We start from the raw sequence: 54583 nt of genomic DNA on the forward strand, positions 1-54583 counted from the left end.
AGCACGCCCGGCATCGCCACCACCTTGTCGACGGCGTCGGGCGCGCAGTTCGGCTTTCGCCGCTCTATCCCGCTGGTGGTCGGCAGCGCGGCCGGCTTGGCCACAGTCACCGGGGCGGCGGCCGCCGGACTGGCCGGCCTGCTTCTCGCCATGCCGTCCTTGCAGCTTGCCATGAAGATCGCCGGCTCACTCTACCTTGTCTGGCTGGCGCTCAAGATCGGTCGTGCCGGGGCGCCCAAGTTCGACCTGACGATGGTCAAACCGAACAGTTTTCTCGGCGGTGCCGGCATTCAGTGGATGAACCCCAAGGGTTGGGCGATGGGGCTTGGAGCCGCGGCATCCTTCGCTGCACTCGCCGACGGGCCGGCGCGGCTGGCGCTGCTGCTCGGCTCCACCTTCGGCCTCACCGCCGCCTTCTCGCTGTCGCTATGGTGTGTGGCCGGCATGCTGCTCGCCCGGCTGCTGAAGACCGAGCGGCAATGGCGCGCGCTCAATATCCTGCTTGGCCTGGTGCTGGCGGCATCGATCATTCCGATGTGGCGGCAGGCGTAAGATGGGCCTGCAGAACCTGGGTTCCTCGCCCCCGCAAGGCGAGGCGAGGAACCCAAATCTCGTCAAACCGCGTAGCGCGCGGCCGGCTTGTCGGCGTGCAGGCTGCCGTAGAAGATCTGCCGGGCGCCAAGGAAGGCGTCCAGCTTGGCCGTATCGGCAAGCGCGGGCACGGTGACGGCTTCGCCCCTGGCCAAGCCGACAAGGGCAGCATCGACCATATCGTCGGCGGTCATGATGATTTCCTTCGGAAGCTGGTCGATATCGCTTCCTGCGGCTTCCCAGAAATCGGTCCGGGTCGCCCCCGGCAGCACCACCTGCGCCTGTACGTCGGTGCCGGCGACCTCGCGCTGCAGGGCTTCGGTGAAGTTGACGACATAGGCCTTGGTGCCGCTGTAGATGCCGCCGAACGAGGTGTCGAAGGCCAGCACCGAGGCGATGTTGACGATAGCGCCGCGGTTGCGCGCGAGAAATCCCGGCAGCACCGCGCGGGTCAGCCGCGTCAAAGCGATGACATTGACCTTGATCATGCGTTCAGCCGCATCGGCGTCAGCCGTCGCAACCACCTGTGCACCGCCAAGCCCGGCATTGTTGACCAACAGCGTGACGCTGTCATCCGTCGATATCGCCCGCTCCACCCGCCGCACATCATCGTCGTCGGCCAGATCGGCACTGATCACGCTGACCTTGCGGCTGTAGGCATAGCGCAGCCTTTCAGCCAAATCCTCGAGCCGGTCGGCGCGGCGCGCCACCAGCACCAAGTCATGTCCCTGCCCCGCCAGCCGGTCGGCATAGACAGCGCCGATTCCGGAGGAGGCGCCGGTGATGACGGCCGTGCCCTTGTTCTCATTCTTGCTCATTGTGTTGTTCCTTTTCGCTCTTCGCTCTGGTTCGGCTTCGACGGATGCGCCGGCTGCCGAGCTTCTCGATCGTCAATTGATGGCATATGCCACTTTTGGCGAAATAGGTATATGCCACTATCTTGTCAACGGCGGCCGCGAAAACTATTTCTGCGGCAGGCTGGCACAGTCTTTGCCAGCGAGGAGTTGACATGACCGACCTTCAGCAACCGGGATTCAGCCGGTGCAACAATGCCACCTTGCGGCGCACCGCGCGCAGGCTCGGCCGCTTCTACGACGACGCACTTGCGCCTTCCGGGCTGAAAGGCACGCAATTTGGCCTGCTCTTTCAGATCGGTGCCAGCAGCGAACCGGCGATGGGGACCGTTGCCGATGCGCTGATCATGGATCTCTCCGCGCTCGGCCACACGCTGAAGCCGCTGGTCCGCGACGGCTATGTCGAAACCTTCCCCGACAAGGACGATCGCCGCGTCAAGCGCGTCCGGCTGACGCCGCACGGCCAGGCCAAGCTCGAAGAGGCGATTAGGTTGTGGAGTGTCGCCCAGCAGCGCTTCGAGGAGATGATCGGCGCGGAGCAAGCCGCGAAGCTGCGTGCGACGCTGGATGCTGTGGCCTCTCTGGAACTCGAAATGCCGGCGGCCGCTCCTTCCAGCTGAAGCGGCCGCGATAGAACCAGCGACGAAAAGCTCGGCGCCCTCTACTCCGCCGGCATGGCGACCGGCCGCGCCAGCATCCGGCCGGCCAGCACGATGCCGAGCCCGACGATCGGGAAGACGGCCGCGATGAGGCCGAGATCGGCCGGCCCGCCATAGCGCAGCACGGCGCCGCCAACCACCGCGCCTAGTGCCACGCCGAGATAGAGCGCGGAGGCGTTGAGCGACAGCACGATCGGGGCGGCGTCCGGGGCGAGCTTGATGATGCGGCTCGCCTGCGCCGGCGGGAAGGCCCAGCCGACGATGCCCCATGGCACCATCATGCCCATCAGCGCCGGCCCGGCGAGATGATGCGGCAGAAAGGCCGGGATCAGCGAGAAGGTGACGAGCATGGCAGCGCTCAGCGCCAGCGACCAGCCGACGGTGCGCGTGGCGCCGAAGCGGTCCGCGGCCTGGCCGCCGGCGATGTTGCCGATCACGGCGCCGACACCAAAGGCGAGCAGCATTCCGGGCAGCGCTATCGGGGAGAGCCCGCTGGCTTCGATGGCCAGCGGCGCGATGAAGCTGAACACTGTGAATGCGCCGATGAGGGCAAGCGTGGTCGTCACCAGGATCGGCATAACGCCGGGACGCATTGCCGCCGCCAGCCGGCGCTTCAGCGGCAGCTTGGTGCCGATGATGCCGCGCGGCAGCCGGTACCAGAGGATGGCGCCGGCGAGCGCGCCGAGGCCTGCGATGGCATAGAACGTTCCGCGCCAGCCGGCTATCGCCGCGACCAGCGCACCGAGCGGAGCGCCCACCGCCACCGCCACCGTGGTGCCGCCGACGACGACGGCAATGGCGCGGGCCCGGTGGTGGTCATCGACCAGCGCCACCGCCGTGCCTTGCGCGGTCGCCGCGAACAGGCCCGACGACAGCGCCATGATGATGCGCGCGGCGAGCAGCACTTCGAAGGAGGAGCTCAAGGCCGCGGCAACATTGCCGATGACGAAGAACACCAGCGTCCACAGGATGACGCGGCGCCGGTCCCATTCGCCGGTCAGCGTCGCCAGGATCGGCGTGCCGACCGCATAGGCGAGCGCGAAGGCGGTGATCAGCGTGCCGGCGAGCGGGATGGAGATGCCGGCATCCCTGGCGATGTCGGGCAGAAGGCTGGAGATGACGAAGCCTTCGGTCGAGATCGCAAACGATCCGAGCGCAAGCCAGAAGATCCGCTTGTCCATGGCGATGTGTCCTTAGTTCAAAAGTTATTGAACAATTGGACATAACCCGGCAGGATGTCAATGAAGCCAGGAAAAATTAGCACAACCATCCTGACAGCCCTGTGTCAGCACGGTCGTGAAAGGGAGAGCGGAGTGCACGGCAGACGCGGAGTGGATGCGTTGAAATCGGCCGGAACTGTGCTTACGTTGCAGCCATGAGCCTGCCACATCCCAATACGGACCAGATCAGCCTGCCGATCGTGCTCGCCGTGCTCGGCGACCCGACGCGGCTGGCGATCGTGCGTTATCTCGCCAGCAAGGAAGGCGTGCCGCTGAACTGCAGCAAATTCCTCGATCTCGGCTCGAAGACCAATCTGAGCTACCATCTGGCAAAGCTGCGCGAGGCCGGCGTGACCCGTGCAGAAGTGGCCGGCACAAACCGCATGATCACGCTGCGCCGCGCCGATCTCGATGCCCGCTTCCCCGGCCTGCTTGACAGCGTCATTGCCGCTGCCGGCGACGACCCGGCGCTGCCGGCGGTCGGCGGCCACGATATGGAAGTGCCGGCCTGACCCTTTCCCCTCCCTCGCGAAGCGGGGGAGAGCGACTGTCTGGGATGTCAAGTTGCAATTGCGAACTCGTTGCGCGCATCGCGTGCTTTTGCATTGAGGATGACCAGGAGTTTTCCGGCGAGTGCTCCTCCGATGATCGCCTTCACGCAGATCCGTCCCTGCCGGAAGAAAATCTCGCTTCTGGACATGGCGCAGCGTCGTCGCCTATAAAATCGGCTTCGCGTGTGGCGGCGTTTTCGTATCTGGCGGTGCCTTTGGTAATGCAATCTATCGGCCACGGCGAAGCGATGAAGCGCCGGTCTACGCTCCGAACGACGCTCTTCGCGCTGATCGCCGCTCCTTTGCTTCTGACGGTGGCCCATGCCGAAGAGGGGCCGTTCATCTCCATCGTAACCGGCCTCGCTCCCGACGATCTCCTCAACGTCCGCGCCCAGCCATCGCCGATCGGCAAGACCGAGGCGCGGCTGGCCAATGGCGCCAGCGTGAACAATCTCGGCTGCATCGACGTAGACGGCCGGCAATGGTGCAAGGTCGAGGCCGAGAACCCGAAAATCAGCGGCTGGACCCCTGCCCGCTACCTGAACCCCGTCAATCCGGCTTCGCCGCCCGATCCGGATCAGGCGGATGCGTCCGCTGCCGTGACCAACAATGCAGGCCAGGCGCTCGACGCCGCAACCGCCAGCCCCGCGGGCGCTCAGCCACCGCCCGCCTTGCCGCCCGATCTGACGGCGAGGCTGGGCGGAGCCGATAATGCGGCTGCTCCCGCAACCACGCCGAAATCCGCCGCAGTGATCGCCATGCAGGATGCCTACGGCCTGGCGCTGGTGGCGAATGAACCGCCGCCCACTGGGGAGACTCCGGCACAGGCGGAGGCCACCGCCGGAGGTGTCGCCATTGAAATTCCCTGTGCGCGCAATGTTGGCCAGCCGATGACCCTTTGCGCGGCAAGCGTCGAGCACAAGGGCAGCGACAAGGCCGACGTCACCGTGACCTGGCCCGACGGCGGCAGCCGCGTCATCTCCTTCTACGGCGGACTGCCCGCCGGCTCCGACGGCGACAGCGATTTCCGCTTCACCCGCGAAGGCAGTCTCAGCATGATCCGCGTCGGCTTCTCCGAACGATTCGAGATTACGGACGCGGTGGCGTTTGGGAAATAGTTTTGGAAGGGGAGTAGGGCAGTAAGGCAATATGTGAAGTGCCTGGAGTGACTGCCCTACTGCCCTACTGCCCTACTGCCCTACTGCCCTACTGCCCTACTGCCCTACTCGCCTGCATTTTCGGGGTTACATCCGGCAAAACTCTTCCCTATAAGGCCCTCCTAGCCTGATACCAGAATCGCAAGCACAACCGGCCGGGTCTCCCGTCCCGGTTTTTCGTGCAAGCCGCTCGCCGAACGGAATTCATAAAGATGCCAAGACGCACCGACATCAAGTCGATCCTGATCATCGGGGCCGGCCCCATCGTCATCGGCCAGGCCTGCGAATTCGACTATTCGGGCACGCAGGCCTGCAAGGCGCTGAAGGAGGAGGGTTTTCGCGTCATCCTGGTCAATTCCAACCCGGCCACCATCATGACCGACCCGGAACTGGCCGATGCCACCTATATCGAACCGATCACCCCCGAGGTCGTGGCCAAGATCATCGCCAAGGAGCGCCCGGATGCGTTGCTGCCGACCATGGGCGGCCAGACCGCGCTCAACACCGCGCTGTCGCTGCGCCGCATGGGCGTGCTCGACCGTTACAATGTCGAGATGATCGGCGCCGACGCCACGGCCATCGACAAGGCCGAGGACCGGGCACTGTTTCGCGAGGCGATGAAGAAGATCGGCCTGGAAACGCCGAAGTCGATGCTGGCCAACGCCACCGACGTCAAGAATGCCGACCGCAAGACGCATGAGGCCGAACGCGCGGCGCTGAAGGCCGAGAAACCCGACAATCTCGACGCCGCGCTCGATGCGCTGGAAACAAGCTGGAACCTCGGCGAAGGCGACCGCAAGCAGCGCTATATCAGCCATGCCATGGCGATCGCCGCCCAGGCGCTCGACCATGTCGGCCTGCCCGCCATCATCCGCCCCTCCTTCACCATGGGCGGCACCGGCGGCGGCATCGCCTACAACAGGGCCGAATTCTTCGACATCGTCCAGTCCGGCCTCGACGCCTCGCCCACCACCGAAGTGCTGATCGAGGAGAGTGTGCTCGGCTGGAAGGAGTATGAGATGGAGGTCGTCCGCGACAGAGCGGACAATTGCATCATCGTCTGCTCGATCGAGAACATCGACCCGATGGGCGTGCATACGGGCGACAGCATCACCGTCGCCCCTGCCCTGACCCTTACCGATAAAGAATATCAGATGATGCGCAACGCCTCGATCGCGGTGCTGCGCGAGATCGGCGTCGAGACCGGCGGCTCCAACGTGCAGTTCGCCGTCAACCCGGCCGATGGCCGCCTGGTGGTGATCGAGATGAACCCACGCGTCTCGCGCTCTTCCGCGCTGGCCTCCAAGGCGACCGGCTTCCCCATTGCCAAGATCGCGGCCAAGCTTGCCGTCGGCTACACGCTGGACGAACTGGAGAACGACATCACCGGCGGCGCCACGCCCGCCTCGTTCGAGCCGTCGATCGACTACGTCGTCACCAAGATCCCGCGTTTTGCCTTCGAAAAATTCCCCGGCGCAGAGCCGGTGCTGACCACCGCCATGAAGTCGGTCGGCGAAGTGATGGCCATCGGCCGCACCTTCCAGGAATCCCTGCAAAAGGCTTTGCGTGGATTGGAGACCGGCCTCACCGGTCTCGACGAGATCGAGATCCCCGACCTCGGCTCGGCCAACAGCGCCGACGATCGCAACGCCATCCGCGCCGCCCTGGGCACGCCGACGCCGGACCGGCTGCGCATGGTGGCGCAGGCGATCCGCATGGGCACCTCGCTGGAAGACGTGCACGCAATGTGCAAGATCGACCCGTGGTTCCTCGAGCAGATCGCCGGCATCCTGGCCATGGAAGCCCGCATCCGGGAGCACGGCCTGCCTGAGGACGCCGCCAATCTGCGCATGCTGAAGGCCATGGGTTTTTCGGACGCCCGCCTCGCCTCATTGACGAAGAGCGACGTGGAAGTCGTTCAGAAGATTCGTGAAAAGCTCGACGTTCATCCGGTTTATAAGCGCATCGACACCTGCGCCGCCGAGTTCGCCTCGCCCACCGCCTACATGTACTCCACTTATGAAGTGCCGTTTGCCGGCCAGCTCGCCAACGAGGCGCAGGTCTCGTCGCGCAAGAAGGTGGTCATCCTCGGCGGCGGGCCGAACCGCATCGGCCAGGGCATCGAGTTCGACTATTGCTGCTGCCATGCGGCGTTTGCGCTGCGCGACGCCGGCTATGAAGCGATCATGGTCAACTGCAACCCCGAGACCGTGTCGACCGACTACGACACCTCGGACCGTCTGTACTTCGATCCGCTGACGGCGGAGGACGTGCTGGAGATCCTGCGCGCCGAGCAGGCCTCGGGCGAGCTGGTCGGCGTCATCGTCCAGTTCGGCGGCCAGACGCCGCTGAAGCTCGCCGATGCGCTGGAGAAGGCCGGCATCCCGATCCTCGGCACCTCGCCCGACATGATCGATCTGGCCGAGGACCGCGACCGTTTCCAGAAGCTGCTGCACAAGCTCAATCTCAGCCAGCCGAAGAACGGCATCGCCTATTCGGTCGAGCAGGCCCGCCTCGTCGCCGGCGAGCTCGGCTTCCCGCTGGTGGTGCGCCCCTCCTATGTGCTGGGCGGCCGCGCCATGCAGATCATCCATGACGAGGGCATGCTGCAGACCTACCTGCTCGACACCGTGCCCGGCCTGGTGCCGGAGGACATCAAGCAGAAATACCCCAACGACAAGACCGGCCAGATCAACACGCTCTTGGGCAAGAACCCGCTGCTGTTCGACACCTATCTGTCAGGCGCCATCGAGGTCGATGTAGACTGCCTCTGCGACGGCAAGGCGACCTTTGTCTCCGGCATTCTCGAGCACATCGAGGAGGCCGGCATCCATTCGGGCGATAGTGCCTGCTCGCTGCCCGTTCATTCGCTGCCCTCCGAGTTGGTCGACGAGCTGGAGCGCCAGACAGCAAGCCTGGCCCGCGCGCTCAATGTCGGCGGGTTGATGAACGTGCAGTACGCGATCAAGGACGGCACGGTCTATGTGCTGGAGGTCAACCCGCGCGCATCCCGCACCGTGCCCTTTGTCGCCAAGACCATCGGTCGGCCCATTGCGAAAATCGCCGCCCGCATCATGGCCGGCGAGACGCTGGAAGACGCCTTCGCCCATTACGGCGCCATGCCGGACCCGCGCAATCCCGGCCACATCGCGGTCAAGGAAGCCGTCTTCCCCTTCGCCCGCTTCCCCGGCGTCGACATATTGCTCGGACCGGAAATGCGCTCGACCGGCGAGGTCATGGGCCTCGACCGCGATTTCGCCCTCGCCTTCGCCAAGAGCCAGTTGGGGGCGGGTGTTGACCTCCCCCGCTCCGGCACCCTGTTCGTCTCGGTGCGCGACGAGGACAAGAAAGGCATATTGCCGGCGGTCAAGCGCCTCGCCGGCCTCGGCTTCAAGGTGATGGCGACCTCAGGCACCGCCCGCTTCCTCGCCGAAAACGACGTCGTGGCGGAAAAGATCAACAAGGTCCTGGAAGGCCGCCCCCACATCGAGGACGCCATCCGCAACCGCCAGGTGCAGATCGTCTTCAACACCACGGATGGCCAGAAGGCGGTGTCGGACTCCAAGTCGCTACGGCGAGCGACGCTGATGCAGAAGGTGCCCTATTACACGACGCTCTCGGGGGCTGCTGCGGTGGCAGAGGCGATCGCGGCGCTGAAGGCGGGGAGCCTTGAGGTCAGGCCGTTGCAGGAGTATTTTGCGTGAGACGGATTAACCATTTCATGGTGTTGAGAGTAAATAATTTATGAATTTTAACTTTCTGTGCATCTTTGTTATGCTGGAGTGAAAATCCCTCAGGGTGATTCGCGGCACTATGGCAAAAACTCAACGAATTCGAGATCCATTACACGATCTTATTGAGTTTGATATAGGTAAATTCGATCAATTTCTTTGGAAACTGATAGACACGAGAGAATTTCAGCGGCTTCGGCGTGTAAAACAACTCGGTTTTTCGGAACTTGTTTATCCAGGCGCCACTCATACGCGCTTTGCACATAGTATTGGTGTATTTCATACCGCTCGACAGCTTGTTGGATTAATTTCTAGTAGGATTGGCGAAAAATTCGAACAAGAGAAGGCTGAGATTGCCTTAGCCGCGTCATTGGTCCACGATCTAGGACATGGTCCGTTTAGTCATGCATTTGAAGAGGCGATAAAGCTTCTTAACAAAGACAATGCCAGGCGCAATGGAGAAAAAGGACCTCCAAAGCTTAAAAAGCACGAGCAATGGACTTCTGACATTATTCTGGGAGATACCGAGTCGGCAATGCTCTCAGATCCCGTGGCGCTGATTTCCAAGAAGCTGTATCGAAGCTCCTAATTGCAGATACGCCAAGCGACATTTACGCCGCAGTGGTTTCAAGTCAGTTTGATGCTGACAGGCTGGACTACGTCCGCCGTGACCGACTGATGACGGGCGCCAAGCATGGCGGCTTCGACTATTCGTGGATATTGGCCAACCTAGAGGTTGGATCGATTCCGCTCGCCATCGACGATGAGACATATTCCACCATCGACAGCCTGGTTTTGGGCCACAAGGCATTCCAAGCTGCAGAATCGTATGTTCTTGGTTTGTTCCATCTCTATTTTGCTGTATATTTCCACAAAGCGACTCGCTCAGCCGAGAAAATTCTGTCGGCTGTTCTACGTAGGGTTGGGACGCTGTGCGCTGAAGGAAACGCCCCGTTGACTGCGTTGAGTGAAGGAAATCCGATACTGACGTTCGTTCAGAATCGCGACCTTAGTTCATACCTGAAGGCCGACGACTTCGTCGTGTGGGGCAGCCTTTCCGTCATGGCAGAGTCCAAGGATGCCATTTTGGGCGAGCTCTCCCAGCGATTGCTCTCCAGGAAATTGTACAAGGCTCTCGACATTTCTGACCATTTTGAAGGTCGTGGTGACGCTAATGCGGTTGCTCACTTTCGCGCTCAACTGACCCAGGCAAAAGAAAATGGCGATTTCGACGAGGTTGAAATTTTCGAAGATCAACCCTCAAGAAATCCCTACAAACGGCGAGGTTATGGCTCTCCCGATGCGCTTTCTAAAATTCATATCATGCGCGCAGACGGATCGAGACCAGATGACCTTAGTGACCGCTCAGATGTCGTGAAGGCGCTCCAAGAGAAATCGATCTATCGCGTGTATGTGCGGGATGAAAAAGCAAAGGCAAAAATAGAAGGACTTATACGGAGGACGGAAAGATGAGTGACATCGCTTCTTATGTCGCGAAGATTGTAGCATTGAACGGTGGTTCAATCGTTGGAAAAACAAGACTGCAAAAGTCGGCCTACTTTCTGGAAGAACTTGGAGTAGGAAATGATTTCATTTTTGAATATTATTACTATGGTCCCTATAGCGACGAAATTTCTATAGGAGTTGACGACGCCAAAGCTCTTGGCTATCTAAACCTAGAGTGGAAAACAACTAAAGATGGCACAAAGTACGCCGTATTTACCTCTAATTCAAAACTAAAAGAAGAGAATTATGATAAAAAGAGAATATCTATCTTGGAGACGCTTTCAAGATACGATTCTATTTCGATAGAATTGGCTGCAACTGCAGATTTCCTGTCTAAAAATGGATTTGAAATCGACCCATGGAAAGAGACCATCAAAAGAAAAGAGGATAAATCAACGCAAGAGAGGGTACAAAAGGCCAAGAAGCTGCTGGGTGAATTAGAGAAGATTTGACAGCAGGACAGGTCAAACTCCTTCGCCGGCACGAATGGCGATGCCAATGGCCTCACCCCACCGCCACACACTCAATCTCAATGTCAAACTCCATCGGCCACGAAGCCACCGGCACGAAACTTCGCGCCGGCGGGTTCTCGCTGAAATACCGGGCATAGACCCGGTTAATCGCATGGTAGAAGCCGGAATTGACAGCGTAGATGCGCACCATCACCACGTTTTCCAGCGAGGTGCCGGCCGCTTCCAGGCAGTGTTTCAGCGCCTTCAGCGACGCCTCGGTCTGGGTTTCGATGTCGCCGCGCACCATCTCGCCGGTCACCATGTCCACCGGCGGCGTCGCCGAGATGAACACGAAGCCGTTGGCCTTCACCGCCGTCGAACAGGGCAGGCCAAGCGCCCGCACCTTGTCCGACATGACCGGCACTTCGATGACTTCCTTTTTCATGGTGATCCTCCCTTTGGTTGAAGGGAGCTTATCGCGCTGCTGGTTGAATGCCAGAGCGGTTCTTCCTTCTCCCCTCGTGGGAGAAGGGAAGAGCTACACCGCCCTCTCATCAGCCGCGTAGCGGTGAAACATCCGGCCGTGGCGCCCTACGGCGGACATCTCCCCCACTTGGGGGGAGATTGGCGGCTTCGGCGTCGGCTCTCTTCTAGCTACGTTGGAGATTGGCGAAGGCCGAAAGCACTGCCAATCTCCCCCTTGTGGGGGAGATGTCCGGCAGAGGGGGCGCCGTAGAGCGCTATCGCCTGCCGTTCAGCTCCCGTCGAAACGCCTTACCCCTGATGCGCGGCGCCCAGCTCCTTCACGTGCTTTTCATGCATCTTCAGCGTCGGCAGCGTCTTCTTGGCGAATTCCTTCATCGCCGGATCGTCGCCCGATTGGGCGTAGGTGCTGAACAGGGCCACCGCCTGCTTGTGCGCGTCCGCCTGCATCATAATGTATTTAGTGTCGAAGTCCTTGCCGCTGGCGGCCTTGAGCTCGTCGAGCTGGCCCTGTTCTTTCGGCTGAAGCGCCGGGCCGGCCGGCTTGGTCGAGGCGGTGGTCTGGCCCTGCGCGAGCGCCGCCTTGAAGTCCTCGCCGGCCTTGGTGTGGTCCTCAATCATCTGTTTGGCGAAGGCCTTGACGTCGGCCGATGCCGATTTCTGCTCGGCGAGCTTGCTCGACTGGATCTCGAACTCGTTGGCGCCGGGCACCGTCTTGATGAAGGTCTGCGTGTCGACCTTGCTCTCGGCCGCCAACGGCGTCGTTTGGGCGGTGGACTGGGCAAGCGCTGCAGGCGCGGCGGCGAGCAAGGCCGCGGCGGTCATGGTCAGAAGCGTTTTCATCTGCAATCTCCGATCGGAATGATTCCCTCGGGATTCCAACGCCGCAGAGGAGCGGAAGTTGCGCCGGGCGCCTTGCCGTCAATGGCAGCACGCCTCGCCATATTGCAGCTGCTCGTGCCAGTTCGGCCTTCCTTCCGGCGTGAAATCCATCAGGTTCCACAGGATCTCGCAGGTGCCGATGGCGCGCGGGTCCTGGCCGGGCTCCGGCGGGGCGAAGCCCAGTTCGGACGACCAGAAATGCCTGATGCCGTCAGCGTCGCGATGAAATACCGACAAAAGCGGGATCTGCGCACCGTCCGCCTCCTCGGCATTGTAGTCGCGCTTGAAACTGTTGGAGGCCGACGACACCAGCCGCATGTTCTTCCAGCCACGGTCGCGGCCGAGCGTGACCAGGTTTTCGAGCGCGGTTTTCGCCACCACGGCGAAGTTGAAGCCGGCCGCCTGGAGATGGCCGACCGCGCCATCGAACTGGTCGAGCAGCGCCGTGCAGGATGGGCACGGCTGGTCCGGCCGCGCCAGCTTCGCCGTGCCGCCCGTTGTTGCCACGTCGCGCGTCTCCTGCGGATGGCGCGGGAACATCATCTGGTAGAGGATCAGCGTGTCCTTGCCGGGCGCGAAAAGTTCCGACAGCTTTATCTCAGCCTGCCTGCCCTCGGCATCGAGACCGTCAAACACATAGTCCTGGCTGACCAGTCCGCCCGGCGGCAGCGCGCGCCGCGCCTCGGCCACGTCCTCCATGGCGCGGCGCAGTGCGATTTCCTTCTTCAGCAGCTTTTCGCGGGCAGCGCGGTATTTGGCGGATTCGTTGGGAAAAGTGATCATGATCGGCTCCTTGGGTCACAGCGCCGGCGCCCCGGCGCGGTTGCTCTAAGACCTAAGGACGCGCCGGTGCGACCGGTTCCGACATTTTCTCCTCACCCTTTCACGCCGCCGGCGGTGAGGCCCGAAACGATCTTGCGCTGGAAGATCAGCACCAGCACCACCAGCGGCACGGTGACGATCACCGATGCGGCCATGATGTTGCCCCACGGGATCTCGAACTGCGAATTGCCCGAAAGCAGCGCGATCGCCACTGGCACGGTCCGCTGGGCGTTGTTGGAGGTGAATGTCAGGGCAAACAGGAACTCGTTCCACGCGCCGATGAAGGCGAGCAGCCCGGTGGTCGCCAGCGCCGGCCACATCAGCGGCAGGAAGATGCGCGTGATGATGATCCACGGCGTCGCGCCGTCGAGGATCGCCGCCTCCTCGACCTCGACCGGCAGGTCGCGCACGAAGGCGGTCAACACCCAGACGGTGAATGGCAAGGTAAAGATCATGTAGGAGAAGATCAGCGCGACAAGCGAATTGTAGAGGCCGAACATCCGCACCAGTTCGAACAGCCCGGCCAGCACCGCCACCTGCGGGAACATCGACACCGACAGGATGGCGAAGAGCAGCGCCGAGCGGCCACGGAAGCGGATGCGCGCCAGCGCGTAGGCCGCCGTGACGCCGAGGAACAGGGAAAGCGCGACGACCGCGCCCGAAACCATCAGTGAGTTCATGAGGTTGCGCGCGAAGGCGCCTTCGGTCAGCACGTTGCGGTAGTTGCCGAGGCTGAACGTCCTCGGCCACAGATCGGCCTGGAAGAGCTCGGTCCCCGATTTCAGGCTGGTGACGATGGCGTAGTAGAACGGGAATACGGCGACGAGCACGATGACCGCGACCAGCAGGTAGAAGCCCGCCCGCTTCAGGATCCACATCTCAGCGGCCTCCGTCCAGGCTGACCCGGCCGATCCGGATATAGGCCATGGTGAGGAGCGCAAGAATGAGGAACAGCAGCGTCGAAGCGGCCGAGCCGTAGGCGAATTTGTCGAACTCGAACAGGTTCTCGCGCGCGAACACAGACATCGACTTGGTGTGCACGTTGTTGGGCGTCAGCACATAGATCAGGTCGAAGATGCGCAGCGCATCGAGCGCGCGGAAGATCACCGCCACCATCACCGCCGGGCGGATCAGCGGCAAGGTCACCCGCCAGAATATCTGCCACGGATTGGCGCCGTCGAGCCTGGCGACCTCGATGATCTCGCGCGGCAGCATCTGCAGCGCGGCAAGGATGAGCAGCGCCATGAACGGTGTCGTCTTCCAGATGTCGACGACCAGCACCGCCGCCATCGCCTTGTCGGCGTTGGCGGTCCAGGCGATCTTGTTGTCGATCAGGCCGAGATTGAGCAGCACCACATTGATGATGCCGAACTGGTCGTTGAGCATCCACTGCCACATCTTGGCCGAGACGATGGTCGGGATCGCCCAGGGGATGAGGATCGCCGCCCTGACGATGCCGCGGCCGGGGAATTCGGCATTGAGCACCAGCGCAACGATCATGCCGAGGATCGTCTCGCAGGTGACCGAAATCACCGCGAAGCGCACCGTGTTCCAGACGGCGCTCCACCAGACCGGGTCGGCCAGCACGCCATCATAGAGCACCCGGCCGCTCGGCATGCGCAGCACCGAGAAGTAATTGGCGAAACCTGCCCACTGGCGGGCGTCGAGGTCGGCCAGCGAAGCGTCGGTGAAGCTGAAATAGATGGTGCGGGCGAGCGGCCAGCCGGCAGCGGCGGCGAGCACCAGGAGCATCGGCGCCAGGAACAGCCAGGCCGAACGCACGCGCCGGCGCATCAGCCGCGAGCGCGGGCGGCGGGTCGCGGCGGTTTCACGCATCGGCTGCGCTTCTGTCATGCCTCGCGCCGGGCGGGATATGGAGGCGCGTTGTGGCGTCACCAGCCACGACCCTTCAGCCTTGTCAGCATGGCTTCGAGGTCGGCCAGATTGTCGCCGGCGGCGCCATCGCCCGACAGCGTCTTGTGGACGGCGTTCCAGAACTGGCTCGACGCCTCGTTGTATTTGATCTTGGCCGCGGCCGAGGGACGCGGCACCGCATTGAGGAATATCTGCTTCCAGCGCGGAACGATCGGCTGTTGCCTGGCGATGTCGGCATCGTCATAGAGCGCCTGGATGGTCGGCAGGCTGGAGTTCCTCAGCGCGCGGTATTTCTGCATCGCGGGCGAGGCGATGAATTTGACGAGCCCGATCGCCGCGTCCGGGTGCCTGGAATATTTGGACACGGCGAGATTCCAGCCGCCCAGCACCGCCGCCGGCCGCGCGCCTTCGCCGGTGCCGGCCGGCAGCGGCGCGACATCGAACTTGCCCTTGATCGGCGAGCCTTCGGAGTTGCCGAGGGCATAGGCGTAGGGCCAGTTGCGCATGAAGACGGCATTGCCGGTCTGCCACACGCCGCGCGATTCCTCTTCCTGATAGGCCAGCACGCCGGGCGGCGCGATGGTCCCGACCCAGCTTTTGGCCATGTCGAGCGCGGCGGCCGCTTTTGGATTGTTGATCGAGATGGTGCCGTCCGGCTCGATGATCTGGCCGCCGCCGTTCGACATTACCCATTCGAGCGCGTCGCAGGTCAGCCCCTCATAGGCATTGCCCTGGAAGACGAAGCCCCAGATGTCCTTGTTGCCGGTCGCCCGCTCCTTGTCCATGACCAGCCTGGCGGTCTCGGTCAGCTCCTTCCAGGTAGCAGGCACCTTGGCTCCGTATTTGTCGAGCAGGTCCTTGCGGTAGTAGAGCGCCGGCGCATCGGTGAAGATCGGCAGCGCCACCAGCCTGCCGTTGACGGTCTGCGACTGGATGATCGAAGGGAAATGGGCGCCGACGACATCCTTGGTCGCCGCGGTCAGGTCGACGAGTTGGCTGGCGAGCTGCGGCGCCCAGATCACATCGGTCTGGTAGACATCGATATCGCTGTTGCCGGCGGCAAGCCACAGCCGGTACTGGCCGAACTGGTCGGTCCCGGATGCCGGCATGACGACGATGCTGACCTTGTTGCCGCTGTCCTTCTCATAGCGGTCGAGGATTTCACGCAGCACCTTGATGCCGATGCCTGTGTCGCCCGACACGATCGACAGCTCGACGGCCCGCGCAGGGGCGGCCGCAATCATCGCGACAGCGGCCACCGCGGCAAATGCGTGCAAGAGCCTCATGGCGGCGGAGGGTCTCCTTTTGGAACCGCGACGCAAGCCTTCCAGGCGCCGGAAGCTGGCCGGACCCCTCCACCACTCATTGAATGCGGAGCGGCGCTCTGGGTTCCCGAGCCATGCCGGCGAGCGGCGGTGGACAAGGCCGCGGCGGCCTCAGCCTTCCCAGGCGACAGGGCTCATCCCAAGCCGTTGATAGAGCCTGACGGCGGCGGCATTTTCCACCGTGTTGGTCTTGAGGTCGACATGCGGGGCGCCGCGTTCGCGAAAGACGGCGAAGGCGTGCCACATCAGCGCCTCGCCGATGCCCCTGCCGCGCGCCTGCGGATGCACGGCGAGATCCCTGACGAAGGCGCTCGTCCAGCACAGCGCCGCCGCCGCCAGCAGGCCCTTGGCGTCGATGACGAGGAAACAGAGCGCCGGGTCGAATTCGGGGTCGCCTGAGACGCGCGACCACCATTCGTCGAACGGGCCGTCGGCGCCGTCCTCGAACACTTCGGTCAAAAGCGCATGCAAGGCCGGCGCGTCGCCGTGCCCGAGGCTGCGCATGACGAAGCCATCCGGCCAGTGCGCGGGAACCAGCGTCTCGTCGAGGATCTTGCGCAGCCGGATGTCGTTGGGAGCCGGCGGGCGCGGTTCGGGCATTTCGCTCAGGCGTCGGGCAGCAGGCGCCGCCGCTTGCGGTCGACGCCGAGGCCGGTCGCCTCGAGCAGGCCTTTGCGCTTGGCGTCGAAATAGTAGCCGGTCTGGTAGAGCCAGTCGGCGCGCTTGGCGTTGCCGTTCGACACCAACCAGGCGCCACGCAGGTATTTGACGGCGTATTTCAGGTTGGTTTCGGCATCGAACAGGCCCCTGGCCGGTCCGTCATAGCCCATGCCGCGCGCCGTCGCGTGCTTGATCTGCATCAGCCCCCAATGGCCGTTGTTGTAGGCCTTGGGATTGAAGGTGCTTTCGCGGTTGACGACGTGGCGCACCAGGTCGACCGGCACCTGATAAAGCGCGGCGTATTTTACGATCAGCCGGTCGATATCGCCGCGCACGCCGGTCGCATGCTCTTCCTGCACGGGAGCGGCAGGGAACTGGACGAGGGCAGCCGGATTTTGCGGCACAACGTAGGCGGCCTGCTGCACGCCGGGCATGGCTTTCTGATCGTTCTTGGCGATCGCCGGCACGATGAGCCCGGCGGTGGCGTAGGCGGCTGCCGCCTTGATTGGTGCGCCGGCGCCAGCCGGCGGCGGCGCCTGCCAGGCATTGGCGGTCATCACCGCCGGCACGGCCGGCGCGGTTGGGGTCGCTCCGGCAAAGGCCGCGGTTGCCGCGGCCGCCTGCGTGGCCGGGCCGGCGGGCAACTCAGCGGTTTGAACGGGCGTAATCCCCGACGATTCCGGAAGCACCGAAACCGTCTCCGGCAACGGTATGGTGAAGCCGGCATCGGTGCCGGCGACAGTCGCCGTTTCGGTGAGGGAAGACGCGGATTTCATCTGCGAGGTCGACGTGCAACCGCTGACGCCGGCCATGGCCGCGATCACGCCGAGCAGGATAAGGGTTTGTTTTGCTGGCAAGCCGCGTTCGGGTCCGGTTCGTCGGATGTTAAGAAATCCCTTACACCAGCGATTCCTGGCGAGCAATCGGGGCGCTCAGGTGGTTTTCGGGTGGCGAGACTCGGGCCGAAATGCCATATTGTTCCCGATATGTACCGCATGAATGCCGGTTTCTGGCCATTTTGCGAAAGGAGCACGCCATGCAAACGCCGTCGCAGATCACAGCCGGCCACGCAGTGTTAGAAACAGTGATCGGCTTCATGGGCATTGCCTGGAGCGAAAAGGGCCTGATCCGGCTCTGCCTGCCCGAACGCAGCCGCGAGGCGGTGGAGCGGCGGCTGATGCGCCATGCCGGCGTTTCGGCCTCTACCGTGCAGCCGCCGTGGGTGGTCGAGCTGATCGCCTCGATCAAGGCCTATGCGGCCGGCGAGGACGTCGATTTCTCCTCCGTGCCGGTCGATCTCGACGGTATCGACGATTTCCGCCTCGCCATCTATGGCGCGGCGCGAAAGCTCGCTTATGGCGAAACCACCACCTATGGCGAACTGGCCAAGCGCGCCGGCCATGCCGGCCTGCCGCGCGAAACCGGTGCCGCGCTTGGCGCCAATCCGGTGCCGCTGGTCATTCCGTGCCACCGTATCCTCGCGGCCGGCGGCAAGATCGGCGGCTTTTCGGCGCCCGGCGGTTCGACCACCAAGGAAAAGATGCTGGCCATGGAAGGCGTGCGCGTCGGCCCGCCGCCGCCCGCGCAGGTCTCATTCGGATTTTGAAACGATAGCCGCCGCGCCGAGCGATTAGCTAGTCGTTGTGAAAAAACCGCCGGCGGAAACGCTGGTCGTTGTCCGGTCGCTTGCAATTGTAGACCGGGCAGGATTTCGTATCGGCGCTCGGCACATAGGCGCGTGTCCTCACCTCCCCCATGGTGCAGAATTGCTGGCTCTGCACGTAGCGGTCGTAGAGCGGCAGCCCCGGCACCCGCCTGGACTGATAGCGCAGGATGACGGCGCCCTGCCGCGCGATCGTCGCCTGCACGCGGCCACAGTCCATCCGCGTCGGATCGTAGCGCGAGATCGCCTGCGCCTCGGCGGCAACCAGCGTCAGGCATGCCGCCAGCAGAATGGTCTTCATGGTCCTCTCCCCTGATGCGCGGCCCAGGGACAGCGCCATCTGACGCAACGGTTTCACCGGATTGGGGCGGCCGTTGGGCGATCCTCCGATCACGGCTTTCTCACGCAGTCTTGTATTTCGTGCGAAAGCAGCCTATATCAGCGCCATTGATATTTCGGCCGATCGATCCGGGCCTCGCGATCTTCGCGTTTGCTGACGTCTATCTCCAAAATCTCGATGCACACCGGCTGGACCTCGGTTCGGTCAAACCAAAGCAAATGTGAAGGACTATTTTAATGGCAACTGGAACGGTCAAGTGGTTCAACGCCACCAAGGGCTTCGGCTTCATCCAGCCTGACGCGGGCGGCGCGGACGTTTTCGTCCACATCTCCGCCGTCGAGCGCGCTGGACTGTCGACCCTGGTCGAAGGCCAGAAGATCAACTTCGAGATCGAGCAGGACCGCCGCACTGGCAAGTCGTCCGCTGGATCTCTGAGCAAGGCAGCCTGATTTTGAAAATGGCGCGCGCCGGGCGACAGCCCGGGGCGTGCGGCAAGTCACGGATGTACTGACGGTCGCGCGAGAAGCGCGCCGGAGCGGAAAGACCCGACAAGCCGGATCAGCAGATAGCTGCCAGCCCGGACCGGACGCTCCCGATCAGGCTACCGAAATGGGAAGGCGGGCTTTGTCCCGCCTTTTTATTTGCCTGGATTTCAGACACTGCAGACGGGACTTTTGGTACCACCCATGGTACCTTTGCCCCATAGTGGTACTATTTGACTATGACTAAGCTTGAGCAAATCGAAAAATCCGTTTCCGAACTGAGCCGCGAGGAATTAAAGGCGTTTGCCGCCTGGTTCGAGGCGCTTCAGGCAGACAGGTGGGATCGGCAGATCGAGGCCGACGCGAAGGCTGGCCGGTTGGACAAGCTTGCCGAACAGGCACTGGCTGATCATCGCGCTGGCCGGACGCGGCCTCTGTGAATCACGTCGCCTCTCCATCATTCTGGTAGGCTTATGAAAAACTGCCATCATCAATCAGAGCAAAGGCAGACAGACGTTTTGCCAGCCTGCGTTCTGACCCGTTTCATCCCTCACTGCATTTCAAACAGGTCGGTCGCTATTGGTCGGCGCGAGTCGACGAAAACTACCGGGCTGTTGCCATACGCAACAATGAAGATGTGATCTGGTTCTGGATCGGCACCCATGCCGACTACGACCATTTGTTGAAATAGCTCCCGCGCAGCTTCTCGGACGATGGGTGGCCGGGCCTCGCGCCTGTTTGGCGCGCCTCGCCCAAAAGAGCCGCGGGGCGGTGGCGAGGTTGAGGATAAAACTACCCTACCCACTCCATAGAGACGTGCCCCGGATCCGCTTCCACTCGTTTCAGCCACGCAGCCACCGCCGGATAGGCGTCGAGCTGGAAGCCGCCCTGCTCCGCCGTATGCGTATAGGCGTAAAGCGCGATGTCGGCGACGCTGTAGGCGTTTCCGGCGAAGAAAGCGTTGCTTTCCAAGTATTTATCCATGACGCCGAGCGCCTTGTTGCCGCGCTCCAGCGTCACCGCCAGCCGCTCGGGCGTCGCGTCCTTGGCCCTTTCTGGAAAAGTCAGCAGCGCCTTGCGCACCGCGATATAGGGCTCGTGGCTGTATTGTTCAAAGAACAGCCATTGATAGGCGAGCCCGCGCTCATACTTGTCCGAGGGCAGGAAACGCGTGCCCTCGGCGAGGTAGAGCAGGATGGCGTTGGATTCAGCGATCCGCCTTCCGTCGTCGAGTTCCAGCAGGGGCACCATGGCGTTCGGATTCATGGCGACGAAATCCGCTTTTCGCGTATCGCCCGTGTGCGAACTCACCTCGACAGTGGTGAAAGGGAGGCCGAGCTTGGCCATCAGAAGGCGCGGCTTGTAGCAATTGCCGCTGTCGATCATGCTGTAAAGTATCATCGCGGATCCCCCGAGCGCTGCCATGTGGAGACGCGATTATCGCAGCCGCGCCTTCCTCACCAATGATTAGTTTTGGCGCGACGATCAGCGCCGCTGATGTGTAGCACGCGGCGCTACCCGAACAGCGGCACCACCTTGCTGTCCCTGCCCAGCAACGCATCGATGGCGAGCGGTCGCTCGTCGAAGATCATCCCGGCCAGCGCCGGCCGGGCGAGTAGAAAACCTTGCAGCAGGTCGACGCCGCCATCGAGCGCGACGCGCAGATGGGTGGGCTGTTCGATGCCCTCGACCAGGACCTTGGCGCCACGGTCGTGCAGGCTGGAGACCAGCGGGCGGAAGAACCGCTCGGCGGCGGCATGGCGGCAGAATTGCGCGAACCAGCCACCGTCGATTTTGACGATATCGGGCTTGAGCAGGCTGACCCGCTCCTCGGTCGAGTGGCCGGTGCCGAAATCGTCGATGGCGATGCGGATGCCGTCGCGGCGCATCTCGCGCACCAGCCTGGCCAGCAGCGTGTCATCGGCCGCCTGTTCGGTGATTTCGCAGACCAGCATGCCGGGGGCTAGGCCGAGCTCGCCGAGATGCCTGCTCATCAGCCGGATTTCGGCCAAGGCCCGGCCCCGATGGTCGTTGACCAACGGATTGTAGTTGAAGAACAGATCGAGCCCATCGACGCCGATGTTGCGGAAATTCCTGAGATGCAGCACCCGGCACATGGTTTCGACGAACAGCCGGTCCTCGGCCGCGATGCCTTCGAAGAACGCCCGTGCGGCGCCCGGCCGGCCGGCGCGATGCGGCTCGATCAGGCCCTCGACCGCGATCGCGTGCAGGAAGCGGCCGCGCGGCGCGAAGATCGGCTGGTAGGCGCTGCGCAGGCGGAAGTCGCCATAAACGCCATATTCGATACCGACCTCGTCCATGAAGATCGCATCGCCGACATCGCGCCGCCGCTCGGGCTTCATGGTGTGCCCCTGCGCCCAAAGACTTTCCCCGCCCGCGCGGTATGCGGCGCGGCGGCCGGGACGGAAGATGCACTGTCGGCGGCAGGCGACGGCCCGTCCTTGCCGAAGACGCGGAAGCTGGTCGGCGCCAGCTCCGGCCGCGCCAGCACGAAACCCTGGACCATCGAAGCCCCGGATTTCTCGGCCAGCTCCAGCTGCCAGCCTTCCTCGATGCCCTCGAACACGGTGCGGATGCCTTGTGCCTCAAAGCTTTCCACCATGGACGTCAGCAGCGCGAAGCCGGCGCCGGACTCCATCAACTGCGTGATCCAGTGGGCATCGAACTTGACGATGTCGGGTTTCAACTCCTTGATGCGGTTGATGTCGGAATCGTCGGCGCCATAGTCATCGACGGCAATGCGAAAGCCGTTGCCCTTCAACGCCGCGACGAAACCGTGCAGGGTCTCCTGCGAGGCTGGACGCTGCTCGGTCACCTCGCACACGACACGGCCCGGATCGATGCCGGCCTCGTGCAGCACCAGGCGCATTTCGCGCAAAGCATTGTCGGCAACGGCGCGCTCGGTGAACACCGACGGATCGAAATTGACGAAGATCGACGCTTCCTGCGGCAGGCAGGCGCCGGCATTCAGCAGATGCAGCGTCCTGGTCAGCGCCTCGACATGGAGCCGGTCGGCGGCCGGACAGGTGCTGAAGAAGCTTATCGGCGATTGCGGCTCGCCGTCGCGGAACGGCCGGATCAAGCCCTCGAACGCGGCAACCGACAATTTGCCTTCCCTGAAGGCGAAGATCGGCTGGAAGGCGCTTTGCAGCGTATAAATGCCCCAGACACCTGACGAGGTGCCGTCATCATGACGGATGATATGGGCAAGCCCGATGCTGCGCGACAAGGTTCCTCGCTCCGCGAACTGGCGCAATAGGGTTGCGATCCTGCCATGCAAGCCTCTACCGCCCGTTAATGAACTTTCTGTTGCCGATCACGGCTCATTGGCCTCCTTGCGGCACTGGCCCAGCCGACAATGCTTGCACTCACGGGAATGATGCGACATGAGAAGCGCCGCGGCCGCTCCTGGCCGCGCCGATCCTTTCTGGAGAGAAAAAGGTCATGGCCTTTCTTGCCGACACCCTTTCCCGCGTGAAGCCTTCCGCCACCATCGCGGTGACGCAGAAAGCCCGCGAGCTGAAAAATGCCGGCCGCGACGTCATCGGCCTTGGCGCCGGCGAACCGGATTTCGATACGCCCGATAACATCAAGAATGCGGCGATCGAGGCCATCCGCCGTGGTGAGACCAAATATCCGCCGGTGTCAGGCATCGCGCCGCTGCGCGAAGCGATCGCGAAGAAATTCAAGCGCGAGAACAATCTCGACTACAAGCCCGAACAGACCATCGTCGGTACTGGCGGCAAGCAAATCCTGTTCAACGCCTTCATGGCGACGCTGAATCCCGGCGACGAGGTCATCATCCCCCGCCCCTATTGGGTCAGCTATCCCGAGATGGTGGCGATCTGCGGCGGCACCTCGGTGTTTGCCGACACTTCGATCGACAACGGCTTCAAACTCACTGCCGCTGTGCTGGAAAAGGCGATCACGCCGCGCACAAAATGGCTGCTGATGAACTCGCCGTCGAACCCGTCGGGCGCCGCCTACACCGAGGCCGAGCTTCGGTCGCTCGCCGACGTGCTGCTCAGGCATCCGCATGTCTGGACGCTGACCGACGACATGTACGAGCATCTGACCTACGGCGACTTCGTCTTCAAGACCATCGCCGAGGTCGAGCCGAAGCTCTATGAGCGCACGCTGACCATGAACGGCGTGTCGAAAGCCTATGCCATGACCGGCTGGCGCATTGGCTACGCCGCGGGTCCCGTCCAGCTGATCAAGGCGATGGACATGATCCAGGGCCAGCAGACGTCGGGCGCCTGCACCATCGCGCAGTGGGCTTCGGTCGAAGCGCTGAACGGCCCGCAGGACTTCATCGCCAAGAACAAGGCGATCTTCCAGGGGCGCCGCGACCTCGTCGTCTCGATGCTCAACCAGGCGCGCGGCATCTCTTGTCCATCGCCGGAAGGCGCCTTCTACGTCTATCCGTCCTGCGCCCAGCTGATCGGCAAGAAGACCAAGGCCGGCAAGGTGATCGACACCGACGAGGCCTTCTGCTCGGAGCTGCTCGAGGCCGAGGGCGTGGCGGTGGTATTCGGTTCGGCCTTCGGCCTCGGTCCGAACTTCCGCATCTCCTACGCCACGTCGGAGACGCTGCTGGAGGAAGCCTGCACGCGCATCCAGCGCTTTACGGCATCACTGACCTGATCGTGAAAAACCCGGCCAAACGCCGGGTTTTTAGTCTAGATCGGTTCGACACGGTACTCAGCCGCCATATTGGGCCGGCGTCACCGCTTCCAGCCAGTCGGCATGCACGCCCTCGAGCGCTTCCTGCATGGCTATATGCGTCATCGCCGTTTTCGGTCCGGCGCCGTGCCAGTGCTTTTCGCCTGGCGCGAACGAGATGACATCCCCTGCCCTGATCTCCTGGATGAGACCGCCCCAGGTCTGGGCGAGGCCGGCGCCCGACGTGACGTACAGCGTCTGGCCAAGCGGATGCGTGTGCCAGTGGGTCCGCGCGCCCGGCTCGAAGCTGACCAATGTCGCCCGCAGCCGTGCCGGAGCCTCCTTCTCGATGATCGGCGTTTGCAGCACCCGGCCGGTGAAGTACTTTTCCGGTGCGATGAGGGTCGGCATGCTGCCGCAGGCAATGATCTTCATCGTTCGATCCCTGGAGTTGTTCGCGAAGCGGGCCACAGCGGCGCCGCTCTCCTTTCGAAGCGCTAGTTTCGGCCGATATGGCCGGCGACGCAACCGGTCTGTTCGGCTTGCAAGGCAGCGGCAACCGCACCGCGCTCAGCCTCTGAGGCTACCTATTTTCCTTGCCCTGCCGGCAAACAAGTGGGACGATACCTTTGGGCCGGTTGAAGACAAGCCCGCCCGCGACGGTCGAACAGGCCGGCCGCCGCTCAGGACCGACTGACCTTGGCCTGAACCATGAATGCCAGTCGGTCCCCAGGGAAACGCCTGAGTGGAGGTCAGTCATGGGTAATCGCGCCGGAGGACGACGCACGGGACCGAAATGCATTGCCATAGTCGGTCCCTTCGCAAGCGGTAAGACGACACTTCTCGAAGCCATATTGGCCCGCACAGGCGCCATTCCCCGCCAGAACCCGGTTTCCTCGGGAAACACCGTTTCAGATCATTCGCCCGAGGCGCGCGCCCACGCCATGAGCGTCGAGGCGACCTTCGCCACCACGGAATTCATGGGCGAGCAGTTCACCTTCGTCGACTGTCCCGGATCGATCGAATTTTCCTTCGAGGCCGAACCGGTGCTAGCCGCCTGCGACCTCGCGGTGGTCGTCGCCGAGGCCGACGAGAAGAAGATCCCCGCCCTCCAGCTCATCATGCGCAAGCTCGACGATCTCGGCGTGCCGCGCATCCTGTTTCTCAACAAGGTCGACAAGGCGATCGCGGGCGTGCGCGACACGCTGAAGATGCTGCAGCCGGCAAGTGCGGTGCCGTTGCTTCTGCGCCAGATACCGCTGCGCAAGGACGGCGTCGTCATCGGCTCGATCGATCTGGCGCTGGAACGCGCCTATATCTACCGCGAATATGCCGAAAGCGAGGTGGCCCAGATACCTGGCGACGAAAAGGCGCGCGAGCTGGAAGCCCGTTTTTCGATGCTGGAAAGACTGGCCGACCATGACGACCAGCTGATGGAACAACTGCTCGAGGAGATCGAGCCGCCCAAGGACGCGGTCTTCGACGATCTTGCCGCGGACCTGCGTGACGGCGCCGTCACGCCGGTGCTGATCGGCACCGCAGAGAAAGGCAATGGCGTGCTGCGTCTCTTGAAGGCGATCCGCCATGATGCGCCTGACATCGATGCGACCCGCAAACGGCTCGGCGCCCCCGAAGGCAACGCGACCGTGGTTCAGGTGATGAAGACCATCCATACGCCGCACGGAGGCAAATTGTCGGTGTCGCGCATCCTTTCGGGACAGGTCGCCGATGGCTCCGAGCTCTGGCTGCCCGGCGGCGACATGGCAAAGGTATCCGGCATCTACAGGATGCTTGGCAAGGACCAGTTGAAGCTCACTGCGGCGAAGACCGGCGACACGGTCGCGCTCGGCAAGCTGGACGCGGTCAAGACCGGCCAGACGCTGACCTCGGCCAAGGGCGGCATGAAGCCGCTGCTCCAGTTCGAGCCGCCACAGCCCGTCTTCGCTTTCGCCTTGCGGCCGAAGGAGCGCAAGGACGAGGTGAAGATGTCGGCCGCCATCCAACGGCTGGCCGAAGAGGATCCCTCGCTCAGCCTGCATCATAACCAGGACTCGGCCGAGACCGTGCTGTCGGGCCATGGAGAAATGCACCTGCGCGTCGTACGCGAACGGCTCGAGGGCAAGAACCAGATTCCGGTGGAAGGCCATCCGCCGGCGGTGCCCTACCGCGAGACGATCCGCAAATCGGCGCAGCAGCGCGGCCGCCACAAGAAGCAGTCCGGCGGCCACGGCCAGTTCGGCGATGTGGTGATCGAGATAAAGCCGCTGCCGCGCGGCGCAGGTTTCCAGTTCACCGATACCATCACCGGCGGCGTGGTGCCCAAGACCTACATCCAGTCGGTCGAAAGCGGCATACGCGATTACCTGAAGTCGGGCCCGCTCGGCTTTCCCGTCGTCGACGTCGCCGTCAACCTGTCGGACGGCTCCTACCACGCGGTCGATTCCTCCGACATGGCCTTCCAGATGGCGGCCAAGCTTGCCATGAAGGAAGGCATGGCGGGCTGTTCGCCCGTGCTCCTGGAGCCAGTGATGAAGGTCGAGATCGTGACGCCCTCCGATGCGACCTCGAAGATCATCGCGCTCATCCCGCAGCGGCGCGGCCAGATCCTCGGCTACGACGCGCGGCCCGGTTGGCCAGGATGGGATGTCGTCGAGGCGACCATGCCGCAATCCGAGATCGGCGATCTGATCATCGAGTTGCGCTCGGCCACCTCGGGCGTCGCCAGCTACCGCGCCGTCTTCGACCACATGGCCGAACTCACCGGCCGGCTCGCCGACGAAGCGATGAATGCCAACGGCAAGGCAGCCTGATCCTGATGCATGTCGTCTAAAGTGATCTCGGCTTCGGGACATCGACATGCAGAGATATTCGGGTGAACGCCCTCTCGAACCTTTTTCGAGGGGCGAAAAAACGACGCCCGGGGACCGGACGCCGTTTTGTTTGCGGACCGTTTTCTTGGGAGGAAAAACGGCAGGTCCGCCGCATCTTGAAGTCGCCGCTTCGGCGGAAGAAGGTTCGGACGCGGTAGCCGCCTGAGCCCGGATCGTCCGAGTGATGCCCCCATCTCCCGTCCGACCACACCGCGTCCTATGATCTGCTTAGCAGGAGCCGAGCGCCTTTGACATGTTACCAGAGGTTACATGTCACTGTTACGTGGCTATTTCGGTGGATTTTCCCGCCCTTCCGGCAGCGTCCGGGCAACAAAAAAGCCGGATCAATGAAGATCCGGCTGAGTTTGATTGGAAGTGCCTGTTAAGGCTAACCTCCAGAGGGGAACACTCGAGGGCGCTAATGGGAGGAGAACGCGCCCAGGAGATGAACTATATATGTGCTCATCATGCCCAAGAAACAAGCATCTATTTTGCAACACACGCATGCAAAAAGACGCAGGCTGTGGTCTAAGCCATTTCTGGACCCAATAGGACCAGCAGAATCACCGAAGCGAGACCCGCAATGAGACAATTGCCACGGCGGAATCGCGAATCACGCTCGGTTTTCATCCCGGAATGTCAAAAATGCGCAATGGCGTGGAATGAGGCAGCAAGCGTTTATTTCCGAGGCAACTCATGCATGTCGCGCAAAGTGTCCTCGGTTCGGCAGCGACGTGAACAACAAAAACTTAAGCGCTTCGCGGGAATCGGTTTGGGCGCGACATGCTTCAGGCGGGAGACAAGCAATGCGGACCTTTTCGGCGATCGCCGGCAGTGCTGCCTTCTTCATCGCGGCGCCCTGTGTCGTCGCCGGCCTCGTGCCGTGGCTGCTGACGGATCGCTGGGACCGGCCATGGTCGAGCCTGCCGGGTCTCGCCCCGCTCGGCTGGATCCTCATCGCGGTCGCCGTGGCGGCGCTGCTGCATGCATTCGCCCGCTTTGCGCTTGAAGGCCTCGGCACGCCTGCTCCGATCGCTCCGACCGAGAGACTTGTGGTCGGCGGGCTCTACCGCCATGTCCGCAATCCGATGTATGTGGCGGTGCTGTCGATCATCCTCGGCCAAGCGCTGCTGTTTTCAAGCTGGACGCTTGTCGCCTACGCCGCAATGGCAGCCGCGGCCATGGCCGCCTTCGTCAAGCTCTACGAGGAGCCGACCCTCGCCCGCCGCTACGGCGACGAATACGAAGCCTACCGCCGCAACGTGCCCGGCTGGCTGCCCCGCCTGACGCCCTGGCGGGGATGAGGGCCATCTGCGGTCAATATGACCAGCTCCGCGCCTTGGCGATGATGAAGTCGCGAAACACGTGCAGCTTCGCCTGGTTCTTCATCGCGTCCGGGTAGGCGAAATAGGTGTCGAAGGAAGGCACCTCCGTTTCCGGCAGGAGCTGCACCAGGCCGGAATCCTTGGAGATGACATAGTCGGGCAGCATGGCGATGCCGGCGCCGCCCTGCACCGCGCGCTTGATCGACAATATGTCGTTGATCTGCAGCGTCGGCACGCGCTGGCCGCCCTCGAAATCGCCGACCGTTTCCAGCCAGTTCAGCTCCGACAGATGCGCGGGCACCGGCACGCCGAAAGTGACGATGCGATGCGCCTTGAGCTCGGCCACCGAAGCCGGCCTGCCATGCTTGGCGATATAGCCGGGCGACGCGTAGAGGTGGAAGTGCACCGTGAACAGGCGGCGCTGGATGAGGTCCGGCTGCTGCGGCTGGCGCAGCCGGATGGCGCAATCGGCCTGGCGCATGGTGAGGTCGAGCTCCTCGTTGGCGAGGATCAGTTGCAGGCTGATTTCAGGATAGAGCTCGATGAACTCCTGCACGCGCTCGGTCAGCCAGCCGGCGCCGAGCCCAACCGTGGTCGTGACCCGGAGCACGCCGGAGGGGCGGTCCTTGGTCTCGGTGAGCCGCGACTTGATGGTCTCGAGCTTCATCAGCACGTCATGCGCCGTGCGGAACAGCATCTCGCCCTGTTCGGTCAGCACCAAGCCGCGGGCGTGGCGGTTGAACAGCGGCACGCCGACATCATGCTCGAGCGCGCTGACCTGGCGCGAAATCGCCGATTGCGACAGGTGCAGCGTCTCGGCCGCATGCGTAAACGACCCCGCTTCCGCCGCAGCGTGAAACACGCGTAGCTTGTCCCAGTCCAACGCCATGATTCCCCTCGTTCCTGTTTGGCGTCTGAATGAAAAATCAGGCTTTTACACGGCGTTTCTAAGCCGTTCGTTCAACAGTTTGCGAACCGCTATTCGGCCGCCTCGCGATGCACCTCGATGCCGGCCAGGTACTTCTCCGCCTCGAGCGCCGCCATGCAGCCCAGCCCCGCCGCAGTCACCGCCTGGCGGTATATATCGTCGGTCACGTCGCCGGCGGCGAACACGCCCGGCACGTCGGTGCGGGTCGAATCCGGCGCCGTCCACAGATAGCCGTTCGGCTTCTGCTTCAGCTTGCCGACGAACAGCTCGACCGCCGGCGCATGGCCGATCGCGACGAACACGCCGTCGACCTCGAGCTGCGTCTCTACACCCGTCACCACGTTGCGCAGCTTCAACCCTTCGACCGAAGGCGGCAGTGGCGTCTTGCCCGGACGGCCGGTGATCTCGTCGACAACCGTGTCCCAGATGACGCGGACATTGTCCTTCTTCAAGAGCCGCTCGCGCAGGATGCGCTCGGCGCGGAAGTCCGAGCGCCTGTGGATGACCGTCACGCTCTTGGCAAGGTTCGACAGATAGAGTGCTTCTTCCACCGCCGAATTGCCGCCGCCGACCACCGCGACATCCTTGCCGCGGTAGAAGAAGCCGTCGCAGGTGGCGCAGGCCGATACGCCGAAGCCCATGAACGTCTGTTCGGTCGGAATGCCAAGCCATTTGGCCTGCGCGCCGGTGGCGATGATCAGGGCATCGGCTGTATAGACGGTGCCGGAATCGCCCGTTGCGCGGAACGGCCGCACGTTGAGATCGACCTCGGTGATGATGTCGGCGATGATGTCGGTGCCGACATGCTCGGCCTGCCTGAGCATTTCGCTCATCAGCCACGGGCCCTGGATGGGTTCACCGAAACCGGGATAGTTCTCGACGTCGGTGGTGATCATGAGCTGGCCTCCCTGCTGCAGGCCGGCGACCAGCATCGGCTTCAGCATGGCGCGGGCGGCATAGATCGCCGCGGTATAACCGGCCGGGCCGGAACCGATGATGAGGACAGGCGCGTGCTTGGTGGTCATGAAAAGCCTCTGCGGAGGGCTGCCGGCGTTTGCGGCATGGAAAACTCGTCGATGTCGCGCGTAATGTAAGTGTTGCCCACGACGCCAGCAAGGCAAGTTGGCGTTCGTCCCCGGAAAGCTTTGTCGCACCGAGCGAACCGCTCCGGTGCGGCGCCGATTTCCCTGTGGGGGATGGCGTGGACAGCAAAGTCGTTTAATTACAAAATCCCGCAAGATTCTTTCGCCACTCATAATCATCGAAAGCCCCGAAATGCCGCTCAAGGCCGACCTCGACGCAATCGACTGGAAGATCCTGCGCGAATTGCAGGCAGATGGACGCATGACCAATGTCGAACTGTCGAACCGCGTCGGCATCTCGGCACCGCCTTGCCTGCGCCGCGTCAAGCGGCTGGAGGAAGCCGGCATTATTCGCGGCTATCGGGCGCTGCTCAACGCGCCGGCGCTCGGTCTCGACGTAGTCGCCTTCTGCCTGGTCGGCCTGCACCATCAGGCCGATGCCGAGCTGCGAACCTTCGCCGAGCGCACGCGCGGCTGGCCGGTCGTACGCGATGCCTGGATGGTGTCGGGCGAATCCGATTTCCTTCTGCACTGCGTGGCAAGCGACCTCGGCGCCTTCCAGACCTTTGTCATCGAGGAACTGACCTCCACGCCGAACGTCGACACGGTGCGCACAGCCCTCACGATCCGCCGGGTCAAGGATGAAGGGCTGGTCTCGTTCGAGCGGACGTGACGCCGATCGATTGCGGCGCCCGGCCGATGCGAATTCCGGAATTTCGCCACATCGCCGCCGCGTTGATAACGGACAGACGCAGGCAGCCGGGTCGTCCTGTGCGATTTGGCGCCTGATTGGTTTCCTTGCCCAGGCAGCGTAAGTTCCAAGGACAATCCGCCGTGGAAGGGGACCATGACCAGGTTTGCAAGCCCGATTTCGGCGCTCATCATCTGCATGAACGAGGCCGATATGATCGGCCCTTGCCTCGAAAGCATCGACTTTTGCGCCGAGATCGTCATCGTCGATTCAGGCTCCACCGACGCCACGTTGGACATCGTTCGGCAGTTTGTCGCCGAGGGCTATCCGATAAAGCTGCTGCACAATGGGTGGCCGGGTTTTCCGCATCAGCGGCAATTCGCGCTCGACCATGCCACGCAGCCCTGGTGCCTTTCGATCGACCCGGACGAACGCGTCGACGACCGGCTGCGGCAGTCGATCGTGGCGGCCGTCGAGACGGCCAACGCCGGTATCAGCGGATGGTACATCCGCCGCCGCGACTGGCTGAAGGGCTACGGCTATGCACATCGCTGGGTGCTGCATAACCGGCTGTTGCGGCTTTTCCGCCGGGAAGGCGCGACCATCGACCTGACCGCGCGGGTGCATGAATCCTTCGGCGTTTCCGGCGAGACCGGCACGATCGAAAGCGGCGTGCTGCTGCATCGTCGCGAAATATCGGTCGAGGAGGATCTCGCCCGCGCAAACGCCTATTCCAGCCTCAAGGCGGCCACGCTGGTCGAGAAAGGCAAGAAGCCGGGCCTGGTGCGGCTGGTGCTTTCGCCGCTCGGCAACTTCCTGAAATTCTATCTGGCCAAGCGCTACTTCCTGTGCGGCCGGCACGGCTTCGTCTATTCGATGTCGGTGATGATCTATTCCTTCGCCACCGAGGCCAAACTGTACGAGGCCTCGCAAGCGAGCGAACCGGCGTGAGCGGTCGGATCCGGGTCAGGACGGCTTGGCTCGCCCATCGAGCCGCCCTATGGCGGCGATAAGACCATCGAGGTCGCTGCTGTCCCGCAAGGGCTTGATGACGAAACCGGAGCGAAGCTGCGCCTCGCCGCCGACGAGCCAGCCCTGCGGCAGGCCGGCGCCCAGGCCTGCCTCCATGTCGGCCAGCTTGTCGCCGACGATCACGGATCGCCGGAGGTCGAGATCGAGGCGTTTCGCCGCCTCGAAGAGCATGCCGGGATTGGGTTTGCGCATCGGGTGGTCCGATATGCCCAGCGGCCCCACGCCGGCCTCGTGGTAGGCGCAGGCCAGCACCATGTCCACGACAACGCCCTGATCGCGCAACAGGTCGAGCACGCGGCGGTTCACATCGGCGAAGGCACTCCAGCCGAAATAGCCGCGCGCTATGCCGGACTGGTTGGTCACCACCACGACCGGGATGCCGGCATTGTTGGCGGCGGCGATCGCCGGCAGCATCTGCGGCCGGAGCTCGATCTCGGCCGGATCGCTGGGATAGTCGGTATCGACATTGATGGTGCCGTCGCGATCGAGGAACAGCGCCGGCTGGCCGGCAGGGAAAACCCTGACACCGACCCGCTCCACCCAGAGGCCCGGCTCGGCCAGCGGGTACGCAGCCTTGTCAGCCATTGCTGAGGCGCGCTTCCACCACCTCGCATAGATGATGGTAGAGGCACAGATGCCCCTGCTGGATGATCGGCGTCGAGGTCGAGGGCACGTTGAGCAGGATGTCGGTGAGCGGCGCGAGCTTGCCGCCTGTGTCGCCCGTCAGGCTGATCACCGTCATGCTCATGGCCCGCGCCTGTTCGGCGGCCGCCAGGATGCTCGGCGAATTGCCGCTGGTCGAGATCGCCAGAAGCACGCCGCCGGCCGCGCCATGCGCCTCGACCTGCCGCGAATAAACGGTGTCGAAGCTGTAATCATTGCCCCAGGCGGTGAGCACCGCGGCATTGGCCGGCAGCGCGATGACATTGTAGCCCTTGCGCTCCTTGAGGAAGCGGCCGACCAGTTCGCCGGCGATGTGAATGGCGTCGCTGGCCGAGCCGCCATTGCCGCAGATCAGCAGCGCCTTGCCCGACGAAAGGGCGGCGACGATCGCGCTCGCCGCACGTTCCATCGCGCCTGTGAGATCGCGCTCGACCAGCGCCGTGATCGCGGCCGCCGAGCGGACCAGGTAATCGTTCAGTTCGGACATGAAAGCCTCAATTCTTGTTGCCGGCCGAGCGCAGCCTGCCGATGGTGCCAGTCGTGCTCTTGCCGGCGACGAGATCGACCAGGACCACGCGCCCGCCGGCTTTCTGCACCACGTCCGCGCCGACCACGGTGTCGACCGTGTAGTCGGCGCCCTTGACCAGTATGTCGGGCAAAAGCGCCTCGATCAGCGCCAGCGGCGTGTCCTCGTCGAAGACCACCACCGCATCGACCGAGGCCAGCGCGGCGAGCACGCAGGCGCGGTCGTGCTGGTCGTTGACGGGCCGTTCCGGCCCCTTCAGCCGGCGCACCGAAGCATCGCTGTTGAGGCCGAGCACCAGCCGGTCGCACTGGCTGCGCGCCGCGTGCAGCAGGCTGACATGGCCGGCATGCAGGATGTCGAAACAGCCATTGGTGAAGCCGACGCTCAGGCCCTCCTCCTTCCACGCCGCCACCAGCCGTGCGGCCGATTTGGCGTCGAGGATGGCGTCCCTGTGGACGCTCGGACCGTGCGATCGAAACAGCGCGCCGGTGAGTTCCTCGACCGTCAGTCGTGCGGTGCCGCGCTTTCCCACCACAACGCCGCCGGCGGCATTGGCGATGGAGGCGGCCGCGGCCGGATCGGCGCCGGCGGCAAGCGCCAGCGCGAAGGTCGCGATCACTGTGTCACCGGCGCCCGACACATCGAACACTTCGCGCGCCTGTGTGGCGATGTGGCGCGCCTCCGTCGGACCGACGACGCTCATGCCCTTCTCGCTGCGCGTGGCGACGACGAAGTCGAAGCCATGCGCCGCAAGCAGCTCGCGCGCAGCGGCCACGATCTCGTCATCGCTGAACACCGGTCGTTCGACCGCCTCGCCGAGTTCCTTGCGGTTAGGCGTGATGGCGGTCGCCCCGGCATAGCGAGCATAATCCCGGCCCTTTGGATCGACCAGCACCGGCTTTCCCGCCTCGCGGCAGATCGCGATCAATTCGCCGGCGACGCCTTCGAGCAGGATGCCCTTGCCGTAATCCGACAGGATGACGATGTCGGCACGCGCCAGCGCGGTGCGGAAATGCCGGACCAGCGCCGCGCGCTCCGCCGCGCCGAGCGGCTTGATCTCCTCCTCGTCGAAGCGCAGCACCTGCTGGTTGAGCGCGCTGAAGCGGCTCTTGGACGATGTCATGCGGCCGCGCTCCCGCGCCAGGCCCGTCGTGTCGGCGCCAAGCTCGCCGAGCATGCGCACCAGGCTGTCGCCTGCCGTATCTGAGCCGATCACCGAGACCGGAATGGCGGCGGCGCCGAGCGAGATGATGTTGGCCACGACATTGCCTGCGCCGCCCATCGCCAGGCTCTCGCCTCGCCCATGGAGCACCGGGATCGGCGCCTCAGGCGAAATCCGCTCGATGATGCCGTTGACGAACCGGTCAAGGATGAGATCGCCGACCACCAGCACGGTGGCCTGGCCGAAGTGCGCGATGGCGCGGTGCAAGGGTTCGGGGGAAAGTAGGTCGTGCTTGATCATGTCACTGGCAACGCGCGCAAAAAAACCGGTTTTGAAGATGCATCGGGGACAAATTGGCCGGACCGGTCGTTCATGGCGATGCCGATATACCGCAATTCGAGCCAGCGCAACGTCGGTTGGCCTCGTCAACTCTTCTGCAAGGCGACATGGACCCCGAGCCCGACGAGCACCGCGCCGCCGGCCCGCTGCATCATGCGCTGGGCGCTGCTGGAGCGGCGCAGCCTGCCGATCACGGCACCAGCCAGGAACACGCAGACGATATCGGCCGAGGAGAACATCAGATTGACTGTCGTGCCCAACACGACGAATTGCAGCCAGACCGGGAGCGCCGCCGAGGCATCGATGAACTGGGGCAGGAACGCCATGAAGAAGATCGCGGTCTTCGGATTGAGCACCTCGACGGCGATGCTCTCGAAAAAAGCGCGGCGAGCCGATTTCCGCTCGATCGCCGGCAGTGCCATGTCGCCTTCCGCGCGCTTGCGAAACAGCGTCACGCCGAGCCAGATCAGGTAGAGCGCACCGACGAGCTTGACCGCCATGTAGAGCGGCGGCAGCGCATGGAAAAGCACGGACAGGCCGGCGGCGGCGGCAAAGACGTGAACATAGCCCCCCAGATGAATGCCGAGCGCCGCAGTCAGGCCGGACCAGCGGCCGCGCGCCATCGTCTGCGCGGCGGCATAGAGCATGGCCGGGCCTGGAATATAGGCGAAGATCGCCGTGGTGGCGAAAAACGCGACGAGCAGCTCTGTCGACGGCATTCCTGGTCCCTCATGATCGCGCCCGGCGGCTCGAGCCGACTGAAGCGGCAGCTTTGCGGCGCCACTGTGGCGCGCTGCCCGCGCAGGGCAATCGCGGACGGGTCCACCCCTCCACCCTTCTTGCGGATCCCAGTACCGCCCGGCAACGCTGCTTTGTCGACAGCCTCGCAAGCCTCCCTTATAAGGACCGGAATCGCAAGCAACCAGAGGCGTTCATGATCATCGTCACGGGCGGCGCCGGCATGATCGGCTCCAACATCGTCGCCGCGCTCAATGCGGAGGGCCACGACGACATTTTGGTCGTCGACGACCTGAGCGATGGCCACAAGATCGCCAACCTTGCTGACTTGCGGATCGCCGACTATCTCGACAAGGACGATTTCCTGGCCCGCCTCGAGGATGGCGGGCTCGGCCGCATCGAGGCCGTTTTCCATCAGGGCGCCTGCTCGACCACCACCGAATGGAACGGCAAGTTCATGATGGAGGTGAACTATGCCTATTCGAAGCGGCTGCTGCATGCCTGCCTGGCGCTGCGCGTGCCCTTCCTCTACGCCTCCTCGGCATCGGTCTATGGCGGCGGCTCCGAGTTCCGCGAGGACGCGGAGCTTGAGCGGCCGCTCAACGTCTACGCCTATTCAAAAAAGCTGTTCGATGACTATGTCAGGCGCAATGTCTTCGATACCGATCATTCGCAGGTCGCGGGCCTGCGCTATTTCAACGTCTATGGGCCGCGCGAGGCCCACAAGGGCGCCATGGCCTCGGTCGCCTTCCATCTGTTCAACCAGGTCGGGCGTGGCGAGAATCCAAAGCTGTTCGGCGCCCATGACGGCTTTGGTCCCGGCGAGCAAAGCCGCGACTTCATCCATGTCGGCGATGTCGCCGATGTCAATCTGTGGCTGTGGAAGCGCGGCGCGAGCGGCATCTTCAACTGCGGCACCGGCCGGGCGCAACCCTTCCGCGCCATTGCCGAAACCGTCATCGACGCGCTGGGCAAGGGCGAGATCGAGTACATCCCCTTTCCCGACCACCTCAAGGGCAGCTACCAGAGCTTCACGCAAGCTGATATGTCGCGTCTGCGCGCGGCCGGTTACAATGGGCAATTCCGCAGCGTCGAAACCGGCGTCAGAGACTATGTCGAATGGCTGAAAGCCCAGCGATCCTCGTGATCGGCCCACGCTGGGTGGGCGATATGGTGATGGCGCAGTGCTTGTTCTCGGCGCTGAAGGAGCTTCATCCAAATGCAGCGATCGACGTGCTGGCGCCGGCTTGGGCGGCCCCTTTGGTCAAGCGTATGCCCGAGGTCCGCCAGCAGATCGATTTCCCGCTGAAACCCGGTGCGCTCGAATTCACGCATCGCCGCCGCTTCGGCCGCCTGCTGCGCGGCCGTTACGACAGCGCCTATATCCTGCCGGGCAGTTGGAAGTCGGCGCTGATCCCATTCTTTGCCCGCATTCCGCGCCGTTTCGGCCATCTCAGGGAAATGCGCTACGGCCTGTTGACCGATATCGTTCCGCTGCCCGAGGCCGTGAAACGGCGCACGGCGCAGGCCTATTTCGGCCTTGCACAGGGTGGCGATTTTCGGGCACCTCATCTGACGGTGGACGCCAATAACCAGGCCACCCTGCTCGACCGTTTCGGCCTGGGGCAGCAGAAATTCGTGGCGCTGATGCCAGGTGCCGAGTTCGGCCCGGCCAAGCGCTGGCCGAGCGAACACTATGCCGGCTTTGCCCGGGAGTTCATGGCCAGAAGGTTCAAGGTCGCGCTGTTCGGGTCGAAGAACGACCGTGATGTGACTGCGGAGATCGCAGCCCTCGCTCCTGGCGTGGTCGACCTGGCCGGCCAGACGCGGCTGGAGGACGCCATCGACCTGATCGCGGCCGCTGGGCTGGCTGTCTCCAACGACAGCGGGCTGATGCATGTCGCGGCGGCGGTCGGCACGCCGGTTGTCGCCGTCTATGGCTCGACCTCGCCACAGAATACGCCGCCGCTGGCCGAACGGCGCGAACTGGTCTGGCTCGGCCTGTCCTGCTCGCCTTGCCACCGCAAGATTTGTCCGCTCGGCCACCTCAATTGCCTGAAGACGCTCGAAGTCGCACGGGTCATGGCGGCCGCGGACCGGCTGCTGGACATCCCGGCCGCTGCATGAAGGTGCTGATCGTCAAGACATCGTCGATGGGCGACGTCATCCACACATTTCCGGCGCTCCAGGATGCGCGCCGCGCACGGCCCGATATCGCTTTCGACTGGTGCGTCGAGGAGGCTTTCGCCGGCATCGTCGCGCTGCACCCCGCACTCGGAACCATCCACACGGTCGCCATCCGGCGTTGGCGAAAACATCTCTTCGACAAGGCCACCTGGCGCGAGGCGACCGCCCTGCGACGCGCCTTGCGGGCGTGCCGCTATGATCTGGTCATCGATGCGCAAGGCCTGTTGAAATCGGCGCTGGTGGCCAGGCAGGCGAAGGCGCCGATCGCCGGCTTCGACCGCTCAAGCGCGCGCGAGCCTTCGGCAACGCTGCTTTACGACGTCGGCCACGCCGTCCCCCGCAACCTCCACGCCATCGAACGGACGCGGCGGCTTTTCGGGCTGGCGTTGGGCTACCGGCCCGATCTTTCGACGCTGGATTCGGGCATCGTGCCGCCGCGCGGCAATCTGACCGGCATATCCGGCAAAACGGCCTTTCTGCTGCACGGCACCAGCCGCGAGGACAAGAAGTGGCCTGTTGAAGACTGGATCGAAACCGGCCGTCTGCTGGTTGAGCGCGGCATGACGCCGGTCACGACCTGGTCGGACGAGCGCGAACAGGCGGTGGCCGAAGCGATCGCCCGGGCAGTTCCATCGACGAGCATCGTGCCAAAATCACCATTGGCCGACATCGCGGCGATCCTGGGCAGCTCGAGGCTGGTAATCGGCGCCGACACGGGGCTCACGCATCTCGCCAGCGCCTTCGGCCTGCCGACGGTCGCGGTGTTTTTGGCCACGGAGCCGGGTTTGACCGGTCCGCGCGGCCCCTATGCATCGACGCTGCAGGCCGCGCCCGGTGAGCGAGTGTCGCCCGCGAGGGTGGTGGCTGAGGCTGAGAGGCTGCTCGAGCACCAGACGCATGGCCAGGCCGGCGCTGGCAAGAACTGATCTATTCAATCGGAAAGCTGGCGCTGCCCTCATCGCCCTGCCGGGGAGAAGGACGCCTTCACCGATGATTTCGCCAATTTTAAGCATTTGCAGAATAGGCGCCGACTTCGCGTTCAGCCCTCTTCTCCCCGTCATTATACGGGGAGAAGGTGCCGGCAGGCGGATGAGGGGCAAGCGCCAACCTTGGCTAAAAACGCGCAGATCAGCGCCCCTCGAACTCCTTAGATAAACTGCACCTGGACGATCTCGTAGCCCCTTGCACCACCCGGCGCGTTGACCTCGATGGCGTCGCCGACTTCCTTGCCGATGAGCGCCCGCGCGATCGGCGAGGAGATCGAGATGCGGCCGGACTTCACGTCCGCCTCCTGATCGCCGACGATCTGGTAGGTCTTCTTCTCCTCGGTGTCCTCGTCGACCAACACCACGGTGGCGCCGAACTTGACCTTGTCGCCGCTGAGCTTGGTGACATCGATGACTTCGGCCCGGGCGATGAGATCCTCGAGCTCGTTGACACGGCCCTCATTGAGGCTCTGCGCCTCTTTGGCGGCATGGTATTCGGCATTTTCGGATAGGTCGCCATGCGAGCGCGCTTCGGATATCGCCTCGATGATGCGCGGCCGCTCCTCCTGCTGGCGCCAGCGCAGTTCTTCCTTCAATGACGCGAACCCCTCGCCTGTCATCGGGACCTTGTTCATGATACCTGACCTTTCCTGCCGCCACCCCCGCGTTTCGGGGAAAGCCTTGTCGATGGTGCAAAAAGAAAACGGTCCGGCAGCCTCGGGCTAACGGAACCGTTCACCGCAATTTCCCTGAATATAGCAATCTTTGCGGGCTTTTCACGCCCAAAAATCGGTTTCTGAAGAAATCATCACCGTTTTCGCGCGCGCCGTCGCAGGAGCCGGCATGGCAACAAAAACCGGCCGTGATTGCTCGCGGCCGGTTCGGAAGGCATTGAGGGATCAGCTCCTCATGAAATGATCGATCTGTTCGGCCAGCATGCCGTATTCGCGCGACCCTTTGCCGGTTCGCTTTTCGATCTCCATCAGCTGTTGCTGGGCGCCGGCCAGGTCGCCGATCTGGAGGTGGGCCTCGCCAAGATATTCGCGCACCAGCGTGTAGTTGGGGTCGATGCGCAGCGCTTCCTCGTAATAGCCGAGGCCAACGGCGATGCGGCCGGAATGGCGGTGCGAATAGCCGAGATAGTTGAGGATGCGCGGGTCCTGCTTGTTGGCGGCGAGGCTGAGCACGGCGATCGCCTCGTCATAGCGGCCGGCCATCGCCAGGTCATGCCCGGCATCGTAGATGCTGTCGTCGTCCAGCATGCCTTCCTGGGGGGCGACGCACTTGTTCTTTTTCTTGTCCCAGACCATGCCTTTCTTGCATTTGGTGGTCGTGCTGGTGTCGTTCCCGCTGCCCGCGGCAAACACCGGAACGGCAAGGAACTGCAGAGCGATAAGCGCGCTCGCCGCCTGGATCAGCACTCTTTTATGCATCGGAGCCTCCTGGAGGGGTGAGAATGCAACACTAACGCAGCGTGTCGTCGGTTTCATCCCGGAAAAAAGCAAGGGGCTAACATGAGGTGACGGATGCTCGAAATCCGCTATCATCGGCGGCGATGAAAGCTGAGCCAGCGGAGACCGCCAGTGCAGCGACGGCTTGAAAAGAATTGGGATCTGACGATCGGGCCCGACACCGTGCGGCTGTTCATCCTCAAATGCAAAGCGCTGAGCGCCGCCATCAATGAAGACTATGCCGACGGCGCCGAACATGAAATCGAGTTCGATGGAAACACCCGTGACAATCACCATCATGACGGACTCGCCGAGGAAAGCTCGGAAAACCTGACCGAAGAGGAACTGCGCGAGCTGATCAACGACCTCAATGTCGACGAGGCGGCCGAGCTCGTCGCGCTCGCTTGGGTCGGCCGTGGCGACTACGATGCCTCGGAATGGGCCGACGCTGTCACCGCCGCGCGCGAGCGCGCCAACAAGCACACGGCAAAATACCTGCTCGGCTTGCCGCTGGTCGCCGATTGGCTGGAGGAAGGGCTGGAAGCGATCGGCGCGTAACGCGCCGGTAATCGATTGTGATCGGGCCTAAGCGCCTTCCAGGCAACTTCGGGCATCCCGGCACCGTTTCGAAGCGATGGCAACACTGAGCTTTTCCCGAAGATACAGGATTGCGTTGGTCATGGTCGTTTCAGCTCTGCTGGTGACGCCAGCCGATGCCAGACATCGTCACAGGCATCAGGAGCCGCTTTCATCGCGAGTGGAGCAGCCGCTGACGCAGCGGGCCGACCGGCCGCTGAAACCGCGCGGCGAAAGGCATCGCAAGCCGAAGCCGGCACGTGCGGATGTCCCAGTGCCTGAACCGCGCCCCGCTGACGCGCCAGAGGCGACAGAACCGAACACGCAAAATCCAGCCGCGACCTCCGACCGGCTCCAGGACGAGGGATCCCCTCAGAAGCAACAAGCCCGGCCCGAGCCGCCAGCCGATGCGAAAAGCGAACCGGAGCCGCCAGCCGTGGCGCCGACGCCGACACAAAGGCCTGAGACTGCGGAACCGGAGGTTGAGCCGCCGGCCCTCGCCCCGCCACCGCCGCCAAAGCCGGCGGACGCGGACAAAAAGGAGATGCTTCCCGACCCGCGTTCGGCTGACCTGCCAGACGCGAAAATACCTGCCGAGGAAGTGGCCTGCCGCGAGCGGCTGAGGGGTCTCGGCGTCGAATTCGAGGAGCACAAGGCTGAAAGCGATCGCGATATCGGCTGTTCGATCCCCTATCCCCTGGTACTTAAGAGCCTTGGCAAGTCGATCGCCATTGCCCCGGGCGCCGAGCTCAATTGCGCAATGGCCGAGGCTGCGGCACGCTTTGCCGGCGATGTCATCCAGCCGGCGGCGAAAGCCGAATTCGGCGCCGACCTGAAATCGATCGGCCAGGCATCGGCCTTTGTGTGCCGGCCGCGCAACGGCACGCGCAAACTGTCCGAACATGCCTTCGGCAATGCGCTCGATATTGCCAGCTTCACACTTGCGGACGGCAGGACGATCGAGGTCGGCCCGACGCCACCGGACAAGGGCGCCAAATTCCTCGACACAGTGCGCAAGGCTGCCTGCGGGCCGTTCAAGACCGTGCTGGGCCCGGGCAGCGATGCCGATCATTCGCTGCATTTGCACCTCGACCTCGAGCCGCGCCGCCACGGCGGTACCTTCTGTCAGTAGGGCCGGCTCAGAAGCGATGCCGCAATTCGGCCGCAGGCATGAACGCCGGCGCTGATTTTTCCTTTACCGTTGATCGTTAAAATCCCGCCTATCGGGGAAAGGGACTGCCGATGGACGGGATATTTCGTGCCGCGCTGGCGCTTGCGCGGCAATCGAAACGCGCGCGCGCCGCGGCCGGCGGACTGGCCGCCCTGCTTGCGCTGGCCGCGGTGTCGGCCTGCAACACCGGCAACGTGCTGGCACTGGAGCCGGCCGTCGATGTCGGCGCGCAGACCGCGGCCGTGCCGCAATATTCAGGCATGCAGCGGCTGGTTCCTTCCGATCCCTACATGACGCAGGCCGCCTATCCACGCATGGACGAGCCGATGTCGCCGGTCGAGCAGATGCCGGCCAGCGAGGCCGACTGCCGTCAGCAGCTGAGGCGCCTCGGCGTCACCTTCACCGACCTGGCGCCGATCCATGAAGGCCAGTGCGGCATTGACTATCCGGTCAAGGTCACGGCCATCGGTAGCATCCAGATGAAGCCCGCCGCGACGCTGACCTGCGACATGGCCGCCAGCTTCGCCGCGTGGACGAAGAACGAGCTCGTTCCTTCCGCCCGCTGGCGCTACTTCTCCGGCGTCAGGACCATCCACCAGGGTTCCAGCTATTCCTGCCGCAACATCGCCGGCGAAGGCGTGCTGTCGGAACACGGCAAGGGCAACGCGCTCGACGTGATGAGCATCGAACTCAACAATGGCGACGATATCGACGTGCGCAAGCCCGGCCTGTTCGCCTTCCGCACCCGCGGCTTCCTCAACAATGTGCGCGCCGACGGCTGCCAGTATTTCACCACCGTGCTCGGCCCCGGCTACAATTACGACCACCGCAACCATTTCCACTTCGACATCAAGAACCGCAAGAGCGGCTATCGCGCCTGCCGCTGATCCCTTTGCCTGGCGGCGGCTTCGCCGCGTACAGTGACGTCGTAGAACTCGAGCGGCATCGATGAGCCAACGAAGCTTCCGACGACGCGCTGCGACCTGGCTGGTGTTGCTCCTGGCGACCTATCTGGCGCTGGCCTATGTCGCCGCGCCGGAATTCTGGACGTTTCGCGATCGCGGCTTTCGCAGCCAAAGCTTCGAGATGGTGACGCACACCCCGCAAGGCATTCCGGGCGACCCGATCAATGTCGGCCTGATCGGCACGCAAAAAGAGGTTGTCCATGCCTTCGCCGTCGCTGGCTGGGACACGGCCGATGCCATCACATTGAGGACAGCGATCGACATCGGCGAAAGCGTGCTGTTCTCGCGCCCCTACCCCGATGCGCCCGTCAGCCGGCTGCTGTTCGAAGGCCGCGCCCAGGATCTCGCTTTCGAGAAGCCGGTCGGCGGCAGCGCCGACCGCCGCCACCATGTGCGCTTCTGGCAGACCGATGCCACGGGCGACGATGGCCGTCCGCTATGGCTGGGCTCGGCCAGTTTCGACCGTGGCGTGGGCCTGAGCCACGACACCGGCGCCATCACCCACCATATCGGCCCCGACATCGACGCCGAACGCGACTTTCTCATCCAGGATTTGACCGCCGCCGGAATGCTGATCTCAACCAGCGACCTGGAAGGCATCGGCGCCACCACGCACGGGCGCAATGGCGGCGGCGACCCCTATTTCACCGACGGCAAGACCGTGCTCGGCGTGCTGAAGCAATTGCCGTGATACCTGAAGTCAGCTCGTGACGAACACGACCTTGCCGAACGGCCCCTTCTCCAGATGCTGGAAGGCCTGCGCCACCTCCTCGAAGCCGAAGACCTGGTCGACCACCGGCCGGATGCCGAGCACCTCGATCGCCTGGTTCATCCGCTCGAAGGCGCGGCGATGGCCGATCGAAATGCCTTGCACGACGGTGCGATTGCGCTGGCCGAGCATTTTTCGGCGCCGCCCTGGGATGCCGTCTGACCGGGCCGCATGCGCTGTCATCTTCTTGAAAACGGCTGCTGACTATTTTCCAATCCAGCACGGCAATGCTATTGACCCCTGATGCTGTATGTTGAAATCGCCACCGTGGTCGTCCTCATCTGCGTGAACGGCCTTCTGGCAATGTCCGAGCTTGCCATCGTCTCGTCGCGGCCGGCCCGCCTCAAGGCAATGATCGATCGCGAGGTCAAGGGCGCCGGCCGGGCGCTTGCGCTTGGCTCCAACCCTGGCAAGTTCCTGTCCTCGGTGCAGATCGGCATCACCTTGGTCGGCGTGCTGTCCGGCGCCTTTTCCGGCGCCACGCTCGGCGAAAGGCTGGCGCAGTTCCTGGCCTCGAACGGCATCCGCGAAAACATCGCCGATCCGCTCGGCGTCGGTATCGTCGTGGCCATCATCACCTATGCCTCGCTGATCATCGGCGAACTGGTGCCCAAGCAGATCGCATTGCGCGATCCCGAGCGGGTCGCCGTGCGTGCCGCCCCGGCCATGACCGTCCTCGCCACCGTCTCGGCGCCGCTGGTCTTCCTGCTCGATATTTCGGGCCGGGCCGTGCTTTGGCTGCTCGGCCAGCGCGGCGAGAGCGAGGAGAAGGTCACCGACGAGGAGATCAAGATGCTGGTCGCCGAGGCAGAGCATCACGGCACCATCGAATCCGACGAGCGCCGCATGATCGCCGGGGTCATGCGGCTTGGCGACCGCGCCGTGCGTGCCGTCATGACGCCGCGCACCGAGGTCGACTGGATCAACCTCCAGTCCGACGATGCGACCACCCGCAAGCTCCTGATGGATACGCAGCATTCGCGCTTGCCCGCCGGCGACGGCGGCGTCGACGCCATGATCGGTGTCGTCCAGACACGTGATGTGCTGGCGGCATTGCTGGGCGGCCGCGCGCTCGACCCGCGCAGGCACGTGCGCACCGCGCCCATCGTGCACGATCAGGCCGACGCGCTCGACGTGCTGCAGACGCTGAAGGAATCCGACGTGCCGATGGCGCTGGTGCACGACGAATACGGCCATTTCGAAGGCATCGTCACCCCCGCCGACATCCTGGAGGCCATCACCGGTGTCTTCCGTTCCGACCTCGAAGCCGGCGAGGAGGAGAATGCCGTCAAGCGCGACGACGGCTCATGGCTGCTTGCCGGCTATATGCAGGCCGACGAGATGGCCGAGGTGCTGGGCATCGACCTGCCGGAAAACCGCGACTACGAGACCGTCGCCGGCTATGTGCTGTCGCACATGCACCATCTGCCGGCGACCGGCGAATGCGTCGACGCGCAAGGATGGCGCTTCGAGGTGGTCGATCTCGACGGCCGCCGCATCGACAAGCTGATCGCCACGCGTCTGCCCAGCGGCCACCGCGAAGTGGTGCGCTGACTGTTCCAACGTTGCCTTGGGCCAAGCGGTCATTGGCCGTCCGTCCGCGCCTACTGCTCTCTGAACGCGCGGGCGAACGAATCGAGCATCGGCCGCGCGAGATATTCCAGGAAAGTCCGGTCGCCAGTGCTGATGAACGCCTCGACCGGCGTCCCGGGATAGAGCTGTTCGGGCCTCACGCGGGATGGCAGGGCGTCAATCTTCAGCTTCGCCCGGAAATAGGGTTCACGCGTAGCCCCGTCGATCAGCCGATCCGCGGAAACCTGTGTCACGGTGGCAGGAACCTCGGGCGTGAGCCGCGTGTTCAAGGCGGACAATCGCAGTTTCGCCGGCTGGCCGACGCGCACCTGATCGATGTCCTTCGGCCGCAGCTTCGCGTCGACGACCAATCCCGATGCCGTCGGCAGGATCTCCATGATCTTTTCGCCCGGAGCAATCACGCTGCCCTTGGAATTGTAGGTCGATGACACCACGATGCCCGCTGCCGGCGCCTTGATTGTCGTGCGCCGCAGCACCGCCGCGGCCGCCCTGATCTGTTCCTCGACATCGGCCAGGTTGGAGCGAACCTCGTCCAACTTCGTCAGCGCCTCCTCCACCCGTTGCGTGGTCAAGCGCTCGGTCTGCTCCTGCGCCTCGACGATCTGGGTGCCGGCCGATGCAAGATTGGCCTCCAGTGCCCCCGCCTGGCCGACGAGGTCGGCTTCGCTGCGCAGAAGCTGGGAGTATTCGGTGCGGTTGGTCAGGCCCTTGTCCAAAAGGCTGGTCTTGATGCCGAGCTCCTTCTTCACCACCTCGACCTGCTGCTGGATGGCTTGTTTCTGGGCGTCCAATCCCACGACGGACTGCCGATGCATGGCGACCCGCTGCGCGAGGATCGATCGTTCCGACCGGAACCGGGCGAGCCTGGCGTCGAATTCCTTCTGCTGTTCGCGAACCAGCATTTCGAAATCGTGCTGAAGCGGCGCAGGCGCCGCTGTTGTGATCGGCGCCAGCCTGTCCAGCCCGTCGCGTTCCGCCTCCAGCCGCGCCGCACTTGCCCTGAGCGCGATCGACTGCCTCGTCAGCCGGTTGAGCTCGGCCTGCGCGGCGGTTGGGTCCAGCACGATCAGATCCTGCGCCTGCCGCACGCGATCGCCTTCGTGGACCAGCAACTCTTGGACGATGCCCCCCTCAGGGTGCTGGATGAGGATGTTCCCGCCCATCGCCGAGATGGTGCCTTGCGTGATCACCGCGCCGGACAAGGGGGCATAGGCCGCCCAATAGCCGAAGCAACCTGCAAATACCGCTATCGCAGCATAGCCGGCCAATGCCACGCGTCCTGTGTCGGTGCGCGGGCTGCGTTCCTCGGCGAGGCTGTGCACTGCCATCATCTACGATCCAAAGCGGGTTTTTTGCGGGGCGCTGCGGATCGTCGTAGCGAACGACCCGGTCACCACCGTATTCTGCCGGGGAGAATTGCCGGCGAGGGGCTGCCGCAGCAAATCGCTGCTCGGGCCGAAGGCTTCGATCGCGCCGTCGCGCAGCAGCATCACGCGGTCGCAGGCCGCTGCCATCGAAGGGCGGTGCGTGATCACGATCAAGGTAATCCCCGCCGCCCGCGCGGCCGAGAGCACCGCTTCGAGCGCCGCCTCGCCGGCGCCGTCGAGATGGGCGTTGGGCTCGTCCAGAACGAGAATTCTGGGGTTGCGGTGCAGGGCGCGCGCCAGCCCGATCCTTTGGCGCTCGCCGCCCGACAGCGCCCGGTCAGACGGACCGATCATCGTCTGGTAGCCGTCGCGCTGCATCAAAATCAGTTCATGGGCCTGGGCACGCTTTGCCGCCTCGACGATCGAGGCGTCATCCGCGTCGGGGTCGAAGCGGCCGACGTTCTCCGCGATCGATCCCGGGAACAGTTCCACCTCCTGCGGGAGATAGCCGATATGCCTTCCAAGCTGCTTTTCGTCCCAGGTCCTGAGATCGGCACCGTCGATCCTGACCGAGCCGCTGACCGGTTGGAGCGCACCGACAAGCAATCTGGCGAGCGTCGATTTGCCGGCTCCGCTCGGGCCGACGATCGCCACCGCCTCGCCGGCCCCGATGTGGAAATTCAGTCTCTTGACGATGGGCTGACTGCCGGGCGTATTCGGCGCGACGTAGATCAGATCCTGCGCCGAAATCGCGCCTGACGGATCAGGCAGAGCCAGTTTTTGCACCGCGGACGGATGCGCCGAAAGGGTCGCCTCCAGCCGTTTCCACGATCGCCCGGCGTCGACGATCTGCCGCCACGAGCCGATTAGCTGGTCGAGCGGCTGCAGCGCGCGCGACGAGACCAGGGAGGATGCGAAGATCATCCCGGCCGTCATCTTGCCTTGCAGGACAAGCCATGCACCCACGCCCAGTATCGCCAGCTGGAGCATCATCCGCACAGCCCGCGACGTTCCGCTAAAGATCGCATTGGCCATCGACGCGCGGTCGTGAACGATCAGGGCTTCGGCGACGTGCTTTCCCCACGCCCGCGCGGCGTTCTGGACCATGCCCATGGCGCGCAGCGTCTCCGCGTTGCGGGCAAAGGCCTGCTCCGACTGGCTGGCGACCGCCGAACGCTGTGAAAACAAGGCGTCGTTCCTGCCGACGGCAAGCTGGGTTGCCAGGACCAGTGCAAGCAGCATCGCCACGCCAGCCAGGGTGAGCCAGAACAGCACGGGATGGATCAGGTAGAGCAGTCCGAGGAAGAACGGAGCGAACGGCAGGTCGAACAGGACCGCCACGCCGCGCGACCTGATGAAGGCGCATACCGAGGCGAGATCGCGCAATGGCGACAGGCCTGCGGAGGCATGGTTGGGCGCGAGCGAAGCGGCGAACGTCTGCGCCCCGAGCTTGCTGTCGACGCTGGCCGCGATCCGCTGCGTGTAAATGGAGCGCACCGCATCCAGAAAGCCCAGAAAGGCCAGCGCGAGAACCGCGATGACCGACAGGTAGACAAGCGTCTCGACATTGGAGGAAGGCAGGACCCGATCATACACCTGCAACAGATAGAGCGGAATCACCAGCAGCAGGATGTTGATCAGCAACGAGAAAACGCCGACATCGGCGATGGCGCGCCACAACACCGCCCGCAGACCTGACTGTCCCATCATTCCCGCACTCCCTTGGCGGCTCATGTCCCGAGACATCGGCGCTCAGACGGAGTGGTCGCCCGCGACGTCCAACGGGTGGTGCTGCAGGTCATCCAGAGTATAGGCGCGGATATAGTCGATCTTCATCTCCGCCGGCGTGGCGAGATGGTCGGGAGGCGCGCCGGCAAAACCGCCCACGGCGAGATCGGCCAGCATGTACATGGGCGTATGCATGTCGGAAGGCGTCGCGGCCTCGGCGACTTTCACGCCGTCATAGGTCCAGACGAGCGTATCCGGCGTCCACAGCAGGCCATAGGTATGGAAGCCGTCGGTGTCCGAAACATTCACCGGGGAGGAGACCTTGGTGTGCTGTCCCGTCTCGTTCGTATGCGCCGTCATGATGAGCGTGTTCGGATCCTGTCCGCGCGCCTCTACGACGTCCAGCTCCGGCGGCCACGAGCCGTCTTCCGGCAGCAGCCAGAAGGCCGGCCAGGCTCCGGCCGTTTCGGGCAGGTCCGCCCGCATTTCGAAATAGCCGTAGGTTTGCGAGAAGCTTTCGTGGGTCGTCAGGATGCCCGACGTGTATTCGTAGTTGTTGATCAGAGGCTTGATATCTTCGGGCGCCTGCGCCGCGGTGATGGTGAGGACCCCGTTTTCCACGCTGAACGGGTGGACGGAACTGGTCGGGCCGTAATTGGCGTCGATGTACCATTGCAGCTCCCCATTGCTGCTCAATGTGCTTCCGTTCGGCGCTCCCCACCAGAAATTGGAATTCCAGGTGCCGTCATGGCCGTTCCAAAGGCTGAGCGTGTTGAAGTCATCGGAAAAGGACAGCGTCATTCCGGACTTGTCGATCGGCAGTTCGAACTGGCTGGGTGCCAGCTTGTCCACCGTCGTGTTGTTGAACACCAGCACCTCGTCGGATCCGAGGTTCAGCAGAAGGTTCGCTCCTGCCTGGGTCATATGTGCCTTGACGTCTTCGAAAGACGTGAAGTCGTAGCCATTGAGGCGGACCGTGTCGTCTGCGCCGAAATCGGTGATCAGATCGCTCCCATTGCCCTTGGTGATGATGAAAGTGTCGGCGCCGCCGCCGCCGATCAGTACGTCGTTGCCCTGGCCGCCATCCAGCGTCTGATGGCCGGAGCCGCCCTTGATGATGTTGTCCAACGCATTTCCGAACGCATAGCGATTGTTGCCGGTGACGACGAGGTTTTCGAAATTGTCAGGGAGATTGTAGCTCATCCATGTGTCGATCGTGTCGATGCCTGCCCCGGGATTCTCCACCACCTTGTTGTTGGTGGAGTAGAGGTGATAGTAGTCGTCGCCCGCGCCGCCATAGATGGTGACGTTGACGCTGGCGTCTCCCCAGAAGGAGTCGTTGCCGGAGGTGCCGTGCAGTTCCGGCCCGGATCCGGTCGCCGAGAACCAATGGGTGGACGTGCCGGTGTAGGAAAGAGGGATGCCCTTGGCGTTCGTGACGGTGCTCATCAGAAATCCTTCCTCGCGCCTGTTCAGGTCATTTCGAAACGGCAACCATCACGGAGCAACGTTGCCCTGCACGATATCGTTCCAGGAACTTGCCACACAGTTGACCATTACATCGACCGTTGAGTGACATTTTCTGAACCGAGAGCACAACAGGCCGGAAAATGGTCTATGGACCGTAACCAGACCGGAGAAATATTTAATTAAATTTTACCGAATGCCAAAACAAGTGTAGATATACTTACGCACGTGATTCGGATTGCCCAAGCGTCACGGCTTTCTGGCGGATAATGTTGCCATTCAGGGAACAATGCGTCGACGCGCGGTAGCTGGGGAGCTTGCCCCTCAAACCGCCGCTTCGATCGGTTCGGCAAGCTTCGGATTCGATCGCGAGGCGATCAGGCAACTGGCCACGATGAGGCCCGCTCCCGCCAGCGTGGTCCAGGTCACCGCCTCGTCGAAGAAGAACCAGCCAAGCGCGATCGCCCAGATGAAGGCGGAGTACTCGGTCGGGATCAGATATTGCGCTTCGGCGCGCGCGTAGGCCCAGCTCATCAGGAATTGGCCGGCGAGCGACAACGCCGTCACCCCGGCGAGAGGAAGCCAGAGCTCGCTCGGCAGCGCAACGGCCAGCCAGGGTGCCGCGAGACCGAGGATGACAGCAACGCAAAGGTTCTGGAACAGCATGATCTCGATCGGCTTGGCCAGCAGCGCCTGTTGCCGCGCGAGGATCAGATTGTAAGCGTAGAACACCGTCGATACCAACACGGCGGCCGTGCCGAGCAGGGCATCCTCGGCATAGGTCGCACGCCCGAACTGTCCGGCTATTATGATTGCGACGCCCGCAATGCCGGCCAGTGATGCCCAGATCGCCTGTCGTTGTATCCGTTCGCCCAGCAACAGTGCGGCCAGCAGAAGCGCAAACAGCGGCGCCACGAAGCTGAGACCGATCGCCTCCGCCAGCGGCAGCCTGGCAAGGCCCCAGAAAAACGACAACAGGACAATGCCGACGACTACGGCACGCAGCGCATGCAGCCTCAGCACGGAAAGGGCGGGAAACGCGCGCGACCCTGCCGACCAGCCGGCGCCCGCGACCACGCTCGCCAGCATGCTGCGCCATAGCACCGTGTTGTAGACGCCGACGGCAATGACCAGGACCTTCATCGCCGCATCCATTCCCGACAGAAGGAAGATGCCGAGCGCGCACACCAGCACCGGGATCATGGGGGAAACGACGCCTGCCAGGCTGGACGACTTCACGGGGCTTTTGCTCATGTGATGGAACGCAGCCGGATATATCAGGGCAGAATGGCCGAGCCAGATGGCAGCTCCGCCCATGTGGAGGGCCAACCGGTGTCCGTCCGTGATCGCGCGAAAGCAATCTCCACAGCTCCATGGCTCAGCCCAGATACGATGCTGAACTCCGCTGTGTTGCTCACTTCCGCTGCCCCGAACGTTGATGAAAACAGATGAACTTCCAGGTTTGGCCGGCGTTCCCTGCGCATGATGCGGAAACTCTTCGTGTTTGGCACCTTGAAGAAAGGCTTTCCCCTTCACGGCGAGGGTTTGTCCGGCGCCGCCTTTCTGGGCGCCTACAGGACGCGAGAGCGCTTCCCGATGCTGATCGCAGGACCTCGCTTCGCTCCGATGATGTTCAATGAGCCAGGCGTCGGTTTCCAGGTCGGCGGCGAACTCTACGCTGTGGACGATCGCGCTTTGGCAAACCTCGACAGGATCGAATCCGTCGGCAAGCCCGGAAATTTGCGCGTGCTGATCGAAGCAGAGCCTGTCGGCGGCGGGGCGCCTGTCTCGGCATATGTCTACATGAAGACCCGGCATCTCGCCGCCCCGATCCACTCCGGATATCTCGAGGACTACGATGATCGGCGCTTCACGCTTTCCTCGGGCAGCTAGAACAATTCCAGGAAAAGTGCATGGCATTCCCGCCCGCCTCGCCCTCATTTCTGCGACGCCAAGTGATCCACCTCGCCACGGATGCTCCGGCAGTTTTTTTCGGCGAGGGATTTTGAGCTAAGGTGACGCACCACCGATGCGGCAGAGAGCATCCAGATGACTGAACGTACCGGCACCCGAGACAGCAACACGGCATCCGCAAGCGATCCCGCCGACGACGATCCTCGCCTGGCATTCATCTATCAGGAGGCGGTGCGAGGCCTCAATCATCAGCAGAACCTCGTCGAGAACATGAACACGCGCGCCGGCAGCCTCATCTTCGCCACCGCGTTTGTAAACTCGTTGCTTGGCGCAAGGGCGCTTTCCGACGGGCTCGGGCTCTGGGATTGGATCGCAGTGGCCCTGCTGTTCGCCATTGGCGGGCTGATCGTCTTCCTGCTTTGGCCCTATCACAAATACACGTTCCGCTTCGATCCGGAAGAGCTGCTCCATCGCTATGTCGATGGCGACAGGCCGCTGAAGATATCGGCCATGCAGCGCGCGCTTGCCCTTCGCATCAAGGCGGACATGGCCAGCAACTGGCGCATTATCCAGCGGCTTCGGGCAGCATTGCAGATCGCGCTGGTTCTTTTGTTGTTCGATATCCTGGCCTGGCTTTTCGCGGTCGCCGGCATTTGACACGCACGATTTTGGGCCGATGGCTGGGCGGCGCTGTTATCCTGCGCAGGTGCCGTCGCAAGCGAATGAGTCGATCGAAACTGCAACTCTTCGGCTTTCTGCGTAGGAACCCTCAACACCAAAAAGGGCGGCGCAAGCGCCGCCCCACATCCATGGAAGGATGATTTCAAGGCGGTCAGGCCGCCTTGATTTCCTCGTCTATGGCGTCGGCCTGGCGCGCGGTCTTCAGCGCCTTGGCCCACCAGGCGACGTCGTTGACCAGCGCGGTCGCGGCCTGGTTCAGGTGCTCGATCTCCTCGAGCTTCTTCTCGCCCTGGCGCACTGCGAGGAAGTCGCCCCAGGCGATATGGACGGCCGACTTGACCGGCGCCATCTGCAACTCGACCGCATGGAGGCGGAGCTGTTCGACGGCGCGGGCGCCGCCGACGCTGCCATAGCCGACGAAGCCGGCCGGCTTCTTGTTCCATTCATTGGCGGCGTAGTCGATGGCGTTCTTCAGCACGGCCGTCGGGCCGTGATTGTACTCGGCGGCGGTGAAGATGAAGCCGTCATATTCGGCGACCTTCTTCTGCCAGCGCTGCGCCACCTCGTTGGTCGACGGCACCCAGGCGGAGGATGCGACCTCGTCGAAGAAGGGCATCGGGAAATCGCGCAGGTCGACGACATCGACCTCGATGTCGGCATGCGACTTGGCGATCTTGGCGATCCACTGGGTAGGCACATCGGCGAAGCGCGCGGCGCGTGTCGAACCGACGATGATGGCGATCTTGGGTTTGGACATAGGGCTCTCCTGGTAAGCAATTCCGGGGCAGGTAAGACTGGTATCGTTTGGATACCGGGGCTATATGAGTTCCTGTCAACTTCGTGCGCAAGGAGGCACCTTTTTGTTACTGAGGAACCCGCACAACACCGAAGACTGCCGTGCCGTTTCGGAAATCCTGCAGCGCGTCGGCGACAAGTGGACCGTGCTCGTCGTCGGCAAGCTCGGCGACGGACCGCTGCGCTTCAATGAGCTGCGCGCCGCTGTCGGCGGCATCTCGCAGAAGATGCTGACCACCACCTTGCGCGGGCTGGAACGCGACGGTTTCGTCACCCGCACCGTGTTCCCGACCATTCCGCCGCGGGTCGATTACGAGCTGACCGAACTCGGCCATGAACTGCTGGTCCCCGTCAGCGCGCTCGGCGAGTGGGCGCGCAGGAACACCACGCGCGTGCGGGCCGCGCGTGCGAAATTCGACGGCCTGCATGGCTGAAATTCCACGGTCGTTCAGCAATCGTTGACTGATTGTCTTCGTGCCTGCACTGCCGAGGTGGACTGACAGACCGTTTGACAGCGGTCCTAGGCTCTAGCTTTCGGCTGGAACGGCCTTCGGCTTGCCCTCGCCGTCCAGCGCCACCATGACAAAATCGGCATGCGTGACCTTTTCCATCAGGTCGGACAGATAGCGCTGCGCCCAGGCCTCGACCTTGAGGGTCATCGAGGTGCGTCCGACGCGCTCGACATGGGTGTAGATGCACAGCGTGTCGCCGATCTTCATCGGCTTGGCGAACGACATCTCCTTGACCGCCGCCGTCACCACCCGGCCCTTGGCGCGCTCGGCGGCGCGGATGCCGCAGGCAAGGTCCATCTGCGCCATCACCCAGCCGCCGAAAATGTCGCCGGCGGCATTGGCGTCCGAAGGCATGGCCAGCGTGCGCAGCGTCAGATCGCCGATCGGCCGCCCATCCGCGTAGTGCACCATGCGAGATATTCCCTGAGATCGACTGCTCCTGATCCCGTATCGTCAAGGCGCCCGGAGGTCAACGCGCGACCGGGTGATGTCATGGCGGAACCAGTCAACGGGGATTGCGGCTCGGTCAGGGGCAACGAAGGCGTTGATTTCGAAGGCCAGCATATCGGGAATTTCCTCCGCCATGTGATGGCCGCTCGGCAGTCCCTTGCCGGTGAGAGTCGAGCCTGCCCAAGGCTTCCAGACTGCCAGGATATCTCCATACAAGGCTTCGAGATCGTCCTTCAGCGACCACAACACCGCCATCGGACACTGAACACGGCGGCCCAACCGACGATCTTCGGCATCGTGGAGATAGTCGATCGACAGGCCGGCCCGATAGTCTTCGATCATGCCACGAACGATTTCGGGATTGCGGATCGCTTCGAGATAGTCCGCATACGCCTCTTCGCCCATCTCGCCTGGCGACCCGCCGTACCATTGTTCGGGGGCAGCGCTTATGGCGCGCTCTGGCTTGTCCGGCTGCGCGAAGAAGAACCAATGCCACCATGCGGCGGCAAATCGGGCATCGCAACGCTCCAGTGCTTCGAGGATCGGAACTCCATCCAGGATCATCAGACGGCTGACGGCGGCCGGGTGGTCCATCGCCAGCCTGAAGGCCGTATAGCTACCGCGATCATGCCCGACAGCCGCGAAACGGTCGAACCCCAAATAATGCATCAGTTCG

At 63.4% G+C, this 54583-nt stretch carries 60 protein-coding genes (2 of these 60 cut by a window edge); 28 read left to right on the top strand and 32 right to left on the bottom strand.

Translation table 11 applies throughout. The annotated features are described in order from the left end of the window. Nucleotides 1-552: the 3' portion of a LysE family translocator gene (locus tag LB533_RS23930; protein ID WP_140639640.1), read on the top strand. The gene continues 48 nt to the left of window position 1, outside the view; only the last 552 of its 600 coding nucleotides appear in the window; its start codon lies off the left edge, out of view; the stop codon is at nt 550-552. A gap of 62 nt (nt 553-614) precedes the next feature. Here LB533_RS23930 and LB533_RS23935 read toward each other — a convergent pair whose 3' ends face one another. Further along, entirely contained in the window at nt 615-1409 is a 795-nt protein-coding gene (locus LB533_RS23935) for an SDR family NAD(P)-dependent oxidoreductase (RefSeq protein WP_224678350.1), read from the bottom strand. A gap of 191 nt (nt 1410-1600) precedes the next feature. Between LB533_RS23935 and LB533_RS23940 the strand changes: the two genes are divergently transcribed. Further along, nucleotides 1601-2065, top strand: coding sequence for a MarR family winged helix-turn-helix transcriptional regulator (locus tag LB533_RS23940; protein ID WP_140639642.1), 465 nt, complete (start codon nt 1601-1603; stop codon nt 2063-2065). A gap of 41 nt (nt 2066-2106) precedes the next feature. On the opposite strand, the gene LB533_RS23945 is transcribed toward LB533_RS23940, so the two are convergent. Continuing rightward, complete coding sequence (locus tag LB533_RS23945; protein WP_140639643.1) at nt 2107-3285, bottom strand: MFS transporter; 1179 nt, start codon at nt 3283-3285, stop codon at nt 2107-2109. Nucleotides 3286-3479: 194 nt separating this feature from the next. Here LB533_RS23945 and LB533_RS23950 point away from each other — a divergent pair, with 194 nt between their 5' ends. Then, entirely contained in the window at nt 3480-3836 is a 357-nt protein-coding gene (locus LB533_RS23950) for an ArsR/SmtB family transcription factor (protein WP_140639644.1), read from the top strand. A 47-nt stretch (nt 3837-3883) separates the two neighbouring features. On the opposite strand, the gene LB533_RS23955 is transcribed toward LB533_RS23950, so the two are convergent. Next, nucleotides 3884-4024, bottom strand: a complete 141-nt coding sequence (locus LB533_RS23955; RefSeq protein ID WP_224557090.1) for a hypothetical protein — start codon at nt 4022-4024, stop codon at nt 3884-3886. Between the two features lie 99 nt (nt 4025-4123). Here LB533_RS23955 and LB533_RS23960 point away from each other — a divergent pair, with 99 nt between their 5' ends. From LB533_RS23960 to LB533_RS23980, 5 genes are all read left to right on the top strand, one after another. Then, nucleotides 4124-4993 (top strand): SH3 domain-containing protein, encoded by an 870-nt coding sequence (locus tag LB533_RS23960; RefSeq protein ID WP_140639645.1) that lies wholly within the window; start codon nt 4124-4126, stop codon nt 4991-4993. A 251-nt stretch (nt 4994-5244) separates the two neighbouring features. Next, nucleotides 5245-8736 carry a carbamoyl-phosphate synthase large subunit gene (gene carB / locus LB533_RS23965; protein WP_140639646.1) on the top strand — a complete coding sequence of 1164 codons (3492 nt, stop codon included), beginning with the start codon at nt 5245-5247 and terminating at the stop codon, nt 8734-8736. A 94-nt stretch (nt 8737-8830) separates the two neighbouring features. Next, on the top strand, nt 8831-9352 hold the full coding sequence (locus tag LB533_RS23970; RefSeq protein WP_181169359.1) for an HD domain-containing protein: 522 nt from the start codon (nt 8831-8833) through the stop codon (nt 9350-9352). 89 nt (nt 9353-9441) lie between these two features. After that, nucleotides 9442-10236 carry a hypothetical protein gene (locus tag LB533_RS23975; protein WP_140639648.1) on the top strand — a complete coding sequence of 265 codons (795 nt, stop codon included), beginning with the start codon at nt 9442-9444 and terminating at the stop codon, nt 10234-10236. After that, nucleotides 10233-10721, top strand: a complete 489-nt coding sequence (locus LB533_RS23980) for a hypothetical protein (RefSeq protein ID WP_140639649.1) — start codon at nt 10233-10235, stop codon at nt 10719-10721. The genes LB533_RS23975 and LB533_RS23980 overlap by 4 nt, the downstream gene beginning before the upstream one ends. Nucleotides 10722-10773: 52 nt before the next feature. Here the strand turns inward: LB533_RS23980 and LB533_RS23985 are convergent, their stop codons facing one another. The 8 genes from LB533_RS23985 to LB533_RS24020 all read right to left on the bottom strand — a co-directional run bounded on the left by LB533_RS23985 (nt 10774) and on the right by LB533_RS24020 (nt 17625). Next, entirely contained in the window at nt 10774-11166 is a 393-nt protein-coding gene (locus LB533_RS23985) for a Rid family hydrolase (protein WP_140639650.1), read from the bottom strand. Between the two features lie 329 nt (nt 11167-11495). Next, nucleotides 11496-12047, bottom strand: coding sequence for a DUF4142 domain-containing protein (locus LB533_RS23990; protein WP_140639651.1), 552 nt, complete (start codon nt 12045-12047; stop codon nt 11496-11498). Between the two features lie 78 nt (nt 12048-12125). After that, the gene (locus tag LB533_RS23995) at nt 12126-12869 is read right to left on the bottom strand and encodes a DUF899 family protein (protein WP_140639652.1); all 744 of its coding nucleotides are present in this window, start codon (nt 12867-12869) and stop codon (nt 12126-12128) included. A gap of 92 nt (nt 12870-12961) precedes the next feature. After that, on the bottom strand, nt 12962-13786 hold the full coding sequence (locus LB533_RS24000) for a carbohydrate ABC transporter permease (protein ID WP_140639653.1): 825 nt from the start codon (nt 13784-13786) through the stop codon (nt 12962-12964). A 1-nt stretch (nt 13787) separates the two neighbouring features. Beyond that, a complete protein-coding gene (locus tag LB533_RS24005; protein WP_140639654.1) occupies nt 13788-14762 on the bottom strand; it encodes a carbohydrate ABC transporter permease in 975 nt (324 codons plus the stop codon). A 38-nt stretch (nt 14763-14800) separates the two neighbouring features. Beyond that, nucleotides 14801-16069 carry an ABC transporter substrate-binding protein gene (locus LB533_RS24010; protein ID WP_140639655.1) on the bottom strand — a complete coding sequence of 423 codons (1269 nt, stop codon included), beginning with the start codon at nt 16067-16069 and terminating at the stop codon, nt 14801-14803. 150 nt (nt 16070-16219) lie between these two features. Continuing rightward, entirely contained in the window at nt 16220-16708 is a 489-nt protein-coding gene (locus LB533_RS24015) for a GNAT family N-acetyltransferase (RefSeq protein ID WP_140639656.1), read from the bottom strand. Nucleotides 16709-16713: 5 nt separating this feature from the next. Continuing rightward, nucleotides 16714-17625, bottom strand: a complete 912-nt coding sequence (locus LB533_RS24020) for a lytic transglycosylase domain-containing protein (RefSeq protein ID WP_224678351.1) — start codon at nt 17623-17625, stop codon at nt 16714-16716. 179 nt (nt 17626-17804) lie between these two features. Here LB533_RS24020 and LB533_RS24025 point away from each other — a divergent pair, with 179 nt between their 5' ends. Next, nucleotides 17805-18374, top strand: a complete 570-nt coding sequence (locus LB533_RS24025) for a methylated-DNA--[protein]-cysteine S-methyltransferase (RefSeq protein WP_140639658.1) — start codon at nt 17805-17807, stop codon at nt 18372-18374. Nucleotides 18375-18402: 28 nt separating this feature from the next. On the opposite strand, the gene LB533_RS24030 is transcribed toward LB533_RS24025, so the two are convergent. After that, the gene (locus LB533_RS24030) at nt 18403-18732 is read right to left on the bottom strand and encodes a hypothetical protein (RefSeq protein WP_140639659.1); all 330 of its coding nucleotides are present in this window, start codon (nt 18730-18732) and stop codon (nt 18403-18405) included. Between the two features lie 275 nt (nt 18733-19007). On the opposite strand from LB533_RS24030, the gene LB533_RS24035 reads away from it, so the two are divergent. The 3 genes from LB533_RS24035 (at nt 19008) to LB533_RS24045 (ending at nt 19944) form a co-directional block, all read left to right on the top strand. Beyond that, nucleotides 19008-19220 carry a cold-shock protein gene (locus tag LB533_RS24035; protein WP_010910991.1) on the top strand — a complete coding sequence of 71 codons (213 nt, stop codon included), beginning with the start codon at nt 19008-19010 and terminating at the stop codon, nt 19218-19220. A 272-nt stretch (nt 19221-19492) separates the two neighbouring features. Next, nucleotides 19493-19693 (top strand): hypothetical protein, encoded by a 201-nt coding sequence (locus LB533_RS24040; protein WP_224678352.1) that lies wholly within the window; start codon nt 19493-19495, stop codon nt 19691-19693. A gap of 41 nt (nt 19694-19734) precedes the next feature. Then, nucleotides 19735-19944 (top strand): hypothetical protein, encoded by a 210-nt coding sequence (locus LB533_RS24045; RefSeq protein ID WP_224678374.1) that lies wholly within the window; start codon nt 19735-19737, stop codon nt 19942-19944. Between the two features lie 101 nt (nt 19945-20045). Here LB533_RS24045 and LB533_RS24050 read toward each other — a convergent pair whose 3' ends face one another. From LB533_RS24050 to LB533_RS24060, 3 genes are all read right to left on the bottom strand, one after another. Further along, complete coding sequence (locus tag LB533_RS24050) at nt 20046-20654, bottom strand: glutathione S-transferase family protein (protein WP_224678353.1); 609 nt, start codon at nt 20652-20654, stop codon at nt 20046-20048. 113 nt (nt 20655-20767) lie between these two features. Then, the gene (locus tag LB533_RS24055) at nt 20768-21616 is read right to left on the bottom strand and encodes an EAL domain-containing protein (protein ID WP_224678354.1); all 849 of its coding nucleotides are present in this window, start codon (nt 21614-21616) and stop codon (nt 20768-20770) included. Next, nucleotides 21613-22503 (bottom strand): EAL domain-containing protein, encoded by an 891-nt coding sequence (locus LB533_RS24060; RefSeq protein WP_224678355.1) that lies wholly within the window; start codon nt 22501-22503, stop codon nt 21613-21615. The genes LB533_RS24055 and LB533_RS24060 overlap by 4 nt, the downstream gene beginning before the upstream one ends. Before the next feature lie 215 nt (nt 22504-22718). Here LB533_RS24060 and LB533_RS24065 point away from each other — a divergent pair, with 215 nt between their 5' ends. Then, nucleotides 22719-23921: a pyridoxal phosphate-dependent aminotransferase gene (locus tag LB533_RS24065; protein WP_140516803.1), complete on the top strand. Its 1203-nt coding sequence runs from the start codon at nt 22719-22721 to the stop codon at nt 23919-23921. 57 nt (nt 23922-23978) lie between these two features. Here the strand turns inward: LB533_RS24065 and LB533_RS24070 are convergent, their stop codons facing one another. Continuing rightward, a complete protein-coding gene (locus LB533_RS24070) occupies nt 23979-24374 on the bottom strand; it encodes a cupin domain-containing protein (RefSeq protein WP_224678356.1) in 396 nt (131 codons plus the stop codon). Nucleotides 24375-24697: 323 nt separating this feature from the next. On the opposite strand from LB533_RS24070, the gene LB533_RS24075 reads away from it, so the two are divergent. Continuing rightward, entirely contained in the window at nt 24698-26749 is a 2052-nt protein-coding gene (locus LB533_RS24075) for an elongation factor G (RefSeq protein WP_140639667.1), read from the top strand. Between the two features lie 866 nt (nt 26750-27615). Beyond that, complete coding sequence (locus LB533_RS24080; RefSeq protein ID WP_224678357.1) at nt 27616-28113, top strand: methyltransferase family protein; 498 nt, start codon at nt 27616-27618, stop codon at nt 28111-28113. A 13-nt stretch (nt 28114-28126) separates the two neighbouring features. Here the strand turns inward: LB533_RS24080 and LB533_RS24085 are convergent, their stop codons facing one another. Further along, nucleotides 28127-29023 (bottom strand): LysR family transcriptional regulator, encoded by an 897-nt coding sequence (locus LB533_RS24085; protein ID WP_140495954.1) that lies wholly within the window; start codon nt 29021-29023, stop codon nt 28127-28129. A gap of 89 nt (nt 29024-29112) precedes the next feature. Next, nucleotides 29113-30087, bottom strand: a complete 975-nt coding sequence (trxB, locus tag LB533_RS24090; protein ID WP_140495955.1) for a thioredoxin-disulfide reductase — start codon at nt 30085-30087, stop codon at nt 29113-29115. Between the two features lie 250 nt (nt 30088-30337). Here trxB and LB533_RS24095 point away from each other — a divergent pair, with 250 nt between their 5' ends. Then, complete coding sequence (locus LB533_RS24095) at nt 30338-30817, top strand: Lrp/AsnC family transcriptional regulator (protein WP_224678358.1); 480 nt, start codon at nt 30338-30340, stop codon at nt 30815-30817. 174 nt (nt 30818-30991) lie between these two features. Continuing rightward, complete coding sequence (locus tag LB533_RS24100; RefSeq protein ID WP_224678359.1) at nt 30992-31786, top strand: glycosyltransferase family 2 protein; 795 nt, start codon at nt 30992-30994, stop codon at nt 31784-31786. A 15-nt stretch (nt 31787-31801) separates the two neighbouring features. On the opposite strand, the gene LB533_RS24105 is transcribed toward LB533_RS24100, so the two are convergent. The 4 genes from LB533_RS24105 to LB533_RS24120 all read right to left on the bottom strand — a co-directional run bounded on the left by LB533_RS24105 (nt 31802) and on the right by LB533_RS24120 (nt 35276). Beyond that, nucleotides 31802-32452 carry an HAD family hydrolase gene (locus LB533_RS24105; RefSeq protein ID WP_224678360.1) on the bottom strand — a complete coding sequence of 217 codons (651 nt, stop codon included), beginning with the start codon at nt 32450-32452 and terminating at the stop codon, nt 31802-31804. Continuing rightward, nucleotides 32445-33017, bottom strand: a complete 573-nt coding sequence (locus tag LB533_RS24110) for an SIS domain-containing protein (RefSeq protein ID WP_140639674.1) — start codon at nt 33015-33017, stop codon at nt 32445-32447. Before LB533_RS24110 ends, LB533_RS24105 begins: the two co-directional genes overlap by 8 nt. Before the next feature lie 7 nt (nt 33018-33024). Then, complete coding sequence (rfaE1, locus tag LB533_RS24115) at nt 33025-34518, bottom strand: D-glycero-beta-D-manno-heptose-7-phosphate kinase (protein WP_224678361.1); 1494 nt, start codon at nt 34516-34518, stop codon at nt 33025-33027. Between the two features lie 125 nt (nt 34519-34643). Next, nucleotides 34644-35276: a LysE family translocator gene (locus LB533_RS24120; RefSeq protein WP_140639676.1), complete on the bottom strand. Its 633-nt coding sequence runs from the start codon at nt 35274-35276 to the stop codon at nt 34644-34646. Nucleotides 35277-35491: 215 nt separating this feature from the next. Here LB533_RS24120 and rfaD point away from each other — a divergent pair, with 215 nt between their 5' ends. The 3 genes from rfaD to waaC are packed head-to-tail and all read left to right on the top strand — an operon-like array spanning nt 35492 to nt 38408. Beyond that, on the top strand, nt 35492-36442 hold the full coding sequence (gene rfaD / locus LB533_RS24125) for an ADP-glyceromanno-heptose 6-epimerase (RefSeq protein WP_140639677.1): 951 nt from the start codon (nt 35492-35494) through the stop codon (nt 36440-36442). Beyond that, nucleotides 36415-37422, top strand: coding sequence for a lipopolysaccharide heptosyltransferase II (waaF, locus tag LB533_RS24130; RefSeq protein WP_140639678.1), 1008 nt, complete (start codon nt 36415-36417; stop codon nt 37420-37422). Before rfaD ends, waaF begins: the two co-directional genes overlap by 28 nt. Beyond that, entirely contained in the window at nt 37419-38408 is a 990-nt protein-coding gene (gene waaC / locus LB533_RS24135; protein ID WP_140639679.1) for a lipopolysaccharide heptosyltransferase I, read from the top strand. The genes waaF and waaC overlap by 4 nt, the downstream gene beginning before the upstream one ends. 221 nt (nt 38409-38629) lie before the next feature. On the opposite strand, the gene greA is transcribed toward waaC, so the two are convergent. Next, nucleotides 38630-39103 carry a transcription elongation factor GreA gene (gene greA / locus LB533_RS24140; protein WP_008877613.1) on the bottom strand — a complete coding sequence of 158 codons (474 nt, stop codon included), beginning with the start codon at nt 39101-39103 and terminating at the stop codon, nt 38630-38632. 264 nt (nt 39104-39367) lie between these two features. Then, the gene (locus LB533_RS24145; RefSeq protein ID WP_140639680.1) at nt 39368-39901 is read right to left on the bottom strand and encodes a tetratricopeptide repeat protein; all 534 of its coding nucleotides are present in this window, start codon (nt 39899-39901) and stop codon (nt 39368-39370) included. A 150-nt stretch (nt 39902-40051) separates the two neighbouring features. Between LB533_RS24145 and LB533_RS24150 the strand changes: the two genes are divergently transcribed. The 4 genes from LB533_RS24150 to LB533_RS24165 all read left to right on the top strand — a co-directional run bounded on the left by LB533_RS24150 (nt 40052) and on the right by LB533_RS24165 (nt 43322). Beyond that, nucleotides 40052-40477 carry a DUF3775 domain-containing protein gene (locus tag LB533_RS24150; protein WP_140639681.1) on the top strand — a complete coding sequence of 142 codons (426 nt, stop codon included), beginning with the start codon at nt 40052-40054 and terminating at the stop codon, nt 40475-40477. A 115-nt stretch (nt 40478-40592) separates the two neighbouring features. Beyond that, on the top strand, nt 40593-41627 hold the full coding sequence (locus LB533_RS24155) for an extensin family protein (RefSeq protein WP_140639682.1): 1035 nt from the start codon (nt 40593-40595) through the stop codon (nt 41625-41627). A gap of 110 nt (nt 41628-41737) precedes the next feature. After that, nucleotides 41738-42553 (top strand): extensin family protein, encoded by an 816-nt coding sequence (locus LB533_RS24160; RefSeq protein WP_140639683.1) that lies wholly within the window; start codon nt 41738-41740, stop codon nt 42551-42553. Between the two features lie 61 nt (nt 42554-42614). Then, nucleotides 42615-43322 (top strand): LssY C-terminal domain-containing protein, encoded by a 708-nt coding sequence (locus tag LB533_RS24165; RefSeq protein WP_140639684.1) that lies wholly within the window; start codon nt 42615-42617, stop codon nt 43320-43322. 9 nt (nt 43323-43331) lie between these two features. Here the strand turns inward: LB533_RS24165 and LB533_RS24170 are convergent, their stop codons facing one another. Then, complete coding sequence (locus LB533_RS24170) at nt 43332-43532, bottom strand: zinc-binding dehydrogenase (protein ID WP_224557088.1); 201 nt, start codon at nt 43530-43532, stop codon at nt 43332-43334. 111 nt (nt 43533-43643) lie between these two features. Here LB533_RS24170 and LB533_RS24175 point away from each other — a divergent pair, with 111 nt between their 5' ends. Next, on the top strand, nt 43644-44954 hold the full coding sequence (locus LB533_RS24175; RefSeq protein ID WP_140495971.1) for a hemolysin family protein: 1311 nt from the start codon (nt 43644-43646) through the stop codon (nt 44952-44954). 50 nt (nt 44955-45004) lie between these two features. On the opposite strand, the gene LB533_RS24180 is transcribed toward LB533_RS24175, so the two are convergent. The 4 genes from LB533_RS24180 to LB533_RS24195 form a co-directional block, all read right to left on the bottom strand. After that, nucleotides 45005-46321 (bottom strand): HlyD family type I secretion periplasmic adaptor subunit, encoded by a 1317-nt coding sequence (locus LB533_RS24180; protein ID WP_140639847.1) that lies wholly within the window; start codon nt 46319-46321, stop codon nt 45005-45007. A gap of 3 nt (nt 46322-46324) precedes the next feature. Then, nucleotides 46325-48070, bottom strand: a complete 1746-nt coding sequence (locus LB533_RS24185; protein ID WP_224678362.1) for a type I secretion system permease/ATPase — start codon at nt 48068-48070, stop codon at nt 46325-46327. Between the two features lie 42 nt (nt 48071-48112). Then, complete coding sequence (locus LB533_RS24190; protein ID WP_140639687.1) at nt 48113-49537, bottom strand: family 16 glycosylhydrolase; 1425 nt, start codon at nt 49535-49537, stop codon at nt 48113-48115. A 342-nt stretch (nt 49538-49879) separates the two neighbouring features. Beyond that, nucleotides 49880-50809, bottom strand: a complete 930-nt coding sequence (locus LB533_RS24195) for a DMT family transporter (RefSeq protein ID WP_140639688.1) — start codon at nt 50807-50809, stop codon at nt 49880-49882. A 228-nt stretch (nt 50810-51037) separates the two neighbouring features. On the opposite strand from LB533_RS24195, the gene LB533_RS24200 reads away from it, so the two are divergent. Next, nucleotides 51038-51448, top strand: coding sequence for a gamma-glutamylcyclotransferase family protein (locus LB533_RS24200; RefSeq protein WP_224557084.1), 411 nt, complete (start codon nt 51038-51040; stop codon nt 51446-51448). A 156-nt stretch (nt 51449-51604) separates the two neighbouring features. Further along, nucleotides 51605-52126, top strand: coding sequence for a hypothetical protein (locus LB533_RS24205; protein ID WP_181169361.1), 522 nt, complete (start codon nt 51605-51607; stop codon nt 52124-52126). A 175-nt stretch (nt 52127-52301) separates the two neighbouring features. Here the strand turns inward: LB533_RS24205 and LB533_RS24210 are convergent, their stop codons facing one another. Further along, a complete protein-coding gene (locus LB533_RS24210) occupies nt 52302-52907 on the bottom strand; it encodes an NADPH-dependent FMN reductase (RefSeq protein ID WP_140495977.1) in 606 nt (201 codons plus the stop codon). A 103-nt stretch (nt 52908-53010) separates the two neighbouring features. Here LB533_RS24210 and LB533_RS24215 point away from each other — a divergent pair, with 103 nt between their 5' ends. Then, complete coding sequence (locus tag LB533_RS24215) at nt 53011-53379, top strand: winged helix-turn-helix transcriptional regulator (protein ID WP_181165214.1); 369 nt, start codon at nt 53011-53013, stop codon at nt 53377-53379. Between the two features lie 93 nt (nt 53380-53472). Here the strand turns inward: LB533_RS24215 and LB533_RS24220 are convergent, their stop codons facing one another. After that, nucleotides 53473-53868, bottom strand: a complete 396-nt coding sequence (locus LB533_RS24220; RefSeq protein WP_091579483.1) for an acyl-CoA thioesterase — start codon at nt 53866-53868, stop codon at nt 53473-53475. A 42-nt stretch (nt 53869-53910) separates the two neighbouring features. After that, nucleotides 53911-54583: the 3' portion of an alpha/beta fold hydrolase gene (locus LB533_RS24225; RefSeq protein WP_224678363.1), read on the bottom strand. It continues 260 nt past the right edge of the window; the window shows 673 of its 933 coding nt (coding positions 261-933); the start codon falls outside the window, past its right edge — the gene reads right to left on this strand; it ends in the stop codon at nt 53911-53913.

The organism is Mesorhizobium sp. BR1-1-13, from assembly GCF_020165515.1.
GTDB lineage: Bacteria > Pseudomonadota > Alphaproteobacteria > Rhizobiales > Rhizobiaceae > Mesorhizobium.

Excerpts from the sequence above, each read along its gene's own strand:
- LB533_RS24200 (WP_224557084.1), top strand. The coding sequence starts at position 51,038 with ATGATGCGGAAACTCTTCGTGTTTGGCACCTTGAAGAAAGGCTTTCCC.
- LB533_RS24190 (WP_140639687.1), bottom strand. The coding sequence starts at position 49,537 with ATGAGCACCGTCACGAACGCCAAGGGCATCCCTCTTTCCTACACCGGC.
- LB533_RS24055 (WP_224678354.1), bottom strand. The coding sequence starts at position 21,616 with ATGAAGCCCGAGCGGCGGCGCGATGTCGGCGATGCGATCTTCATGGAC.
- rfaD (WP_140639677.1), top strand. The coding sequence starts at position 35,492 with ATGATCATCGTCACGGGCGGCGCCGGCATGATCGGCTCCAACATCGTC.
- LB533_RS24210 (WP_140495977.1), bottom strand. The coding sequence starts at position 52,907 with ATGTCCAAACCCAAGATCGCCATCATCGTCGGTTCGACACGCGCCGCG.
- LB533_RS24185 (WP_224678362.1), bottom strand. The coding sequence starts at position 48,070 with ATGATGGGACAGTCAGGTCTGCGGGCGGTGTTGTGGCGCGCCATCGCC.
- LB533_RS23975 (WP_140639648.1), top strand. The coding sequence starts at position 9,442 with ATGACGGGCGCCAAGCATGGCGGCTTCGACTATTCGTGGATATTGGCC.
- LB533_RS24100 (WP_224678359.1), top strand. The coding sequence starts at position 30,992 with ATGACCAGGTTTGCAAGCCCGATTTCGGCGCTCATCATCTGCATGAAC.
- LB533_RS24160 (WP_140639683.1), top strand. The coding sequence starts at position 41,738 with ATGGACGGGATATTTCGTGCCGCGCTGGCGCTTGCGCGGCAATCGAAA.
- LB533_RS24065 (WP_140516803.1), top strand. The coding sequence starts at position 22,719 with ATGGCCTTTCTTGCCGACACCCTTTCCCGCGTGAAGCCTTCCGCCACC.
- waaF (WP_140639678.1), top strand. The coding sequence starts at position 36,415 with ATGGCTGAAAGCCCAGCGATCCTCGTGATCGGCCCACGCTGGGTGGGC.
- LB533_RS24015 (WP_140639656.1), bottom strand. The coding sequence starts at position 16,708 with ATGCCCGAACCGCGCCCGCCGGCTCCCAACGACATCCGGCTGCGCAAG.
- LB533_RS23990 (WP_140639651.1), bottom strand. The coding sequence starts at position 12,047 with ATGAAAACGCTTCTGACCATGACCGCCGCGGCCTTGCTCGCCGCCGCG.
- LB533_RS23940 (WP_140639642.1), top strand. The coding sequence starts at position 1,601 with ATGACCGACCTTCAGCAACCGGGATTCAGCCGGTGCAACAATGCCACC.
- LB533_RS24110 (WP_140639674.1), bottom strand. The coding sequence starts at position 33,017 with ATGTCCGAACTGAACGATTACCTGGTCCGCTCGGCGGCCGCGATCACG.
- LB533_RS24075 (WP_140639667.1), top strand. The coding sequence starts at position 24,698 with ATGGGTAATCGCGCCGGAGGACGACGCACGGGACCGAAATGCATTGCC.
- LB533_RS24095 (WP_224678358.1), top strand. The coding sequence starts at position 30,338 with ATGCCGCTCAAGGCCGACCTCGACGCAATCGACTGGAAGATCCTGCGC.
- LB533_RS24165 (WP_140639684.1), top strand. The coding sequence starts at position 42,615 with ATGAGCCAACGAAGCTTCCGACGACGCGCTGCGACCTGGCTGGTGTTG.
- LB533_RS24050 (WP_224678353.1), bottom strand. The coding sequence starts at position 20,654 with ATGATACTTTACAGCATGATCGACAGCGGCAATTGCTACAAGCCGCGC.
- LB533_RS23945 (WP_140639643.1), bottom strand. The coding sequence starts at position 3,285 with ATGGACAAGCGGATCTTCTGGCTTGCGCTCGGATCGTTTGCGATCTCG.
- trxB (WP_140495955.1), bottom strand. The coding sequence starts at position 30,087 with ATGACCACCAAGCACGCGCCTGTCCTCATCATCGGTTCCGGCCCGGCC.
- LB533_RS24035 (WP_010910991.1), top strand. The coding sequence starts at position 19,008 with ATGGCAACTGGAACGGTCAAGTGGTTCAACGCCACCAAGGGCTTCGGC.
- greA (WP_008877613.1), bottom strand. The coding sequence starts at position 39,103 with ATGAACAAGGTCCCGATGACAGGCGAGGGGTTCGCGTCATTGAAGGAA.
- LB533_RS24180 (WP_140639847.1), bottom strand. The coding sequence starts at position 46,321 with ATGGCAGTGCACAGCCTCGCCGAGGAACGCAGCCCGCGCACCGACACA.
- LB533_RS24030 (WP_140639659.1), bottom strand. The coding sequence starts at position 18,732 with ATGAAGACCATTCTGCTGGCGGCATGCCTGACGCTGGTTGCCGCCGAG.
- LB533_RS24175 (WP_140495971.1), top strand. The coding sequence starts at position 43,644 with ATGCTGTATGTTGAAATCGCCACCGTGGTCGTCCTCATCTGCGTGAAC.
- LB533_RS24005 (WP_140639654.1), bottom strand. The coding sequence starts at position 14,762 with ATGACAGAAGCGCAGCCGATGCGTGAAACCGCCGCGACCCGCCGCCCG.
- LB533_RS24010 (WP_140639655.1), bottom strand. The coding sequence starts at position 16,069 with ATGAGGCTCTTGCACGCATTTGCCGCGGTGGCCGCTGTCGCGATGATT.
- LB533_RS23935 (WP_224678350.1), bottom strand. The coding sequence starts at position 1,409 with ATGAGCAAGAATGAGAACAAGGGCACGGCCGTCATCACCGGCGCCTCC.
- LB533_RS23950 (WP_140639644.1), top strand. The coding sequence starts at position 3,480 with ATGAGCCTGCCACATCCCAATACGGACCAGATCAGCCTGCCGATCGTG.
- LB533_RS24145 (WP_140639680.1), bottom strand. The coding sequence starts at position 39,901 with ATGCATAAAAGAGTGCTGATCCAGGCGGCGAGCGCGCTTATCGCTCTG.
- LB533_RS23955 (WP_224557090.1), bottom strand. The coding sequence starts at position 4,024 with ATGTCCAGAAGCGAGATTTTCTTCCGGCAGGGACGGATCTGCGTGAAG.
- LB533_RS23980 (WP_140639649.1), top strand. The coding sequence starts at position 10,233 with ATGAGTGACATCGCTTCTTATGTCGCGAAGATTGTAGCATTGAACGGT.
- LB533_RS24220 (WP_091579483.1), bottom strand. The coding sequence starts at position 53,868 with ATGGTGCACTACGCGGATGGGCGGCCGATCGGCGATCTGACGCTGCGC.
- waaC (WP_140639679.1), top strand. The coding sequence starts at position 37,419 with ATGAAGGTGCTGATCGTCAAGACATCGTCGATGGGCGACGTCATCCAC.
- LB533_RS23985 (WP_140639650.1), bottom strand. The coding sequence starts at position 11,166 with ATGAAAAAGGAAGTCATCGAAGTGCCGGTCATGTCGGACAAGGTGCGG.
- LB533_RS23995 (WP_140639652.1), bottom strand. The coding sequence starts at position 12,869 with ATGATCACTTTTCCCAACGAATCCGCCAAATACCGCGCTGCCCGCGAA.
- LB533_RS24170 (WP_224557088.1), bottom strand. The coding sequence starts at position 43,532 with ATGCTCGGCCAGCGCAATCGCACCGTCGTGCAAGGCATTTCGATCGGC.
- rfaE1 (WP_224678361.1), bottom strand. The coding sequence starts at position 34,518 with ATGATCAAGCACGACCTACTTTCCCCCGAACCCTTGCACCGCGCCATC.
- LB533_RS23960 (WP_140639645.1), top strand. The coding sequence starts at position 4,124 with ATGAAGCGCCGGTCTACGCTCCGAACGACGCTCTTCGCGCTGATCGCC.
- LB533_RS24070 (WP_224678356.1), bottom strand. The coding sequence starts at position 24,374 with ATGAAGATCATTGCCTGCGGCAGCATGCCGACCCTCATCGCACCGGAA.
- LB533_RS24195 (WP_140639688.1), bottom strand. The coding sequence starts at position 50,809 with ATGAGCAAAAGCCCCGTGAAGTCGTCCAGCCTGGCAGGCGTCGTTTCC.
- carB (WP_140639646.1), top strand. The coding sequence starts at position 5,245 with ATGCCAAGACGCACCGACATCAAGTCGATCCTGATCATCGGGGCCGGC.
- LB533_RS24120 (WP_140639676.1), bottom strand. The coding sequence starts at position 35,276 with ATGCCGTCGACAGAGCTGCTCGTCGCGTTTTTCGCCACCACGGCGATC.
- LB533_RS24000 (WP_140639653.1), bottom strand. The coding sequence starts at position 13,786 with ATGTGGATCCTGAAGCGGGCGGGCTTCTACCTGCTGGTCGCGGTCATC.
- LB533_RS24105 (WP_224678360.1), bottom strand. The coding sequence starts at position 32,452 with ATGGCTGACAAGGCTGCGTACCCGCTGGCCGAGCCGGGCCTCTGGGTG.
- LB533_RS24040 (WP_224678352.1), top strand. The coding sequence starts at position 19,493 with ATGACTAAGCTTGAGCAAATCGAAAAATCCGTTTCCGAACTGAGCCGC.
- LB533_RS24080 (WP_224678357.1), top strand. The coding sequence starts at position 27,616 with ATGCGGACCTTTTCGGCGATCGCCGGCAGTGCTGCCTTCTTCATCGCG.
- LB533_RS24205 (WP_181169361.1), top strand. The coding sequence starts at position 51,605 with ATGACTGAACGTACCGGCACCCGAGACAGCAACACGGCATCCGCAAGC.
- LB533_RS24085 (WP_140495954.1), bottom strand. The coding sequence starts at position 29,023 with ATGGCGTTGGACTGGGACAAGCTACGCGTGTTTCACGCTGCGGCGGAA.
- LB533_RS24025 (WP_140639658.1), top strand. The coding sequence starts at position 17,805 with ATGCAAACGCCGTCGCAGATCACAGCCGGCCACGCAGTGTTAGAAACA.